The 52,328-nt window shown below is 48.4% G+C and carries 45 protein-coding genes and 1 tRNA gene (1 of these 46 cut by a window edge); 24 read left to right on the top strand and 22 right to left on the bottom strand.

The window, feature by feature from the left end:
• Both L6468_RS14425 and pckA read right to left on the bottom strand, forming a co-directional pair.
• Window positions 1–746: the 5' portion of a DUF3667 domain-containing protein gene (locus L6468_RS14425; protein WP_237793805.1), read on the bottom strand. Its footprint begins 169 nt before the window's first position; only the first 746 of its 915 coding nucleotides appear in the window; its start codon is at window positions 744–746; its stop codon lies beyond the left edge, outside the window.
• A 90-nt stretch (window positions 747–836) separates the two neighbouring features.
• Entirely contained in the window at window positions 837–2,450 is a 1,614-nt protein-coding gene (pckA, locus tag L6468_RS14430; RefSeq protein WP_237793807.1) for a phosphoenolpyruvate carboxykinase (ATP), read from the bottom strand.
• 224 nt (window positions 2,451–2,674) lie between these two features.
• On the opposite strand from pckA, the gene upp reads away from it, so the two are divergent.
• Window positions 2,675–3,331, top strand: a complete 657-nt coding sequence (gene upp, locus L6468_RS14435; RefSeq protein ID WP_091817587.1) for a uracil phosphoribosyltransferase — start codon at window positions 2,675–2,677, stop codon at window positions 3,329–3,331.
• A 32-nt stretch (window positions 3,332–3,363) separates the two neighbouring features.
• On the opposite strand, the gene L6468_RS14440 is transcribed toward upp, so the two are convergent.
• Window positions 3,364–5,817 (bottom strand): glycoside hydrolase family 2 TIM barrel-domain containing protein, encoded by a 2,454-nt coding sequence (locus tag L6468_RS14440; protein ID WP_237793809.1) that lies wholly within the window; start codon window positions 5,815–5,817, stop codon window positions 3,364–3,366.
• Window positions 5,818–5,988: 171 nt separating this feature from the next.
• Between L6468_RS14440 and L6468_RS14445 the strand changes: the two genes are divergently transcribed.
• From L6468_RS14445 to L6468_RS14460, 4 genes are all read left to right on the top strand, one after another.
• Complete coding sequence (locus L6468_RS14445; RefSeq protein WP_091817594.1) at window positions 5,989–6,699, top strand: succinate dehydrogenase/fumarate reductase cytochrome b subunit; 711 nt, start codon at window positions 5,989–5,991, stop codon at window positions 6,697–6,699.
• Between the two features lie 40 nt (window positions 6,700–6,739).
• Complete coding sequence (locus tag L6468_RS14450; protein ID WP_091817596.1) at window positions 6,740–8,719, top strand: fumarate reductase/succinate dehydrogenase flavoprotein subunit; 1,980 nt, start codon at window positions 6,740–6,742, stop codon at window positions 8,717–8,719.
• A gap of 88 nt (window positions 8,720–8,807) precedes the next feature.
• Entirely contained in the window at window positions 8,808–9,566 is a 759-nt protein-coding gene (locus L6468_RS14455) for a succinate dehydrogenase/fumarate reductase iron-sulfur subunit (RefSeq protein ID WP_091817599.1), read from the top strand.
• 139 nt (window positions 9,567–9,705) lie between these two features.
• The gene (locus L6468_RS14460) at window positions 9,706–10,104 is read left to right on the top strand and encodes a DUF2147 domain-containing protein (RefSeq protein WP_237793812.1); all 399 of its coding nucleotides are present in this window, start codon (window positions 9,706–9,708) and stop codon (window positions 10,102–10,104) included.
• Between the two features lie 59 nt (window positions 10,105–10,163).
• Here the strand turns inward: L6468_RS14460 and L6468_RS14465 are convergent, their stop codons facing one another.
• The gene (locus L6468_RS14465; RefSeq protein ID WP_237793814.1) at window positions 10,164–10,787 is read right to left on the bottom strand and encodes an HU family DNA-binding protein; all 624 of its coding nucleotides are present in this window, start codon (window positions 10,785–10,787) and stop codon (window positions 10,164–10,166) included.
• Window positions 10,788–10,967: 180 nt separating this feature from the next.
• Between L6468_RS14465 and L6468_RS14470 the strand changes: the two genes are divergently transcribed.
• Window positions 10,968–11,888: a DMT family transporter gene (locus L6468_RS14470; RefSeq protein ID WP_237793823.1), complete on the top strand. Its 921-nt coding sequence runs from the start codon at window positions 10,968–10,970 to the stop codon at window positions 11,886–11,888.
• Here L6468_RS14470 and pgeF read toward each other — a convergent pair.
• The 6 genes from pgeF to L6468_RS14500 form a co-directional block, all read right to left on the bottom strand.
• Window positions 11,866–12,630 carry a peptidoglycan editing factor PgeF gene (pgeF, locus tag L6468_RS14475; protein WP_237793831.1) on the bottom strand — a complete coding sequence of 255 codons (765 nt, stop codon included), beginning with the start codon at window positions 12,628–12,630 and terminating at the stop codon, window positions 11,866–11,868. The two genes, L6468_RS14470 and pgeF, sit on opposite strands and share 23 nt — an antisense overlap.
• A 56-nt stretch (window positions 12,631–12,686) precedes the next feature.
• The gene (locus L6468_RS14480) at window positions 12,687–13,238 is read right to left on the bottom strand and encodes a ShlB/FhaC/HecB family protein (RefSeq protein ID WP_091817611.1); all 552 of its coding nucleotides are present in this window, start codon (window positions 13,236–13,238) and stop codon (window positions 12,687–12,689) included.
• Window positions 13,239–13,371: 133 nt separating this feature from the next.
• Window positions 13,372–15,825: a glycoside hydrolase gene (locus tag L6468_RS14485; RefSeq protein WP_237793833.1), complete on the bottom strand. Its 2,454-nt coding sequence runs from the start codon at window positions 15,823–15,825 to the stop codon at window positions 13,372–13,374.
• Between the two features lie 138 nt (window positions 15,826–15,963).
• A complete protein-coding gene (gene secDF / locus L6468_RS14490; protein ID WP_237793835.1) occupies window positions 15,964–19,062 on the bottom strand; it encodes a protein translocase subunit SecDF in 3,099 nt (1,032 codons plus the stop codon).
• Window positions 19,063–19,166: 104 nt separating this feature from the next.
• The gene (locus L6468_RS14495) at window positions 19,167–20,261 is read right to left on the bottom strand and encodes an endonuclease/exonuclease/phosphatase family protein (protein ID WP_237793837.1); all 1,095 of its coding nucleotides are present in this window, start codon (window positions 20,259–20,261) and stop codon (window positions 19,167–19,169) included.
• An 11-nt stretch (window positions 20,262–20,272) separates the two neighbouring features.
• Complete coding sequence (locus L6468_RS14500) at window positions 20,273–21,208, bottom strand: rhomboid family intramembrane serine protease (RefSeq protein ID WP_091817619.1); 936 nt, start codon at window positions 21,206–21,208, stop codon at window positions 20,273–20,275.
• A gap of 230 nt (window positions 21,209–21,438) precedes the next feature.
• Here L6468_RS14500 and L6468_RS14505 point away from each other — a divergent pair, with 230 nt between their 5' ends.
• Both L6468_RS14505 and L6468_RS14510 read left to right on the top strand, forming a co-directional pair.
• Window positions 21,439–21,711, top strand: coding sequence for an HU family DNA-binding protein (locus L6468_RS14505; protein ID WP_091817622.1), 273 nt, complete (start codon window positions 21,439–21,441; stop codon window positions 21,709–21,711).
• A gap of 95 nt (window positions 21,712–21,806) precedes the next feature.
• On the top strand, window positions 21,807–22,898 hold the full coding sequence (locus L6468_RS14510) for a metallophosphoesterase (RefSeq protein WP_237793840.1): 1,092 nt from the start codon (window positions 21,807–21,809) through the stop codon (window positions 22,896–22,898).
• Window positions 22,899–22,977: 79 nt separating this feature from the next.
• Here L6468_RS14510 and L6468_RS14515 read toward each other — a convergent pair.
• Window positions 22,978–23,059, bottom strand: a tRNA-Leu gene (locus L6468_RS14515).
• A 136-nt stretch (window positions 23,060–23,195) separates the two neighbouring features.
• Here L6468_RS14515 and L6468_RS14520 point away from each other — a divergent pair.
• Entirely contained in the window at window positions 23,196–24,287 is a 1,092-nt protein-coding gene (locus tag L6468_RS14520; RefSeq protein WP_237793842.1) for a mannose-1-phosphate guanylyltransferase, read from the top strand.
• Here the strand turns inward: L6468_RS14520 and L6468_RS14525 are convergent.
• Entirely contained in the window at window positions 24,284–24,679 is a 396-nt protein-coding gene (locus L6468_RS14525; RefSeq protein WP_237793844.1) for an HIT family protein, read from the bottom strand. The two genes, L6468_RS14520 and L6468_RS14525, sit on opposite strands and share 4 nt — an antisense overlap.
• Before the next feature lie 9 nt (window positions 24,680–24,688).
• Window positions 24,689–25,156: a transcription elongation factor GreA gene (gene greA, locus L6468_RS14530; protein WP_091817634.1), complete on the bottom strand. Its 468-nt coding sequence runs from the start codon at window positions 25,154–25,156 to the stop codon at window positions 24,689–24,691.
• 381 nt (window positions 25,157–25,537) lie between these two features.
• Between greA and L6468_RS14535 the strand changes: the two genes are divergently transcribed.
• From L6468_RS14535 to L6468_RS14560, 6 genes are all read left to right on the top strand, one after another.
• The gene (locus L6468_RS14535; RefSeq protein ID WP_237793846.1) at window positions 25,538–26,296 is read left to right on the top strand and encodes a hypothetical protein; all 759 of its coding nucleotides are present in this window, start codon (window positions 25,538–25,540) and stop codon (window positions 26,294–26,296) included.
• A 5-nt stretch (window positions 26,297–26,301) separates the two neighbouring features.
• On the top strand, window positions 26,302–26,880 hold the full coding sequence (locus L6468_RS14540) for a hypothetical protein (protein ID WP_237793848.1): 579 nt from the start codon (window positions 26,302–26,304) through the stop codon (window positions 26,878–26,880).
• A gap of 71 nt (window positions 26,881–26,951) precedes the next feature.
• Window positions 26,952–27,509, top strand: coding sequence for an RNA polymerase sigma factor (locus L6468_RS14545; RefSeq protein WP_237793850.1), 558 nt, complete (start codon window positions 26,952–26,954; stop codon window positions 27,507–27,509).
• Window positions 27,506–28,195, top strand: coding sequence for a type IV pilus assembly protein FimV (locus L6468_RS14550; RefSeq protein ID WP_237793852.1), 690 nt, complete (start codon window positions 27,506–27,508; stop codon window positions 28,193–28,195). Before L6468_RS14545 ends, L6468_RS14550 begins: the two co-directional genes overlap by 4 nt.
• A 46-nt stretch (window positions 28,196–28,241) precedes the next feature.
• A complete protein-coding gene (locus L6468_RS14555) occupies window positions 28,242–29,723 on the top strand; it encodes a hypothetical protein (RefSeq protein WP_237793854.1) in 1,482 nt (493 codons plus the stop codon).
• Window positions 29,724–29,876: 153 nt separating this feature from the next.
• Complete coding sequence (locus L6468_RS14560) at window positions 29,877–32,696, top strand: family 43 glycosylhydrolase (RefSeq protein ID WP_237793862.1); 2,820 nt, start codon at window positions 29,877–29,879, stop codon at window positions 32,694–32,696.
• A gap of 32 nt (window positions 32,697–32,728) precedes the next feature.
• On the opposite strand, the gene L6468_RS14565 is transcribed toward L6468_RS14560, so the two are convergent.
• Together L6468_RS14565 and L6468_RS14570 are read right to left on the bottom strand one after the other, a co-directional pair.
• The gene (locus L6468_RS14565) at window positions 32,729–33,541 is read right to left on the bottom strand and encodes a pyridoxamine kinase (RefSeq protein ID WP_255779406.1); all 813 of its coding nucleotides are present in this window, start codon (window positions 33,539–33,541) and stop codon (window positions 32,729–32,731) included.
• A 14-nt stretch (window positions 33,542–33,555) separates the two neighbouring features.
• On the bottom strand, window positions 33,556–34,503 hold the full coding sequence (locus tag L6468_RS14570) for an aldo/keto reductase (protein ID WP_091817647.1): 948 nt from the start codon (window positions 34,501–34,503) through the stop codon (window positions 33,556–33,558).
• A 228-nt stretch (window positions 34,504–34,731) separates the two neighbouring features.
• Between L6468_RS14570 and L6468_RS14575 the strand changes: the two genes are divergently transcribed.
• The 4 genes from L6468_RS14575 to L6468_RS14590 all read left to right on the top strand — a co-directional run bounded on the left by L6468_RS14575 (window position 34,732) and on the right by L6468_RS14590 (window position 38,589).
• Window positions 34,732–34,968 (top strand): acyl carrier protein, encoded by a 237-nt coding sequence (locus L6468_RS14575; RefSeq protein ID WP_091817650.1) that lies wholly within the window; start codon window positions 34,732–34,734, stop codon window positions 34,966–34,968.
• Between the two features lie 116 nt (window positions 34,969–35,084).
• On the top strand, window positions 35,085–36,347 hold the full coding sequence (gene fabF, locus L6468_RS14580) for a beta-ketoacyl-ACP synthase II (protein WP_237793870.1): 1,263 nt from the start codon (window positions 35,085–35,087) through the stop codon (window positions 36,345–36,347).
• Window positions 36,337–37,398: a ribonuclease III gene (rnc, locus tag L6468_RS14585; RefSeq protein ID WP_091817655.1), complete on the top strand. Its 1,062-nt coding sequence runs from the start codon at window positions 36,337–36,339 to the stop codon at window positions 37,396–37,398. The genes fabF and rnc overlap by 11 nt, the downstream gene beginning before the upstream one ends.
• A gap of 12 nt (window positions 37,399–37,410) precedes the next feature.
• Window positions 37,411–38,589 (top strand): aminoacetone oxidase family FAD-binding enzyme, encoded by a 1,179-nt coding sequence (locus L6468_RS14590; RefSeq protein WP_237793878.1) that lies wholly within the window; start codon window positions 37,411–37,413, stop codon window positions 38,587–38,589.
• Window positions 38,590–38,670: 81 nt separating this feature from the next.
• Here L6468_RS14590 and L6468_RS14595 read toward each other — a convergent pair whose 3' ends face one another.
• Together L6468_RS14595 and L6468_RS14600 are read right to left on the bottom strand one after the other, a co-directional pair.
• Window positions 38,671–39,210, bottom strand: coding sequence for a DUF3836 domain-containing protein (locus L6468_RS14595; protein WP_237793880.1), 540 nt, complete (start codon window positions 39,208–39,210; stop codon window positions 38,671–38,673).
• Window positions 39,211–39,282: 72 nt separating this feature from the next.
• Window positions 39,283–40,482, bottom strand: a complete 1,200-nt coding sequence (locus L6468_RS14600; RefSeq protein WP_237793882.1) for an SGNH/GDSL hydrolase family protein — start codon at window positions 40,480–40,482, stop codon at window positions 39,283–39,285.
• 146 nt (window positions 40,483–40,628) lie between these two features.
• Here L6468_RS14600 and L6468_RS14605 point away from each other — a divergent pair, with 146 nt between their 5' ends.
• From L6468_RS14605 to L6468_RS14630, 5 genes are all read left to right on the top strand, one after another.
• Complete coding sequence (locus L6468_RS14605; protein WP_237793884.1) at window positions 40,629–42,791, top strand: alpha-galactosidase; 2,163 nt, start codon at window positions 40,629–40,631, stop codon at window positions 42,789–42,791.
• 250 nt (window positions 42,792–43,041) lie between these two features.
• Complete coding sequence (locus L6468_RS14740; RefSeq protein ID WP_284438408.1) at window positions 43,042–45,783, top strand: ABC transporter permease subunit; 2,742 nt, start codon at window positions 43,042–43,044, stop codon at window positions 45,781–45,783.
• A 5-nt stretch (window positions 45,784–45,788) separates the two neighbouring features.
• Window positions 45,789–46,514, top strand: a complete 726-nt coding sequence (locus tag L6468_RS14620; protein ID WP_091853380.1) for a TraX family protein — start codon at window positions 45,789–45,791, stop codon at window positions 46,512–46,514.
• 291 nt (window positions 46,515–46,805) lie between these two features.
• Window positions 46,806–46,946: a hypothetical protein gene (locus L6468_RS14625; RefSeq protein ID WP_176756963.1), complete on the top strand. Its 141-nt coding sequence runs from the start codon at window positions 46,806–46,808 to the stop codon at window positions 46,944–46,946.
• Window positions 46,947–46,965: 19 nt separating this feature from the next.
• Window positions 46,966–47,112 carry a hypothetical protein gene (locus tag L6468_RS14630; protein ID WP_176756962.1) on the top strand — a complete coding sequence of 49 codons (147 nt, stop codon included), beginning with the start codon at window positions 46,966–46,968 and terminating at the stop codon, window positions 47,110–47,112.
• A 183-nt stretch (window positions 47,113–47,295) separates the two neighbouring features.
• On the opposite strand, the gene L6468_RS14635 is transcribed toward L6468_RS14630, so the two are convergent.
• The 5 genes from L6468_RS14635 to L6468_RS14655 form a co-directional block, all read right to left on the bottom strand.
• Window positions 47,296–47,607, bottom strand: a complete 312-nt coding sequence (locus L6468_RS14635) for a helix-turn-helix domain-containing protein (protein ID WP_237793886.1) — start codon at window positions 47,605–47,607, stop codon at window positions 47,296–47,298.
• A gap of 115 nt (window positions 47,608–47,722) precedes the next feature.
• Window positions 47,723–48,622, bottom strand: coding sequence for a restriction endonuclease (locus L6468_RS14640; protein ID WP_091852721.1), 900 nt, complete (start codon window positions 48,620–48,622; stop codon window positions 47,723–47,725).
• A gap of 60 nt (window positions 48,623–48,682) precedes the next feature.
• The gene (locus tag L6468_RS14645) at window positions 48,683–49,480 is read right to left on the bottom strand and encodes a hypothetical protein (protein ID WP_237793888.1); all 798 of its coding nucleotides are present in this window, start codon (window positions 49,478–49,480) and stop codon (window positions 48,683–48,685) included.
• A gap of 39 nt (window positions 49,481–49,519) precedes the next feature.
• Window positions 49,520–50,683, bottom strand: a complete 1,164-nt coding sequence (locus L6468_RS14650; protein ID WP_237793890.1) for an HNH endonuclease family protein — start codon at window positions 50,681–50,683, stop codon at window positions 49,520–49,522.
• A 2-nt stretch (window positions 50,684–50,685) separates the two neighbouring features.
• Entirely contained in the window at window positions 50,686–51,825 is a 1,140-nt protein-coding gene (locus L6468_RS14655; RefSeq protein WP_237793892.1) for an adenine-specific methyltransferase EcoRI family protein, read from the bottom strand.
• Window positions 51,826–52,328 lie beyond the last annotated feature (503 nt).

The raw sequence follows: 52,328 nt of genomic DNA on the forward strand, positions 1-52,328 counted from the left end.
ATAAAGCCGATGGTATCCAAGTTCACGCAGAAGAAACTGAATACTATTGAGACGATATTCATCATATTAGTAATATAAATCATCGCCACAAAGAACTCAGTATAATACAGATCCGGGATTGCCGGACAATTCCTGAAGAGCACATAAAGTGGCAAAGAGAGCACCAACAACCAAACCAGTTCTACCACTGTCTGATGGTCGATAAGGAATCTGATGAAGACCTTGAGCGTACCATTTATTTTTTCTCCGAAGTCCAGACGTTCATTATCTGTGCCTGACTTCACTCCAGCTTTCTGCTCAGCAGGGGCAGTCCGTATATCCATATCAATACTTCTCTCGTAAGCCTGTACAACCTTCACCAACTGATTTTCACCTCTTATATTAAGACCACTATTAACCACGATAGATAAAGTTGCCAAGAGGAAAAACATCTTAAACGGTGGAAAATAGGCCATCTGCATACCGCCCAGATAATCGCGAATCATATAGCCGGGACGCAACAACAAGTCGCGAATACTACGAAACATACCACGATTACCCAGTCCCCAGACGTCAAGAAACAACAGAAAAGCCGTCTTCATCGAATAACGTCCGATACGTGACGACTGTCCGCATCGCGGACAATAATTACCTTGATAACTGGTGCCGCAGGTGGCACAGGTATGTTCCTCCTGTGTGAGTGGAGCCACCTGATAAGGACGCTGTTGCCACTCTTTGAACACACGGTATTTCTCTTTCAGATTCATTGTTTCTAATGGTTAGTAAAAAACAAAAACAGGCATCTGCACCATTCCGTGTAGACGCCTGTTTTATCGTTATGTCGTAGGACCTAAGGCTTAGAGCTTAGGACCAGCAGCTACGAGAGCCTTACCAGCCTCGTTGCCCTCATACTTCTTGAAGTTCTTGATGAAGCGAGCAGCCAGATCCTTAGCCTTCTCCTCCCACTCAGCAGCATTTGCATAAGTGTCGCGGGGATCCAGGATGTTGGTGTCTACGCCCTCAAGCTGTGTGGGAACCTCGAAATCGAAGAAAGGAATCTTCTTGGTAGGAGCGTTCAGGATAGCGCCACCCAGGATAGCGTCGATGATACCACGAGTATCGCGGATAGAGATACGCTTACCAGTACCGTTCCAACCAGTGTTAACGAGGTATGCCTTAGCACCGCTCTTCTCCATCTTCTTAACCAGCTCCTCAGCGTACTTTGTGGGGTGCAGCTCGAGGAATGCCTGACCGAAGCAAGCAGAGAATGTAGGAGTAGGCTCTGTGATACCACGCTCTGTACCAGCCAGCTTAGCTGTGAAACCAGAGAGGAAGTAGTACTTAGTCTGCTCAGGAGTCAGGATAGAAACGGGAGGCAGTACGCCGAATGCGTCAGCTGACAGGAAGATTACGTTCTTAGCGTCAGGACCTGCACTCTTACCATTCACCTTCTTAACAACCTTCTCGATGTGATCGATAGGATATGATACACGAGTATTCTCGGTTACGCTCTTGTCAGCGAAGTCGATCTTACCAGCCTCGTCAACAGTTACGTTCTCCAGCAGAGCATTGCGACGGATAGCGTTGTAGATATCGGGCTCAGACTCCTTGTCGAGGTTGATAACCTTAGCGTAGCAACCACCTTCGAGGTTGAACACACCCTCGTCGTCCCATCCGTGCTCGTCGTCACCAATCAGCAGACGCTTAGGATCGGTAGACAGAGTGGTCTTACCTGTACCAGACAGACCGAAGAAGATAGCGGTGTTCTTACCCTCCATGTCGGTGTTAGCAGAGCAGTGCATTGAAGCGATGCCCTGGAGAGGCAGGTAGTAGTTCTGCATAGAGAACATACCCTTCTTCATCTCACCACCGTACCATGTGTTGATGATAACCTGCTCGCGGCTTGTAGTGTTGAAAGCAACACAAGTCTCTGAGTTCAGACCCAGCTCCTTGAAGTTCTCAACCTTAGCCTTAGAAGCGTTATAGATTACGAAGTTAGGTTCGAAGTTCTCCAACTCCTCAGCAGTAGGCTGGATGAACATGTTGGTAACGAAGTGAGCCTGCCATGCTACCTCAACGATGAAGCGAACAGCCAGACGAGTACCCTCGTTAGCGCCACAGAAAGCGTCAACAACATACAGATCCTTATTGCAGAGCTCCTTAACAGCGATTTCCTTAACCTTAGCCCATACGTCTTCGCTCATGGGGTGGTTGTCATTCTTATACTCCTCAGAAGTCCACCATACCTTATCCTGGCTCTGTGCATCCTTCACGATGTACTTGTCCTTAGGTGAACGACCAGTGTAAATACCAGTCATCACGTTTACAGCGTTCAGCTCGGTGTTCTGACCCTTGTCGAAACCAGTCAGACCAGCCTTTGTCTCCTCTGCGAAGAGAGTCTCATACGAAGGATTGTGAGCAATCACGGTAGAACCTGTGATGCCATACTGTGTCAAATCTAACTTTGCCATTTGTTTTTGATTTATTTAAAAAATTATACTTTCGTCTATTTTAACGGCTGCAAAGGTACAAATAATTGGTGAAAGGTGAAAGGTGAAAGGTGAATATTTTGTGCGCACACAACCATTTTTATGTTAAAGTATCTCAAAACAAGAGTCAGTTTAAAGGTTTTGCAACCCGCAGTTAGCAATTATCGTGCAAAAATAACTATCTTTGCAATCAAAAATCTAAATTTATGAAAGTCATTAATTTCTCAGAGCAAAATTCGGTCATCAATCATTTCATGGCCGAGATTCGTGATAAGAGTTATCAGAAAAACCGTCTGCTGTTTCGTAACAACATTGAACGTATTGGCGAGATGATGGCCTACGAGCTGTCGAAGACCTTGACCTACAAGCCAAAAACAGTGACAACACCCCTTGGAACCATCGATATTCCGATGATTAAAGACGAGGTGCTGCTGGCCACGGTGCTGCGTGCCGGACTACCTTTTCACGAAGGTTTTCTTCGCGTATTTGACCATGCAGAAAACGGTTTTGTATCAGCCTTCCGCATGTACACCAATCGTGAACATACCGAGGTAGGCATCCACACAGAATACATGGCTTCGCCCAGCGTGAAAGGCAAGACCCTCATCATCGTTGACCCCATGTTGGCTACAGGTGGATCAATGGTAGCTGCCTATGAGGCTCTTCTGAAAACTGGCAAGCCTCATCAGGTGCATATTGCCAGTGTAATTGGCACGCCAGAAGGTGTTGAAATGTTACAGAAGAGCGTATCCGATGATGTTACGCTATGGTGCGCAGCCATTGACCCCGGCATGAATGAGCACAAATACATCGTACCAGGTTTCGGCGACTGCGGCGATCTCTGCTTTGGCGAAAAACTCTAAATAAAAAACCCCTCCATTCCGGAGGGGCTTTATTATTCCACAGGGATACTTATTTTCCTGGTCAGTTTACGCTGTTTGTCCTTGACAGTAAGCGTGAGCTGACCTTTTTTCTTGCCCGCCTGACAAACCACGACCAACTGTCCCGCAAAGAGTTTCATCGTAGGTTCGGTGAAGACCTCCAGACTGGTAGCATCGCCATTGCAGACAGCCTTGAAAGAGCCGGCGCCACTTACCTCAAATGAAAGTTGGTCTGTAGCATCAGGTATCAGCGTGCCATACTTATCCACCAGACTAACAGTGATATAGGCCAGGTCATTGCCATCGGCTTTGAGACTGGACGCCTGCGACCACACCTCAGTCTTGAGTTTTGCAGGTTTCCCAGCTGTCCTCATTATTTTCTCACCAACAGGCTTTCCATTGGTGTCATAAACCACCACCTTCACCTCACCAGGCTCATATTTCACATTGTTCCAGCGCAGGCGATAGCGGTCCAGACGACTATCTTTGTTTTTCTTGATGCGCCCCTGACTCTTACCATTGACAAAGAGTTCAGCCTCATTATAATCGGTATAGCAATAGACGGGCGTCACCTCGCCTACCCTCTCCTTTCCCCATGTCCAATGAGGCAACAGATGGATGGTATGCTCGTCTTTACGCCAATGCGAGCGATAGAGATAATAACGGTCCTTGGGGAGTCCGGCCAAGTCGCAGATACCAAAATACGACGAGCGCGAAGGCCAGTACTCATCATAAGGCGTGGGCTCACCAAGATAGTCGAACCCCGTCCATACGAACTCACCAATCACCCAGTCCTTATCATCCTGCCATTGCCAGTCATCATCGGGCAAGTTACTCCATGAGCACCATTCCACATCATAGCCCGAGCACTGACCATCAGGGTGAACACCCTTATCCGTAGGCGTTACAGGGAAATAATAGGTGCCACGCGAAGAGACCGTAGAGGCCGTTTCCGATCCTAACAGGAAGCCATGCGTTAGCGTATCATGCGCCTTTTGGTATTTATTCAATCGGTAATTCAGTCCAGGGATATCCATTGCCTGCGCGAAACCACTGGCCAGTGCATTATCTACGCGATCCATGCCCTGAGTAACAGGGCGTGTTGCATCAAGAGAATGTACCAGTCCCTGCAAGCGAATGGCCATTTCTCTTCCCTCCTCACTCCATTGTTCAGGAATCTCGTTGCCGATAGACCACATGACGATGGACGGGTGATTCCTATTCGCCTTCACCAGATTCGTGATATCCTTGTCGGCCCACTGGTCAAAGAAGCGCGCATATCCATTCTTACACTTAGGATACTTCCACATGTCAAAGCTCTCGGCCATCACCATCATTCCCAGCGAGTCACAGATATCCATCTGCCACTGGCTCGGCATATTATGAGCCGTGCGGATAGCATCGCACCCCATCTCCTTCATAATCTTTATCTGGCGAATCAAAGCAGCTTTGTTGACTGCCGCGCCCAGTGGTCCGAGGTCATGATGCAGACAGACACCCTTCAGTTTTCGCGTCACACCATTCAGCTGGAAACCCTTTTCCTTCGACACTCTGACGGTGCGTAAGCCCAATTTCATCGTTTTCCGGTCGATGGCCTTACCGAAGTCGTCATATACATTGGGGGCAGAGATGCCGTCACAAAGGGTGATACGCAACTTATAGAGATTAGGCGTTTCAGGAGTCCACAGTTGGGCATCGGGAATCATAAAGGTGCCGACAGCCTTTCCTGATCCTCTTTTCTGCGGTGCAGGACAGACCCATATCTTGTTTTTATTGTCTGGAGCGAAGAGTTCCATGATGACAGGCAGTCCCTGACCAGCATTGAGAATGGGCACCTCCACCACCAATTTGGTACAATCAACGCCTTTACCATTCTTAACATGCAACTCTGTCCTGGTGGTGATACCCCAGTCATCAATACGCGCCTGCTGAGGTGTGAGGACGAGTGTCACAGGTCGATAGATGCCTGCACCAGGATACCAGCGAGAACTCTCCTCCACATTCTTCAGATGCACCTCCAACAGGTTCTCACCTCCTTTTACAAAAGGCGTGATATCCACGCGGAAGGTATTATAGCCATAAGCCCAATAGCCAGCCTGCTTTCCATTGACATAGACCGTAGGCTCAGACATGGCACCATCGAATATCAATTCGGCATGGCCACTGAAATCTGAAGGAATCGTGATGACCCTTTTATAATGGCCCTCACCAATCCAGGGCAACGACCCACTTCGCCCACTTTTCTCTGTCGCGATTTTTTCACCATTCTGAACGATAGCTACCGTCTGCAGGTCCCACTTCTTGTCAAAGGGTCCACTGATAGCCCAGTCGTGGGGTACGATCACCGTCTGCCACGTCTGTTTATCACGCGAGAACTGCCAATCGTCCTGTAAAAGAATTTCCTGTCTCTCTTGAGCTTGCGCCGACAATATGCCAAGCAGCGCCAAGGTTAATAATTGAATTTTCATATTCGTTTTAAGCAGATGTTTTTTGACGAAGAAACATTCTTGTCGGCTACAAAATTACACATTTTTCTTATATTTCTTAATGTAATCGTTTGTAATTTCACGATTTTTGATTAATTTTGTGCCCTAAATAAATCTAAATACAATAATTCATTCATTAATTTTCAATCATTTATGTGGTTATTTAATTCATCAATTGGTAGAAAGGTGGTGATGTCACTCACTGGCATCGCGCTGATTCTGTTTTTGACGTTCCACTGCTGCATGAACCTGGTTGCGCTGTTCTCGGGCGAGGCTTACAATGCTATTTGTGAGATGCTCGGTGCCAACTGGTATGCCGTAGTGGCAACAATGGGCTTGGCTGGTCTGGCCGTGCTCCACATCGTTTATGCTTTCATTCTGACAGCACAGAACCGCAAGGCCCGTGGCGACAATCGCTATGAGGTAGCTACAACGGTAAACGCTGGTAAAGTGGAGTGGGCATCAAAGAACATGCTCGTGCTGGGTATCATCATCCTGCTGGGTCTGATTCTCCACCTGTTCAACTTCTGGTACAACATGATGTTTGCCGAGCTGACTGGTATGAGCGTTGCTCACAGCCCCTCTGATGGTTTTGCCTTCATGCAGGACACCTTCAGCAATCCCGTATTTGCAACGCTCTACGTAATTTGGTTCGTAGCTATCTGGTTCCACCTGACTCACGGTTTCTGGAGCTCTCTGCAGACCCTGGGTATGAGCGGTAAGACATGGTTCTGCCGTTGGAAGACCATCGGTTTCATCTACGTTACCCTGCTGATGCTGGGCTTCCTCGTAGTAGTGCTGGCATTCGCTTTCGGTTGCGCTCCTTCACTCTGTGATGGCAGCAGCTGCAGTTTGTGCTGCTAATTATTCATTATGAATTAAGAATTAAGCATTAAAAAAGATTATGGCTAAAGTATTAGATTCAAAGATTCCTGCAGGACCAGTGCCTGAGAAATGGAAGGAATATAAGGCTCATCAGCGACTGGTTAACCCCAAGAACAAGCTGAAGCTCGACATTATCGTAGTAGGTACCGGTCTGGCTGGTGCTTCTGCAGCAGCCTCACTCGGTGAGATGGGCTTCAACGTGATCAACCTGTGTATTCAGGACTCTCCCCGTCGTGCTCACTCTATCGCTGCTCAGGGTGGTATCAACGCTGCTAAGTGCTATCAGAACGATGGTGACTCTATCTACCGTCTGTTCTACGATACCGTAAAGGGTGGTGACTATCGTGCTCGCGAGGCCAACGTTTATCGTCTGGCTGAGGTATCAAACAATATTATCGACCAGTGCGTAGCTCAGGGCGTTCCTTTCGCTCGTGAGTATGGTGGTATGCTGGCCAACCGTTCTTTCGGTGGTGCTCAGGTAAGCCGTACCTTCTACGCAAAGGGTCAGACCGGTCAGCAGCTGCTGCTGGGTGCCTACAGCTCACTGAGCTGTCAGGTTAACGCTGGCAAGGTGAAGCTCTACACCCGTTACGAGATGGAGGATGTAGTCATCGTTGATGGCCGCGCTCGTGGTATCATCGCCAAGAACCTGGTTACTGGCGAGCTGGAGCGTTTCTCAGCTAACGCCGTAGTTATCGCTACTGGTGGTTACGGTAACACTTACTTCCTCTCTACCAACGCTATGGGTTGTAACTGTACCGCTGCTGTTCAGTGCTATCGTAAGGGTGCTTACTTTGCAAACCCCTCTTACGTTCAGATTCACCCCACCTGTATCCCCGTTCACGGCGACAAGCAGTCTAAGCTGACGCTGATGTCTGAGTCACTGCGTAACGATGGTCGTATCTGGGTTCCAAAGAATATCGAGGATGCCAAGAAACTTCAGAAAGGTGAGATCCAGGCTTGGGATATTCCCGAGGAGGATCGCGACTACTATTTGGAGCGCCGTTATCCCGCCTTCGGTAACCTTGTTCCCCGTGACGTGGCTTCACGTGCCGCTAAGGAGCGTTGCGACAAGGGCTTCGGTGTGAACAACACTGGTCTGGCTGTGTTCCTCGACTTCTCTGAGTCTATCAACCGTCTTGGTCTTGACGCCATGAAGCAGCGCTATGGCAACCTGTTCGATATGTACGAAGAGATTACCGACGTTTATCCTGGTGACTTCGGTAAGGAAATCAATGGCGTGAAATACTATAAGCCCATGATGATTTATCCCGCTATCCACTACACAATGGGTGGTATCTGGGTTGACTACGAACTGCAGACCACAATCCCTGGTCTCTTCGCTATCGGTGAGTGTAACTTCTCTGACCACGGTGCCAACCGTCTGGGTGCTTCTGCTCTGATGCAGGGTCTGGCCGATGGTTACTTCGTATTGCCTTACACCATCCAGAACTATCTCGCAGATCAGGCTGTATGGCCAAAGGTTTCTACCGATCTGCCTGAGTTCGAGGCTGCCGAGAAGGGCGTTAACGCCGAGATCGACCGTCTGCTCAACATCAAGGGTAAGCGTTCTGTTGACTCTATTCACAAGGAACTGGGTCACATCATGTGGGAGTATGTAGGTATGGGTCGCACCGCTGAGGGCCTGAAGGAAGGTCTGAAGAAGATGCACGAGCTCGAGAAGGAGTTCGACACCAACCTCTTCGTTCCTGGCACTAAGGAAGGTCTCAACGTGGAGCTCGACAAGGCTATCCACCTGCGCGACTTCTTCACAATGGGTCAGCTCGTAGCATTCGACGCACTCTCTCGTAACGAGTCTTGCGGTGGTCACTTCCGTGAGGAGTACCAGACCGAGGAAGGCGAGGCTAAGCGCGACGACGAGAACTACTTCTACGTAGGCTGCTGGGAGTACAAAGGCAAGGGCAACGAGCCTGAGCTCATCAAGGAGCCACTGGAGTACGAGGCAATCAAGGTACAGACACGTAACTATAAGAACTAATGTGCAAGCCGAAGGCAGAGTCAAGCTCGCTTGAACTCTGCTGAGGCGAAGCCATTAGTCATCGTAAGATAACTAATGAATTAAAATTATGGCAAGAAATATTTCATTTACAATAAAGTTCTGGCGCCAGAATGGCCCCAAGGACCAGGGACATTTCGACACCCACGAGATGCACGATATTCCCGATGATACCTCGTTCCTCGAGATGCTCGACATCCTGAATGAGGAGCTCATCAACGAAGGCAAGGAGCCCTTCGTATTCGACCACGACTGCCGCGAGGGTATCTGCGGTATGTGCTCACTCTACATCAACGGTACACCTCACGGTCGCACAGAGCGTGGCGCTACAACCTGTCAGCTCTACATGCGTCGTTTCAACGATGGCGACGTAATCACCGTAGAGCCTTGGCGTTCAGCTGCCTTCCCCGTGATTAAGGACTGTATGGTTGACCGCTACGCCTTCGATAAGATTATCCAGGCTGGTGGCTACACCACTATCCGCACCGGTCAGGCTCAGGATGCCAACGCTATCCTGATTCCTAAGGAGGATGCCGACGAGGCTATGGACTGCGCTACATGTATTGGTTGCGGCGCTTGCGTTGCAGCATGTAAGAACGGTTCTGCCATGCTCTTCGTATCGTCAAAGGTTTCTCAGCTCGCCCTGCTTCCCCAGGGTAAGATTGAGGCTGCCCGCCGCGTGAAGAACATGATTGCCAAGATGGACGAGCTGGGCTTCGGTAACTGTACCAACACCCGCGCTTGTGAGGCTGTATGTCCTAAGAACGAGACCATCGCTAACATCGCTCGCCTGAACCGCGAGATGATTAAGGCAAAGCTCGCCGACTAATACGCACGTACATTATTTATATAAGAGGCGCCGCAGGGAAATCATCCTTGCGGTGCTTTTTTTTATACCATATCGCCCCACTATTCAGAAAAAGTGTGTACCTTTGCGGTCGAAATTATCACCAATATAAACAGAATAAATGATGAAAAAATTTGTATTAAGTTTAGTATTGGCCGTGTTCGCCCAGACTGGTTATTCACAAGACATCAAGGGAAAATGGCTGACTGAGGCTGGCGATGCCCAAGTGGAAATCTATGAGGCCAACGGCAAGGTAAACGGTAAGATTGTGTGGCTGAAGCAGGGTCCTGAGACCAAGGATACCCACAACCCTGACGAGAAATTGCGCAGTCGTAAACTGATGGGCGTGAACATCCTCTCTGGTCTCTCAAAGAAGAAGGAGAAGTGGGAAGGTGGTCGCATCTACAATCCCAAGAACGGCAAGGACTATAAATGCTCTATTTGGCTGGAAGACGGCAAGTTGAAAGTACGCGGCTACATCGGTTTCCTGTACGAGACGCAGACATGGAAGCGGAAGTAAGCGAAAATAACTGTCACAAAAATTCGAGGGAGATAGATTCAAGGTCTATCCCCCTCGCTTTATTTTTTCACCCACACTTTATGCGATCCGGCACCTTTTTCAGTTATTCCTGATGCTGGGTTGGCGACAAACTTAGCCAGTTCTCGCGAGGCAGAACTGCTACTAAGGGCATTGAGATTAGCATAGTCCTGTAGGGTGATGAAGCCATGCTTATCGATATGACGGAGCACACGCTGCAGACGCTCTTCTGGTGTATAGGGGGAGGTGGTAGCGGGATTATAGGACGCACGCTCAAAGGTGTTGTCTCTGTTAATATCATCTACCAGTTTCTTATCAACTTTAAAGTTCACTCCCTTAGCCTCTACACGACGATACTTCATCTTGGGCTCGTCCTGCTTATCGTCTTCCGCTGGATTATCAGAAAATTGGAGAGCCAACGAGAAGACACCAAGATTGTCTATCTTCATGGTGTGACCCATGGGAAGATATGTCTTCATAACCTCTGAAAGCGTATCAAGTACGCCACGCACCGTACCTTCGCTGAAAGCAGGCGAATAGTTGTGAATGAGTTCCACCACCTTATCGTAGTCATATTCTGTATAGACTTGCATCTTGGGGAATATCCTTCCTTTTTTGCCGTTGCCCATGCCCTCAGGCATTTCCTTAATTACATAATTAGCCATATCACTTATCTTTTTTCGTTTCAAACTTTGAAATCTCCATCCCCAACTTTGGAATACGCATCCCAGACTTTGAAATGTACATCCCAAAGTTTGGGATAGAAATTAGTTGCAAAGATAACAACTTTTTTCCAACTATTTGGCTGTTTCCACATTATTTTGTACCTTTGCGGCACGAAAACTATGACTTACATTGGTGAATTGATATCTATTGGCGTAGCGTTCTCGTGGACGGCTACGGCGCTGCTGAGCGAATTTGGCTCAAAGAGACTGGGAAACCTTACGTTGAACGTGCTGAGAATGGCGCTGGCACTGCTGTTCTCGGGAGTGCTGTTTATGGTGGTAACGGGGAGTCCGTTGCCTGCTGGAGCCTCATGGGAGGCCGGCGGATGGATGCTGCTATCAGGTCTGGTGGGCTATGTGATAGGCGATTTCTGCCTCTTTCAGTGCTATATCATCATTGGCTCGCGCTTCGGACAACTGTTTATGACGATGGCACCGCTGGCGGCTGCGCTGATGGCGTGGGTCACACTGGGTCAGCAGATGACGCTGATGAGCATCGTGGCCATGCTGGTGACGCTCTTTGGTATCAGCATCTCCGTGCTGGGTCGCGGCGAGCATCATAAGGTGTCGCTGAAGTTGCCCCTGAACGGTGTGCTCTTTGCTGTGGGCGCCGCTATGTGTCAGGGCGTGGGCTTGGTGTTGAGCAAGATTGGTATGGACCACTACGAGATGACGGCAGACATGCCCTCATGGCTCGTTCCCTTTAGTGCTAATTTCTATCGCTGCGTGGCAGGCATCATTGGTTTCTCACTGCTGATGTATGTGCGTCAGGGAATGGCTCCGCTGCGCGAGGCGCTGCACGACAGAAAGGGTCTGGCGGTAGCAACGGCTACCACGATATTCGGTCCCTTCGTGGGTGTGGGATTCTCACTGATGGCTGTGCAATACACAGGTGCTGGCATTGCCTCTACACTGATGGCTACGACGCCTATCATCATTATCCTGCCGTCCTACTGGCTGTTTAAGGAGCAGATTACATGGCGCGCCGTAGTGGGTGCCGTGGTATCGGTTGTAGGTGTCAGTCTCTTCTTCTTAGGATAATACCCGTGAAGATGCGACCCGACTCGATGCCCAGTCGGCGGGCTGAGAAATAGGTGTCTGACTGCATATAGGTGCACACGGGCGACACGCTGATGTGCGCATCTGGCACGCCTGCGGAAATCAACTGCAAGCGGTTGCACTCAGGCAAGTCAAGATGCCATTTCTCATATTTTCTGCTGATGGATTCCATCGGAAATCCCGCATCTTCAAAGGCCTGATATACCTCGTCGCCCACCTCGAAACTCTCCAGGTGGATGCCTGGTCCTATCTGTGCGATAAGGTCTGCGGGATTGGTGCCGTAAACTTCCGTCATCCTTGCTATGGACTGCTCCACAATGCGCATCACCGTGCCTCGCCAGCCGGCATGAACGGCACAGACGGCACGCTGCCGTGGGTCATAGAGCAACACGGGGATACAGTCGGCTGTAGAGACGCCGATACACACATCCTCCACATTGGTCATCAGCGCATCATAGCCCTCAAGGTCAACATCCAACTGTTCGCCAATCACAGCTATCTCGGCTTTGTGGACCTGATGCGGCATCAGCAGACGGTCGTCGGTAATATCCAGAAGGCGGCACAGCGCCTCGCGATTCTTGCGGATAGCCTCATCGCTATCACCACAATATCTGTTGATATTAAACTCGCCATAGCGCCCTGTGCTATAGCCCCCTTTACGCATAGAGCTGAAGGCGGTGAGGCCCTCAGCTATATGATAGTATTGCAAACTTGGTATCTTCATATCCTTGCACCTTTTTGCCTGCAAAGATACGCTTTTTCTGTGTAACAACGACAGGATTACTTAGCAAACTTGCCGCTGGCCATCACCTTTGCAGAGGCGGTGGTGGTGCTATCGCTGGCGCTGCGAGTGATGCCGCGTGTGTTCCAGTAGCCCCAGTCAAAGCGATTGTCGTAGTTCAGGCGGAACACGATATCCTTTGAGGTGCCGTCGTCCATATAGCCCTCGAAGCGGTTGCTGCTCAGGCGGTAGTCGTTGATATATACGTCGTTCCAACTGTCGGCATAGCGAATGCGGATGCTTCCCTTGTAGATATCCCACTCGAACTCGCAGTAGTAATAGTCAGAATAGCGGCTGTTCAGGTCGTAGTCAACCTCATAGCCCCATCCGCTATAGGCACTGGTGCGCTCGAAGTACATCGTGGTGCGATAGCTGTCGCCAGTCAGTCCCCAACGGTCGTAATAGTAGGTATCGATATAGCCAGTCCAAGTGCCGTCGAGTGTACGAGCCTCGCTGCGGTCTTCCATATCCTCCCAGAACTCAATATCGCAACTGGTAAACAGAGTCATCGTCAGGATGATCATTGCTGTATAGGTAAAAAACTTCTTCATAGCTGTATCTTTTTAAAGGGTTCAACTTCTTGTTCACATTGCAAAGATACAAACTATGCAGCTGCTACGCAAGGTGTTTTTCCTAAACCTCAGTAGGGAATTTCCTATTTCGCAGAGGGAAAACGGAAATGCCCTAAGGTATCACCACTTTACGACCGTTTATAATATAAAGTCCCTTATTCAGCCCGCCACGGTTGCCCATGCGGCGACCTGACAGGTCATAGATTCGTTTTTCAGCAGACTGCATCATCCTTTCCTGCGACATAGGCAGTTCGTGAATGGCATCAGTCTTTTGTGAACTGTTAAGCGGAAACAGCATCCACTGACGATGAATGGGGGCGGCGTTGCCGTCCTGATACTGCCAAACAGAGACTACGGTTCCCGGGGCTGTTGACTCATTATTGAGGTCGAAGGCGTGACTATGCCCCTTCTTAGCCAGAATCTTATAATATGGATAGTCAACGACTTCTATATAGAAATCTTGCTCGTCGGCCTCGCTCTTCGCAGCGGTAAGCGTAGAGCTGCTCAGGTTACGATGAGCCGTGAGCCGCAGTCCGAGTGCGTTTTGCAAGCCATAGGTACCATTGCCAAGGTCGGAGAGCATCCAGCGCTGGGCATCACCGTAGTCTATGTCCTGAATAGTCACCCTGCTGCCCGTTGCCGAGACGGCCCGCGAGGTCTCATGTCGAGGAATAATCAGATATTCACACCCGTCGCGCAGCAGGCTGTCTGGTTCTGCGACCGCACACTGGGTAGGTATAATAAATGTCATGATAGACTGGGCAGGCATGATGACCTTCATTTCACTGCCATTAAGGGTAACGCCACTCTTCGTGCTGGTCAGATTCTCGCTGGCCGAAGTGCGGTAAGCCTTGATACTTGTAAGCGCAGGCAGGTCGGGAAAGAGCGACAGGTCAATATTGTGGATTGCTTTTGTACCTTCGTTGAGCACCACGAGCACCAACGTATCGCGGGCGGCATTAACGGCAGCCAGCGTCTTCGGACAGGGCGATGTAATGATGTCGTAGCCGTGCTTAATGAAGCGTGAGCACTGCTGGCGCACGTAGTAGTTCTTCACCTTGGCGTAAGTCTGGTCGGCAAAACTGCCGCGAATGGTACACCACTGGTCATTGGCCTCTTCCATATACTGCCAGTCAATCCACGCCTCAGGCTGTATGTAGCGCATATCGTCAAGCAGTCGCTGCGCCATGCTGAGATTGCCGCCAATGCCGTTGCCACCACTACCCGTCTCGCTCATCCAAAGGGGCATATCAGACTGATGGGCCAGGAATGCCAGGCGCGAACGGTCGGCATTATTGCCGGAATAGGTGTGGGTGTTCCACTGGCCCACCTTCGACAGCACACCGGCATTCTTATATTGCTTGAAGCCCTCTACGGAGAGTCCTATATTGGTCTCGTCGGATGCCGAGATAACCGTGCTGAGTCCTGAGGCTTTTAGGATAGGCTCTAATACACGGATGAACTTTATCTGCGAGGCATAGTCGAAATGACAGCCTTCCTGCGGACCGTTGGCATACCAGAAATTAGTGACCGACTCATTAAAGGGCTCCAGGGTCTTGAACTCAATGCCGTATTCGTCCTTGTAGTGCTTGCAGACATCCACCAGATAATGTGCAAACTCCTCGTAATACTCTGGCTTCAGATTGTCTTTTCCGCCATCCACATTGCCGCTGCAGCAACCGCTGTAGGTCATGTAATAAGGACAGGAGTTGCTGAAGGCTTCAAACACGGCATCGGGGCGCAGCTCCTTGATTTTCAGCATAATCTTTCGCTGGGCAGCATCGCGGTCCCAATGATACTCATCGCCACTGAAGTCCTTGAAACCTTCCATCTCAGCACGCAGGCCCTTGCCTCTGCCCATATGGTGCAGGTCGCAATGACTGTTCTCGGGGTCGTCGCCACCGCCAATGTTATAGCGGAAATGGGTGTAATTAAGGCCGGTGGGACTGACAAGCCACTTCACGATTTCCGTGATTTTCTCGTCCGACCACTTGCCACACTGGCCTGCCCACCAGCAAAGCGACACGCCCCAGCCATCGAAATGCTGGCGCACCACCTGCGGATTAACCATATAAGTAAGGGTATCAACAGGGGGCGTGGCATTGACTTTGCTGCCAAAATACCATAGGTGCTTCATGTCCGACCCGTCTTTGTCGGAAAACACCTTCTGGTGACCGTCGTTACTGTCTGTACCCAGATATTTGTTATTGGATTTGCAACGCAGTTTTACGTATTGGCTCATGCCTGGTTCAATCAGGAATTTTGCCTCAGCCAGAGAAGAGTCGGCAACGAAAACCGTGTTCCATTGTCTCGACTGCGACAGGAAAGCTTTTTGTCCGTCCACCTGTATGGAATAATATCCTGTTCCATCGGGTATCAACGTCATCTTCTGTGGATTGGATTTTGTGGATGCCTCAATCCATCCGCCATTATCAGTACCTTTCTCCAAGTGATTACCACTGCTATGCATCACATACAACGTCGTTGGCTCGCTGAAACTGGTCTGAGCCCAACCGGCAACAGCCGCTACCATGGTTGTTGCCAAAAACAAAAGACATCTCTTCATATTACTTATTATGATTAATCGTGATGCAAAGATATAAAATTTAATCAAAATAAAACACAAAATACGAAAAATCACCACATAAAAAAATGTACGCACGTGCATGTGCGTACATTTTCTTATATTAAGAACTTAGTCGTCTTATTTTGCAGCCTCAACAGGCTCTGTTGTCAAGTCCTCCATGCGGTCCTTACGGCTCATGGTGAGATAAGCTGTAGGAGCAGCGATGAAGATAGAAGACAGCGTGCCGAATACAACACCAAGAATCATGGCGAAGGCGAATGAGCGGATGCTGTCGCCACCCAGGAAGAAGATAGTGAGCAGCACGATTAACGTGGTCACTGAGGTGTTGATGGTACGAGCCAGGGTCTGGTTCAGTGAATCATTGAACAGACGCTTGCGGTCGCGCTTAGCATAGAGCTGCATGTTCTCACGGATACGGTCGAATACCACCACCTTATCGTTGATAGAGTAACCGATAACGGTCAGGATAGCACCGATAAAGGTCTGGTCTATTTCGAGCGACATGGGCACCCATGTGTGGAGCAGTGAGAAGAAGCCGATAACAACCAGTGCATCAAGACTCAGAGCAACGATAGAACCGATAGAGAAGGCTACGTTGCGGAAGCGGAGCAGGATGTAGAGGAAGATGGCAATCAGAGCCAGGATAACGCTGATGATAGCGCTACGAGTGATGGTCTTTGCCACAGAAGGACCTACCTTTGTTGAGCTAACGATGGTACCCTTAGAGGTATCCTCTTCGTTGGCAGGAGGTGTGCGGAAGTCTTCCTTGCTGGTCTCAGCCTTGATCAGCTCAGCCTTGCTCAGTACGCTGTAGATGCTGTCCTCAATCACGTCGTCAACCACAGGGCTGTTTACGTCGTAGTCCCAGTTGGTAGAGATACGAACGGTGCGGTTAGAGGCATCACCCAGGGCGATGATAGTGGTGCTGGCAGGAGAACCGGGGTTAGCGCTCTGCTCGTCGTTCTGAGCGAATACGCCATCGAATGCAGCACGTACATCCTCAACGGGTACTTCCTTATCGAGTACTACAACATAGTTACGACCACCGGTGAAGTCAATGCTCTTGCTGACGCCACGGAAGAAGAAGCTAATGCAGAATACAACAATAGCGACTGCCCATACAGCGTAAGACACCTTGAATGAGCCCATGAAGTTGAATTTTGTTCCCTGCATCAGGTTCTTAGACAGAGGTGTAGAGAAGGTGAGCTTCTGCCACTTGTCGTTCTTCATCTGACGATCGTAAACCAGACGGGTCATGAATACAGCGGTGAAGAACGATACGCAGATACCGATGATCAGCGTCGTTGCGAAACCACGGATAGGACCTGTACCAACTACGAACAGGATGATACCTGTGAGCAGTGATGTCAAGTTAGAGTCGAAGATAGCTGAGAAAGCGTTAGAGTAACCCAGGTTCAGGGCCTCCTTGATGTTCAAGCCCTTGCGCAACTCTTCCTTCGTACGTTCGTAGATCAGCACGTTAGCATCCACAGCCGTACCCAGTGTCAACACGATACCTGCAATACCAGGCATGGTCAGCGCTGCTTGGAACGAGCTCAGAATACCCAGCGTGAAGAACAGGTTGAACAGCAGGGCACAGTTGGCCAGCATACCAGGAATCCAGTTGTAGAGCAGCACCATCACAACCATCAGCAGCACAAAGGCTACGATGAATGAAATAACACCCTGCTGGATTGACTGAGCACCGAGTGAAGGACCTACCATCTGGTAAGAAGCAACACGCAGAGGAGCAGGCATCTTACCTGAGTTCAGAGTGTTAGCCAAGTCCTTGGTGTCGGCCTGAGTGAAGCGACCAGAGATCTGTGAGCTACCACCAGGAATCTCACCGTTTACGCGAGGAGCACTGTAAACCACCTCGTCGAGGACGATAGCGATAGCGCGACCTACGTTCATCTTAGTCAGGTTAGCCCAGATGCGGGTACCCTCAGTATTCATCTGCATAGAAACCACAGGACCTACATTACCAATCTCGTTGCTGTAGTCGTCCTTAGCGGTTGTCACCACGTCACCTGTCAGAGGAGCCTTTCCGTTAGGATCGTTCACCTTGATAGCATAGAGGTGCAGCACCTTGGTCTTCTTGCCAGTCTCGGGATTCTCGATCTTGCTGACCTTAGCATCCCAGTAGAGGCGCATCTCCTTGGGGAGCACCTTCTTGGCAATCTCTGAATAGATAACCTTATTGACCTCAGCAGTATCTGTAACGCGGGCATAACCTACGTCGCAGAGGCTCTCTGTGTGATAGGGGTCATTCACTACGAGGTAGTTCAGCAGGCTCTTTGCCTGATTGTTGTTGCCAGCCTCAGCAGCAGCGAGGTCTTTCTTAGCAGCCAGGTCGAGGGCATTAACGGTATCGTTTGCCTCTACAGCCTCTGCCTCAGCAACAGCGGCGGTATCCTCCTTAGCCTCAGCCTTGATGTCGCTAATCTCAGCCAAGTAAGCAGAGTGCAACTGACCGATGAAAGGCATAGCCTCTTCGCGCATGTAGGTCTCATGGAACTGCAGGTCAGCACTTCCTGACAACAGCTTCAGGATACGATCCTTATCTTTCTTGGCGCCTGGCATTTCAACCATGATACGGCTCTGGCCGCTCAGCTTCTGGATGTTTGGCTGAGCCACGCCGAACTTATCTACACGGGTACGAACCACGGTCTCGGCGTTGTCGATAGCAGCATCAACCTCTGCCTGCAGGGCAGCGATAACCTGCTCGTCGGTGCTCTTGGTGTTCACCTTGTCACGCATCTGCTGTGTAGCGAAGATGGTGTTCAGCTGACGACCACCACCAAACTCCTTCCAGCGCTCTACGAAGAGGCTGATGAAGTCTGACTGACTCTTCTCCTCGTCCTTCACGGCAGCCTCGAATGCCTTACGGTAGCCCTCGTCGGTCTTGTGACCAGCCAGGAAGTCTACGATGTCAGGCACTGACACTTCCAGAATAACGTTCATACCGCCCTTCAGGTCAAGACCCAGGCCAATTTCCATCTCACGGCACTCGTCAAGACTCCAAGCTCCGAGCCATACATGGTCCTCAGATGACAGCGAGTCCAAATACTCGTCGGCTGCCTTATCTCCCAGTTCAGCGCGCAGTGCCTCAGCCTTGTTTTCAAAGTGGCGAGTCACAAACGAGAACGAAAGATAGAAGCAGCACACAAGAATGAGTGCAACTGCAATAAATCTTACAATTCCTTTGTTTTGCATTGTTTTATTTTTAGTTTATTATATATATAATCGCGTTATTGAGCCTGCAAATATAGTGATAATTTTACACATTTGAAAATTTTTTGGCTATTTTCATACATTTTTTATTGATTCCGCGCCTTTTTCAACCAACAAACGATGGGATAATGGTCGCTGGCATCCATTTCGTTATCTACGTAACAGCGTACGGGCTCGTAATCATCTGAGCACATCATATGGTCTATACGGAGATTAAAGCCCTTCCGATTAAATGACAGACCAAGACCGCAACCTGCTGATACAAAGCAGTCATTCAGATGGGTAGCAACGGTATGACGGGTATAGGAAACAGGCGTATCGTTGAAGTCGCCACAGAGGATAATGGGATAGCTACTGTGCGTTTCCACAAACTCATTGACCGTCCTTGCTTGAATCGCACGGTCGGCCATATGCAGCGATAGTTTCTTCAGGATATACCACAACTCAGCCTCCGCAGAATCGCGCTCCACTTCGCCCTTCAGCACCTCCTGATAGCGATTACGCTCCTCACTGGAAAGATGGGTACTCTCCAGGTGGTTGTTGACAACGATAACCGTGTCTTCCTCAACTTGCAGGAAATAGGCTATCGCACCATTGCTTCTTGACGACATGGGGAGGCGTTCCTTACGGATGATAGGGTAACGGGTATGGATGCCTATCGCGTTGAAAATAACGTCATTAGAGAAATGGATGGTATCGTTGTAGGGATAGAGTTCCTTCATCTTTTCAAAGCCATTTCCACCCTTGCCTCCCATGTCTTCCTGCAAACACACGATATCGGCATCTATCCGTTTCAGATAGCCAGCCACCGTATCAACAGCCTGCTCGTATTTATAGTTGCCGCCAAAGCCACAGACATTATACGACACCACCTTGATACCTTCTGCAGGCGGTTCTTTATCAGCATTGAAATTGATAGGGAAATAGGTACGTATGGGTGCATACGCGAGCACCAGTCCCACAACGGGAATCCATACACGTTTCCATTTGAAGATAACCCAGATGGGTATAAACAGGATATTGGCTACTACGGCGAAGGGAAGAAACATGCCCAGACATGCCAGCATAGGATGATCTACAGGATCAATCCTGTCGCTATAGCCAACCAGCAACAGCAGCAAGACTGTCACCACACTGGCTCCCGTCAGCACGCCAACCAATATATTCTTGATAACCTTCACAAGCTCTCAGATCATTTCTCATGACTGGCCTCGAAGAGACGTCTCTTCTCTTCTTTCGACAGACTGTCGTAGCCACTGACGCGTATCTTATCCAGGATTTTGTCTATCTCCTCCTGACGGGCCTTCTTGCGAGCGTTATACTCCAAATCATCCCCAGTACGAGGGTGCGTGGTGGTAGTATTCCATCCAGTATTACCCGTACGACTGGTTCCACTCGTATTTCTTGACCACCTGTCGAAGAACTGACGGGTAGCATCAAAATTGAAATGGCTGTTAGGACGTTTACGCCAATAGAGTATCAGCAGGAAGCCAAACAGCATACCTCCGATATGGGCCATATGAGCCACACCATCACCAACGCTGCTCATAGCCGAGACGAACTCGATGATAGCATAAATAGCTACAAACCACTTTGCCTTAATGGGAATAGGCAGGGGGAAGATAAAGATGCGCTCATTGGGGAAAGTCATGCCAAAAGCCAACAGGATACCATAGACGGCACCCGAGGCACCTATGGTACTTGAGAGGTTCATAATCTGGTCAACAGTCATCAGGCGCTGTCCGTTTACATTCAGCACCTGCGCTGGATCCAGACTCGTCAGACCATCGGCAGCAAACGAGATATACTGCACCATCTCCTGACACAGGCCTGCGCCTACGCCACAGAAGATGTAATAAAAAATGAATTTCTTAGGACCCCACACATTCTCAATCACGCAGCCAAACATCCACAAGGCAAACATATTGAAGAACAAGTGCGTGAAACCACCGTGCAGGAACTGATAGGTGATAAACTGATACACGTGGAAATCGCTGGCCATGAAGAAATGAAGCGCACCCCAGTCCGTCAGACTCTTTCCGCCTAACTCAACCACTGATGCCAACAGATAAACCAGCACGTTTATAATGAGCAGATTCCTTGTTACTATCGGTATATTACGAAACATCTTGTTGATTTACTTTTTATTAGGTTTATTCTTATCTAATTAGTTTCTGGGCGCAAAATTACGAAAAATATCTGTTTTTCAGCACAAAAACAGCCCTTTACACACTTTTTTTCATTAAAAATCAATTTTTTTCGGATTTTTTGTTGGTCGTATGAAGATTTCCTATTATTTTTGCGGTAGATTTTTTTTATAATAACAATTATTATTCACTTTAAAAACCTTTTTTTATTATGAACAAGACAGAATTGGTAGAGAAGATTGCAGCAGGTGCTGGTATCTCTAAGGTAGACGCAAAGAAGGCTCTTGATGCCACAGTAGCAGCTATTAAGGACGCCCTGAAGGCTGGTGATAAGGTAGCTCTCGTTGGTTTCGGTACATTCGCTGTTAGCGAGCGCCCCGCACGTGAGGGTATCAACCCCGCAACAAAGGCTAAGATCAAGATCGCTGCCAAGAAGGTTGCTAAGTTCAAGGCTGGTGCTGAGCTTGCTGACGCTCTGAACTAATTTTTGTAAAGAAAATTACAGAGGGATGCACTTTTCGGCGCATCCCTTTTTTATTTCCCTTCCGTTTTTTTCAAATCCTTCATCCCCAGACAAGTATGTGGTTCTTACTCTTCATGATACTTCCCTTTGCAGGACTTGCCTATGTTGGTTGGCATATATGGGTGCTACTGCCATTGGCCAGTATATGGAAAGGCTTGATTCTGACAACAGGCATCGCTTGTTTCTTTATGCTGTTCCTCAATTTCAGTGGCGCTTTGGAGAAAATTCCCCTACCCCTTTCGCGTATTCTCTATGAGACAGGTACCACAACGATTCTTGTCCTGCTCTATCTGGTCATCCTGTTCCTGGTGCTCGACTTGGGCCGACTTGTGCACCTGGTACCTCGTTCGTGGCTTTATGCCAACGGGGTCACATCAGTGGCTATCCTGGGGATGATGCTCACCGTGTTTCTCTGCGGAAATATCCATTATCACAATAAGGTACGCGTGGCGCTGAACCTGCAGACCACGAAACCCCTGAAGAAAGACTACACCATCGTGATGGCCAGCGACCTGCACCTGGGTTACCATAACACACGCAGCGATCTGGCCAAATGGGTGGATATGATGAATGCCGAACAGCCTGACCTCATTTTGATTGCCGGCGACATCATCGACATCAGCGTACGCCCGTTGTTTGAAGAAAAGATGGCAGAAGAATTCCATCGCCTGCAGGCTCCCGTCTATGCCTGTCTGGGTAATCATGAATACTATAGTAACGAACCACGCGCACAGCAATTCTATACTGATGCAGGCATCCATCTGCTAAAAGACTCTTGCGTTGTTGCAGACGACCTCTGTATCATTGGACGCGATGATCGTACCAATAGGCATCGCCTAGCCATCAGAAAACTGATGCAGCAGGCCGACAGTACGAAATATCAGATTCTGCTAGATCATCAGCCCTATTATCTGGAACAAGCTGAGCAAGCAGGTATCGACTTCCAACTGAGCGGACATACCCACGAGGGACAGATCTGGCCTGTCTCATGGATCACCCATCATCTCTACGAATGTTCATGGGGCAGTTATCAACGCAGTAACACCCACTATTACGTCAGTAGCGGTCTTGGCATCTGGGGAGGCAAATACCGTATTGGCACCCAATCGGAGTATATTGTATTAAAGCTAACGCCTAAACGCCAGTAACTCCAATACTACAGAACTTATTAGAAACAAAAATCCTCTGTAAGAACCTGTCCTACAGAGGATTGCTTTTTAAAGCTTGTACCCAGACCCGGGGTCGAACCGGGACGGGTTGCCCCACTGGTGTTTGAGACCAGCGCGTCTACCGATTCCGCCATCTGGGCTCTAAAAGCGGGTGCAAAGATACGAAGTTTTTTTGAATTACGCAAAATAATATGAAAAAAAACATGAAAATAGTTGCATTTGTCAATGTCTTTTTGTAATTTAGCCCCCAAATTAGTTGAACTATTAATCTGCTATATGAATATTTCAAAAAGTAACTACTGTATTATACTTGCTGGTGGACGTGGAAAAAGGCTCTGGCCTTCAAGCAGGATGGAGCGTCCCAAACAGTTTTTGGACTTCTTCGGAACAGGTCGCACGCAGTTGCAGGACACCTTCTGTCGCATGACTTCCATCGTGCCAAAGGAGAATATATATGTATGCACGTGTAAGGAATACGAGCATTGGGTGCACGAACAACTGCCAGAGCTGCAGGACGGATGTCTGATGATAGAACCAATCAATCGTAATACGGCAGGTAGTGTGGCCTGGGCTATGCTGAATATCCAGAAGCGCGACGAGAACGCCAGCATCGTGATAGTGCCCAGTGATCAGTATATCACCGGCGAGGATGCCTTTAAGCGCAACGTCATCGATGGCCTGGATTTGGTAGGACAGAAAGATATGGTGCTGGTAATGGGTATCAAACCCACGCGTCCTGAACCTGGCTATGGCTATATCCAGATGGGTAGCAATGGTGAGTTTGACCATGTGTATCGCATCCAGTCGTTTGTAGAGAAGCCAGAACGCGAGTTTGCCCAGATTTTCATGGACAGTGGCGAGTTCCTATGGAACACAGGTCTTATCCTGAGTAATGCCAGACACCTGCGCCATTGTCTGCGCGAACTGTTTATGGAACTCTTCGCCCCAGGCATGTGCGAGAACCAAAACTACACAATCGATCAGGTTATCGGCTATATAGAGCGCAACTATGCCTCCCTGCCCAATGTGGCTATAGACCAAGGTCTGCTGCAACAAGGCAATCAGGTCTATGTGATGCAGGTTGACTTTGGCTGGGCCGATATGGGTACCTGGCATTCCATCTATGAGTTTATGAGTCACGGCACAGATGATAATGTGGTGCTCGACTCAGAAGTGATGATGGACGACTGCAAGGGCAACATCATCAAACTGCCCAAGGGTCATATCGGCATCATCAACGGATTGGAAGGCTATATCGTGGCCGAGGAAGGCGACGTACTCCTTATATGCAAAAAGAGCGACTCATCGTCGCTCATTCGCAAGTATGTCAACGAGGTTGGCATACGTTATGGGGAGGATTATACTTAACCCTTAAAGGCTGCGTATATCTTATCAGCTATCTGCTGCATTTCCTCATTGGGGAGATGCAGTTTTTCTTTGCGGAAATCCACGTCGCCCTCGCTGTTCATCGGAATCAGATGGATATGAGCATGGGGCACCTCAAGCCCCAAGACCACCTGAGCCACCTTCTTACAGGGGAATGCCTTCTTCAGGGCTACAGCCACCTGCTTGGCAAACACCTCAAACTCAGCCAACTCGTCATCGTCCATATCAAAGATATAGTCCACCTCACGACGAGGAATCACCAACGTGTGACCTTTTGCCACAGGGTTGATATCAAGGAAGGCATAGAACTTTTCGTTCTCTGCACATTTGTAGCTGGGAATCTCGCCAGCAGCAATCTTACTGAAAATATCCATAATCAATATTTATCCAACAGTAATTTTCTCTATGCGGAGCTTGATGGTGCCACGTGGAATCTTCACCTCCACCTCGTCGCCCACCTTATGGTTCAGCAAACCCTGAGCAATAGGTGTCTGGATAGAGATCTTTCCCTCACGCAGGTTGGCCTCGCTCTCACTCACGATCGTGTAGGTCATACGAGCCTTATTGGCCAGGTTGGTCATCTCCACCTTCGACAGAATCTGTACAGAGTCCGTGCTCAGACGTGATGTGTCTACAATCTTTGCCTCTGATATCTGTTGCTTCATCAGGTTGATCTTAGACTCCAGATGAGCCTGTGCCTCCTTAGCAGCCTCGTATTCGCTGTTCTCACTCAGGTCGCCCTTATCGCGTGCTTCTGCGATGGCAGCCGATGCTTTTGGACGTTCAACGCCTTCTAAACGTTTCAGTTCAGCTATGAGTTTATCATAGCCTTCTTGTGACATGTAAGCCATAATTCTATTGTTTTTTGTTTTATATTATCTTAGGTATCTCCTCGGTCGGCAAAAAAGAAAGAATCCCGACTGTTCTCCCAAGTCGGAATCCTCATTATCGCCATTTTGTCTTAACCGTTTGCAAAGATAAGCCTTTTTTCCGAATCGACCAAATTTTTTGGAGGGAATTATTTTTCTGCCCGTTTACGCTCACCCAGCAAAAGGTCGTTTCTCAACAAGCAACTCGACGTTTCTCTATGAGTAACTCGTCGTTTCTCTGACGTTTTTACGTGACATGATTGTTTTTAGGAAAAATATCAAAGAAAAATTTTGATGTTTCTCGATTTGTTTGTACATTTGCCAGCAGAAAGTAAACCATTCATTGATAACCATAAAACGCAAATGAGAAAATTATTTGTTACTGCATTTATCACCATTACCACTTTTGCTCTTACAAGTTGTGGTGGCAATTCCCAGAACGTAGAAAAAGAAGGACCTCTGGATTTCTCTGCCGTCTGGACCAGTCATCAAGACTATGTTTTAGGCTATGTTGGTGAGAACTATCAGCGTTTCTACTTCCTGATTGACAGCATCAAGATGGATACAGAGGATACACTTTATTATCATGTTTGGGGAAAGTATCGCATCAAGGATAGAGTCTCAAGTTATGAAGGAAAGGTTCGTATCCTTGGAGAAATTTCGACATTGCCCAAGAAATACCAGGTAGATGAAGAAGTTAATCCTCAAAGTGGTACCCAGATATATGGTATTACCTCTGATTGGAATCTTAACGCCATAGATATCAACGAAAGAATCAAGGGTAAGATGATATCAACCTTCTATATAAAAGATGGTAAGGCTGTGTTCGATGATATAGATCATTATAGCGATTCTTTTTGCAACAATCAGTTCGAAGGTATTTTGTCTTCACCAACCACCAGCGAACAGAAATGCTGTTGGGGTGCCTGTCGCATTCCTGACTGTGGCGACTTAGACATTGGCGAAGGTGAATTCTTTCCCAATGAGAAATATCTGACCTATGGATGGCAGTCCTATCATGATGCTTCTGTTGAGGGCACAGAAGAAGGCTGGGAAAAAGAAATCCAGAGCCGATGGAATTTACAGCTAGATACCATATACAAGCTTTCAACCTCAAAATAACAATCATGTTACAACTTCTCAAGAAAACAGTTTTTTTCATCCTTGCAGCCCTCTCTGTTGCTGCATGCAGTAGTAGTGATCCTGAATATGTGGACCCTGAGGCCCACGAGAAAACCATACAGCTAAATGAGAAGTATGGTCCTGTGCTGGTGGGTACCTGGCACTTCGAGAAGATTGGTGAGAAACAGCGCTATTTCGAGCGACTGACATTTCAGGCAGACGGCACGCTGACAGGGATGCGGAAATGGCAGAAGCGTAAACTCGTCACCATCAATGGCGAGCAGGTATATACCGATTGGGAGGACGTAGAACTTGGCGTCTGGGAAGACGAAGACATCAAACAGAACGGCACTTTCTCCGGCACCTGGAAACTGCGCTACTGGGATCCTTTTGGAGATGGGAAGCAAAACTATCTGGAACTTTCTGCCAAATACGATAATAAGGATATTGACTTTGCAGCCTACCAGTATAATGCCGTCTTCGACTATGCCGACGAGACGACACTCCGCTTCAAGAGCTATTATATAAGTGGTGAAAATGGCTGGATGATTTTCCAAAGAGGAGAAGCCGAACCAAGCTTCTAAAAATTTTTTTCTTTCGTTTGCAATGTTTCTGTCATTTTCTGCGTATATATAAATGTAAGACTAAAATAATCATGACAGAAACCGAGACAAACCTCATAGCGGGACTGCTCAAGAAAAGTCCCAAAGCCCAGCAGCAGATGCTCGACCTCTATGGTCGTGATGTCTTTGCACAGGTGGTGCGAATCGTCTCTGTCATCGAGAATGCCGAAGAGGTCTATCAGGATGTCTTCATCAAGGTCTTTAATAATATAAATAGGTATAACGCCGAAAAATCCTCGCTCAAGACCTGGATATCGCGCATAGCCTATAACGAGTCTATCAGCTTCCTGAGACACAAAGGGATGCCAGTCATCTATTTCGAGGATCAGGGCGACAAGGCCGAGGCATTATCAGATACGGAGGTGGACGAGACCTTCGGACATGCCAACCAGGAAACGGTACAACTGATCCGATCGGCATTGAAATATCTGCCTCCTGACGAGCGAGCCATCATCACAATGTTCTATTATGATGAACTGAGCTTAAAGGAAATTGCCGACATCACAGAGTCGATACCGTCAACTATCGCCTCGAAACTAAGCAGAACGAGAAAGAAACTTTGTAGAATCATAAAAATGTTACAGTCATGAACGAGGACAAACTCAAAACTTTATTGGAGCAGGACCAGAACCTGCGCGACGCCATCCGGATGGAAGAGGCGGAGGGTCCTCAGATGCCTGCCGACCTCAACGCCCGTCTGATGCAGAGAGTTCAGCACCCTTCTGCGAAGGAAAGGAGCAAGAAGAAGTGGTGGCCCTGGATTGCAGCAGCCTGTGTGGCTGGCTTCATGATGGTGTACCTGACCCCACCAAAGGACACAACGATGGGAACAGGCATGAATCAGGAAGTAGCCGTAAAGGTGGAACCCAAGCAGGCAAAGCCTCAACAGGACGTTCAACAGGAAATCATCCTGCCAGAAGCACCTGTGAAGGAAACGCCTAAGCAGATAGCCCAAAGCACGCCTGCCAAGCCCAAGAAGCAGCAGACGCCTGTTGTCGCAGAGCCACAAACAGCTCAGGAAACGGTTCCTGCAGAGACGGTTTCTATAGAAACACTCAAGGCAGAAACTATGAAGGCAGAAACACCAGCTATCGCTCAGGCAGCCACCACAACACTGACAGAACGCGACGTCCCCATTACCCGTCCAGAGAACCTGAAGTACACCCCAGAGGAGATGGCCCTGATGAAGAAACAAGCTAACGAGGCCTACCTAAAATGGGTGGAACTGGAACTGGAAATCGCAAAATACCATTTAGAGCAAACTGCTCAGAAATAATGTGAAAATGTAACAATTAAAAATGTAAGAATTAAAATTACGAGATATGAAACGTATATTCATCATGCTGCTCATTGCTTGCAGCGCCATAACAACCATTAGTGCCGATCCATTGGCAAATCCTCAGAAGAAACCTGAGACCGTTATCGCTACCCTGAACGCCATCATCGCTAAGTTTGGCTTGAACGAAGGACAGGTATATTCCGTGAATCGCAACCCCAATACGAGTATCATCGAGTCGAGTACGAAGATTGTGCCCTTCCGCTGTTCAGCCAACAGTATGCAAAACGATAATGTGCTGAAGGCTGTGGCTCTGAACTTCCCCAAAGAGGAACCTCTGGCTTATCAGTTCCTGCATATCCAGCCTGGCAGCAAAGAGAATTTCTCACTGAAGGTCATTACCGAAAATGGTAAGACTCAAGGCACCCAGCACATTCGTACCAATAAGAATCAGGAGATGTGGCTCATGTGCTGCAAGAATCCTGAGAACCCTACGTTGCGTGATGCCTATGCCGTCACTTGGGAATATATGCACGACCAGAAGAATCAGGTATTGGGCACCGTGTATATGATTACCTCGCTGCGTCCCGACCTCTTCGAGAAAAGTATGAGCACTGACCTCTACGCGAAAGATCAGGATGGTTCAAGAATGAGGTTCACCCTCGAAGGCCGTGTAGGCGATGACCTGAAGGATTCTCTCTACGTGTTCTATATAGCTGAAACGGCTGAGCAGCTCAACAATGCTACAGACGATAGCTTTACATTTACGATGCCTGTCATAAACGGCCGTTTCGGTATCTCTGTTGAAAATGACAAGCCTTTTGTGGGTCGTATCCGTACGGTGATGCCCGATGGCTCGCTCTGTCAGCTGTGGACAAACATCGACTGTGTGCCTGGTGAGACCTATCATATCACCACTCATAACGGTTGGTACGAGGAGGACCGCGACTACGAGAACCGTGTAGGTCGCTATAGCGGTAAGAGTCTGCTGAATGCACGACAAATTGCCGGAAATGATGATGTGGATATATTAGAGGTCGACTCCATACCAGTAGTAGATGACGTACCAGTAGATTATGTCAATGGTGAAGGAACGAATAGAAGAGTAGATCAGTGGAGAGAGAACCTGACTACGAAACAGAAAGTTCAGTTTGTGTCAAAGGTTCAGACCCTTGATACTTATGAAAAGGTTTTGAAACAAAGCTATGACCTGATTGGTAAGGAAATTAATGGCATGAGAGATCCTTTCCGTATCAATAGTGCTTTCGATATAATCTACAAGCAGAATAAGACGTTTGACAATCATGTGCAAGACTTCGTGAAATTTGGGCTCAACACGGGTTTACCCAAAAAATCGTTGCCGGATTTCTATAAAAAGGTTCTGGATTTGTATAGTAAACAGAATCAGGCAATCGCCGAATTTTACAAGGAATACGGCTCCTACACCAAGTCGGCCCGCAAAGTCCAAAAGCAAGTCAACAAGTTTACGGAGAAATACATGAATGAAATGATTAAACTGATGAAATAATCATATTGAACGCAAATAGTCCTACGACCTACAGAAGTGAGGCTAATCATAAGAAAAAGGAGGAGAAAATTCATTTCTTCTCCTTTTTCTTTTGGTTCTTTGTCCATTTTTTCTTACCTTTGCCCTCAGGTTACTAAAAACTACAACTATAAAATGAAGCAATTATACATCTTACTATTGGCATTGCTGACTGGAACATCGGCCAGCGCACAGACAGAGTTGACAACATCTGAGGCAAAATCACTCTATAAGACTGTCTCTAAGAAGCGACAGAGCGTGCACGACCCATCAGTGGTGTATGAACCTAACAGCAAACGCTATTATATCTTTGGTTCACATCGTGCCCAGGCTTATACCACTGACCTGCAGAACTGGACGTGGTTCACGTCGCCCTGGAAAGTTGGCAATAATAACAATGCCAGCAACGAGAGTGCTTTTGTCACCCCCAAGGTCACAAAGGTGAAGAAAGGTGGCGTAGAGGTCGACCTGCCTGCTTTCAATGCCAAGGAATGGGCAGCACGTACGGATGCCAGCTATGATATCAACGGCAATATGTGGGCTCCTGATGTCATCTGGAACCCCGTGATGCAGAAATGGTGTCAGTATCTGAGTGTGAACGGCGATAAATGGCACTCCAGTATCATCCTGCTCACATCAGATAATATTGAAGGTCCCTACGAGTATCAGGCACCTGTGGTCATCAGCGGCTTTGATAATGGCAGTCACTCGTTCAAGGATACCGACGTAGAACTGGTTCTTGGCACCATGAGCACCCTACCTTCACGCTATAACACATGGGTCAACACCTTTATTCTTGGTATGCCAAACAATATTGACCCTTGCGTCTTTTATGACGAGGAAGGTAAGCTCTGGATGGCCTACGGCTCTTGGAGTGGTGGCATCTTCATCTTGGAACTGGATGAGGAGACAGGTCTGAGGGATTATGACGTGACCTATTCTGTAGCCAGTGGCGACCCCTATTTTGGAAAACGCATAGCTGGAGGCTACTACGTATCTGGCGAGGGTGCCTATATAGAGTATATTGGAGGCTACTATTACCTGTTTATGAGTTATGGTTTCCTGGATCAGAAGGGCGGTTACGAGATGCGCGTATTCCGTTCTAAGAAACCTGACGGTCCCTATACTGATGGTGGTACACGTAGTGCTGTATTCCCCAGTTATATTCTCAACTATGGTCCTAACGCCACAGCCCGTGGTGAGAAACTGATGGGTCCTTACAGCCACTGGGGCTATATGTCGCTGGGCGAGCGTTCTCAGGGGCATAACTCTGTGATTGCTGCTCCCGACGATCGCACCTACCTGATTTACCACACCCGCTTCTGTAATGACAATAAGGACGACAACGAAGGTCATCAGGTGCGTGTTCATCAGTTGTTCCAGAACAAGAACGGCTGGCTCGTTGCCTCACCCTTTGAATATAACGGCGAGACGATTACCAATACGGATATCACCACCCAACAGCCATTTACCACAGATGAGATAGCAGGCACCTATCAACTGCTGGTTCATAAAATCCCCAATAATCATAGCAACCTGGAGCAGGTAGAACCTGTCACTATCGTATTAAAGGCTGATGGTACTGTCACAGGCAGTAAAACGGGCACATGGAGTATCGATCAGGGCACACACTACATCACACTGACGCTAGGCAACAGTATCTATTATGGAGTGGTGTATGAAGAGACGATGGACTATACCAACATGCATGCTGTCGCTATTACTGCCGTAAGTAATGGTGGCGTAAGTGTATGGGCCTATAAACTGCATCCTAAGTATGAGCTGGCTTATCAGGTCAAGACGCAAAAGCTGCCTGTCAGCAATAACAAGAATATCAAGCAGAACGTTGACCTCTATGGCAGTATGCCGCTCTATGGCGACCAGACCACTCTTGAATGGACCAGCAGCAATCCGGCTGTGATCAACAACTATGGCAAATACTATCCCCTGGGACTCGCAGAGGATACGGAAGTAACGCTGACAGCCCGTCTCATCTGTGGTAATTATTTCTGGCAAGAGGCATTCGTTGTCAAAGCCCTCTCAGAGGCAAATGCCAAGAACAATAATACGACCTGGGCCGATGGTATGCTGGCTCATTATGAATTTGATGATGCTGAGCTGGCCAACAAACTGAACCCATCAGAAAAAGCATTGCTGAAGAAAAACGGTACTGCAATCGCTCCTACTGTTGACGATACGGAATTATTGCGTAATGGCAATACCGTGCATCTGAACTTTGGTGCCAATGGCAAGGAGAGTTATGTAGCCATTCCCAACCCACTAAAGGGAAAAGACCTCGCTAATGGTGCCACTATCTCGTTCTTCGTGAAGCGTACAGATGATAACCTGTGGGATGCGCTCTTTGGTATGGAGAACAACGGCCAGCGCCTCTATATGACAGGCAATCTGTATGTAGGCTTTAATAATGGCAGTGGCAATTATGTAGATATCAACCACCCAGAGACAGTGAAGACAGGCAAACTGACACCAGGCAAATGGGATATGGTGACCATCACCTTCTCGCGTACTGTCAATTCTTCATCAGGTGGCATCACTATCTATGTAAACGGCACCAAGACAACGGATAAATACAAGGAGTCGCTCAATGGCAAAGAAGCCACCACCAAACAAGGCTTCGACTATAACCTCATACTCGACCTCATGGCTTCAAGTGATGAACTGTGGTTTGGAAAAGGCTCGTTCTGGGGTTCTGCCGATGTACGTCTTGACGATGTGATGGTCTACGACCGCGTGCTCAATCTGCTGGATGTTATGGCGCTACAACAGATGACTGATCGCAGCAACATAGACGGTAAGACCGATGGCATTGCAATAATGGATAATGGAAAATGGATAATGGATAATGGTCAATGGACGGACCTGCAGGGACGCAGAGTGGAGAAACCCACCCACGGCCTGTATATCAGAAACGGTAAAAAGATACTGGTTCGCTAACTCTCAGTTCTCACCTCTCAGTTCTCACCTCTCTACAGCAGGTCCAGACAACGCTCAATGAATATGCCGCAGCAGCGATCTTCCACATCGCGGTTGCGGTATATCATTTCTCGTACTACGTCCATCGCCTGACGGGTGCTGGCAGAGAGCGACTCCTGTTTCATCAGATGACCAATGAGCACAGCCGAGAAGATATCACCTGTGCCATGATACAGTCCAGGAATCTCGTCGTAGTCGTGGAAGAAGTATTTGCCTGTAGCAGCATCATAGCCGCACACCTGATTCTTGTTGTCGATAAAGCAACTGGTGATGATAGCAGAGCGCGCGCCCAACTTCACCAGCTTATCCAGCAATTCACAAGCCTCACGCCGTGTCAAGCCATCCTGTTTAAAAGGTTCACCAACCAGATGACAGGCCTCCGTATAGTTTGGGAATATCAGATGTGCCACGCTGACCATCTCACGCATCAGTCGCACCTGGTTCTCGCCTATACCATTATATAACTTACCACCATCGCCCATCACAGGGTCCACGAAGATGGTACATCCCTGTCCGGCCTGATCCCTACAGAACTGCGCCACCAATCGCGACTGTTCCTCGCTGAACATCAAACCCGTACAGATAGCATCAAAACGGAAACCCAGCTTTTTCCAGACGGGCAAGGTCTGGCGCATATACGCTGTGGTGTCCTGCATGGCAAAATCACCATAGTCGAGGGTGTTAGACACTAATGCCGTTGGCAGATTAAATGCAGGAATACCCATATACGACAAGATAGGCAACATGGCGGCCATACCCACCTTGCCATATCCTGCAACATCATTTACTAAAAGAACCTTTTTCAACTTTCAACTATCAACTATGAATTAACACAAAGCAGGTTTTTCTGCAACTGTTGTGCGCTGCTGGCACCTACCAATACAGAGGTAACGCCACGCTGCTGCAAAATCCATTCCAATGCCATCTGCGACAAAGGCTTACCCTGCTCCTGCGCTTGTTTGTTGTAAGTGCGGAGTTTTGCCAATAGCTCTTCTGTGAGCATACTCTCCTTCAGGAATTTCCCTTTCGACATACGTGAATCCGCAGGAATACCATTCAGGTAACGGTCTGTCAGCAGACCCTGTGCCAGAGGTGAGAACGAGATAAAGCCAATACCCTTCTCTGCACAGAAATCCAGGATTCCCTCTTCCTGTGGTGCCCTGTCGAGCATATTCAGGCGACCCTGATAAATCAGCATAGGTACATCGCGCTCACGCAGATACTGCTCTGCAAACTTCGTAGCTTCCAAAGGCCAGCGTGAGATACCCACATACAAGGCCTTTCCACTTCTTACAATATCTACCAATGCCTGCAGTGTCTCCTCCAGAGGTGTCTCAGGGTCATAACGATGACTATAGAAAAGATCCACGTAATCCAGATGCATACGTTTCAGACTCTGGTCAAGCGATGCCATCAGGTATTTTCTGGAACCCCAGTTGCCATAAGGCCCAGGCCACATGTCATAACCCGCCTTCGTAGAGATGAAGAGCTCATCACGATAAGGTGCAAAGTCATCATCCATCAGCCGGCCCATCGTCTCTTCTGCAGAACCATAAGGAGGTCCGTAGTTATTAGCCAGGTCAAAGTGCACCACACCATGATCGAAGGCATAATGCGTTATCTCTCTGGAACGTTCGTAAGAGTCCACACCACCAAAGTTATGCCAGAATCCCAGCGATACCTTTGGTAACATAACACCAGAGCGTCCGCACCTCTCAAACTTCATTCCGCCATCATAACGCAGCGGGTCTGCAAAATATTTATCCATAGACAATAAAAATTTGTGTGCAAAGTTATAAAAAAAAGTAGGTAAAGTGTAAAAATAACCAAAAAAAAGAATAAAATATTGCACATTTACCCCCTGTGTGTGCACACAAAGGGCAGTTTTTTAGTAAAAAGTTTGCGTAATTGAAAGAAAATGAGTTACTTTGCATCCGATTTTCGAAAAGATTATCGTAAAAAGATTGAATATTAACATTAAAAAAAGGAAAAAATTATGTCAGAAATTGAAAGCAAAGTAAAGGCTATTATCGTAGACAAACTGGGTGTTGACGAGGCAGAAGTAAAGCCCGAGGCAAGTTTCACCAATGATCTGGGTGCAGATTCACTGGATACCGTTGAGCTCATCATGGAGTTTGAGAAGGAGTTCGGCATTTCTATTCCTGACGATAAGGCAGAGAAGATTGGCACCGTTGCTGATGCTATCGCTTATATCGAAGAGAACGCAAAATAAATTAAAAAGGAAAAGTGAAGAGTGAAGAATTTGCTGCCGCCTTACTTCACCATAACTTGGAGTGCGGTAGCAAATTTTTCACTTTTCTTTTTTCACTATTCCCTTAAATTAGAGTTATGGAATTAAAAAGAGTGGTTGTGACAGGCCTTGGCGCAGTCACCCCTGTGGGAAACACCCCCGAAGAAATGTGGAAGAATCTCCTTGCAGGAGTTAGTGGTGCAGCCCCTATCACATCTTTCGATACAACCAACTTCAAGACAAAGTTTGCTTGTGAGGTGAAGAACCTCAACGTAAACGACTTCCTCGATCGCAAGGAGGCTCGCAAGATGGACCGCTACACACAGCTGGCCCTGATTGCTGCCAAGCAGGCTGTTGAGGACAGCAAGATGGATTTGGAAACCATCGACAAGAACCGCATCGGTGTTGTTTACGGTGTAGGTATCGGTGGTATTAAGACTTTCGAGGACGAGATTACCTATTATGGTGTTCATCGTGCAGATGGTCCTAAGTTCAATCCCTTCTTCATTCCTAAGATGATTGCCGACATCGCAGCCGGACAGATTTCTATCATGTACGGCTTCCATGGTCCCAACTATATCACTTCATCTGCCTGCGCTTCTTCAAGCAACGCACTGGCTGACGCCTTCAACCTGATTCGTCTGGGTAAGGCCAACGTCATTGTAGCTGGTGGTGCCGAGGCAGCTATCTGCGAGAGCGGTGTAGGCGGTTTCAACGCTATGCACGCCCTTTCAACCCGCAATGATGAGCCCGAGAAAGCAAGTCGTCCTTTCAGCGCCAGTCGCGACGGTTTCGTCATGGCCGAGGGTTCTGGTTGCTTGATTCTCGAGGAACTGGAGCACGCTAAGGCTCGTGGTGCCAAGATCTATGCAGAGATGGTTGGTGCTGGTATGAGTGCTGATGCACATCATATCACTGCTTCACATCCAGAGGGTCTGGGTGCTAAGCTGGTGATGCAGAACGCCCTTGAGGATGCTGGCATGAAGCCCGAGGATATCGACTATATCAACGTACACGGTACTTCTACCCACGTTGGTGATATCTCTGAGGCAAAGGCTATCAAGGAAGTATTTGGTGATGCAGCTTACAAGCTCAATATCTCGTCAACCAAGTCAATGACTGGTCACCTGCTGGGTGCTGCTGGTGCCGTAGAGGCTATGGCCACTGTGCTGGCTATCCAGAACGACATCATTCCTCCCACCATCAACCACGAGGACGGTGACGAAGATCCTGAGATTGACTATAACCTCAACTTTACCTTCAACAAGGCACAGAAGCGTACTGTACGCGCCGGTCTGAGCAATACGTTCGGCTTTGGTGGTCACAACGCTTGTGTGGTATTCAAGAAGTATGAGGCTTAACGATATCATCGACCGTATAAAGCTCCCTTTCCGCAAGGAGAAGGAGCTTTTTTCTTCTCTTCACGCCATCATTGGCTTCTATCCCCACGATATCAAGTATTATAAGATTGCGCTGACCCATAAGAGTAGCGGACAGCGTAATGACAAGGGTCGCCCCCTGAATAACGAACGACTTGAGTTCCTGGGCGATGCCCTGCTCGATGCCGTGGTGGGACATATTGTATTCGAGCATTTCGAAAACAAGCGTGAGGGCTTCCTCACCAATACCCGTTCTAAGCTGGTGAGTCGTGAGACCCTGGGAAAACTGGCTCAGGAGATGGGACTCACCGAACTCATCCAGAGCAACACCTCCAAGCGTTCACACAACAGTTATATGGCTGGTAATGCCTTCGAGGCACTTGTTGGCGCTATCTACCTGGATCAGGGCTATGATGCCGTGATGCGTTTCATGAAGACACGTATTCTGGCTCAGATGGTCAATATCGACAAGGTGGCTTATAAAGAGGTGAACTTCAAGTCGAAACTGCTGGAGTGGACCCAGAAAAACCGGGTGAAGATGGCTTTTGAGATTCTGGAAGAAGACAAGGACAACGAGGGGTCACCCATCTTTGGTTTCCTCGTCAAGATAGAGGGCGTAGAAGGTGGTAAGGGCAAAGGCTACTCCAAGAAAGAAGCGCAACAGGCAGCCTCACAAGAGACTCTGCAGCGCCTCCGTCGCGAGCCACAGTTCATTGACGCCATCTTCCAGGCTAAGTCTGAGCGTACCAAGATGGAAGAAGAGCCCACTGCTATTGCACCTGATTTGGAGAAAGAGAAGGAGTTTATTATCTCAACTGAGAATGGAGAACTGAAAACTGAGAGGTATGATAACCTTCAGGACGAGCAGGCTTCTGAAAACGAAAACAGCAAAACTAATCCCACCTCTCAACTCTCAGATCTCAATTCACAATTAGACAATGAGTTCGATCTCTCAGATATCACACACCAGCCCAAGGAGCTCTCTCGTGAAGACATCATAGCTGCTGCCGAGGCCGCAGCCTATGAGTCATAATCCGAAAGTTATATGAAGACAGCAGTCGTCGGTGGAGGTGCGGCAGGATTCTTTCTTGCCATCAATCTCAAGGAGATGTGTCCACAGATGGACGTAACCATCCTTGAGGCCTCGCACCACGTACTTGCCAAGGTAAAGATCTCTGGTGGCGGACGCTGCAACTGTACCAACTCCTTTGAGGAGGTCAAGGACCTGCAGAGCGTCTATCCGCGAGGCCATCGCCTACTGAAACGTCTCTTCAAGCAGTTTGACCATCGCGATGCCTACCAGTGGTTTGAGAGCCGAGGTGTCAAACTTGTTACGCAGCCAGACCACTGTGTCTTCCCACAGTCGCAGGATTCACAAACCATCATCAACCTCTTTCTCAGTGAGACGCGTCGTCTTGGTGTAACCATCAAGACAGGCTGTCGCGTCAATAGTCTTGATGAACTCTCTGATTATGACTTCATCGCCATCACCACAGGTGGCATGAATTCCCACTCATCTCTCACCTCTCATCTCTCACCTCTCATCCCTCCCGTGCCCTCGCTCTTCACCTTTAATATAGAAGAGCAGGCCTTGCGAGATTTGATGGGTACCGTCGTAGAGGCCACCGCCATGATTCCAGGCACTAAGATGCGCGCCTCTGGTCCGCTTCTCATCACCCACTGGGGCATGAGTGGCCCGTGTATCCTACGCCTCAGCAGCTATGCAGCACGTCTGCTTAGTGAGAACAACTATCAGATGCCGCTCTCTGTGAACTGGACCCAATTAAAGGAAAACGAGGTACAACAGGAACTGCTGTCTTTCTGCCGACAGTATGCACAAAAGCAGCTGCCCACTATGCGTCCTTTCGACCTGCCCCAGCGCCTGTGGAACTACCTCACGGAGAAAGCCCTTGCAGGCAGAGCACGCGCCCCCTGGGGAAGTCTCAACCAAAAGGAGCTGAACCGTCTGACCAACAGCCTCATCAACGATACCTATCAGATAGCCGGACGTGCACCCTTCAAGGACGAGTTCGTCACCTGCGGTGGTATCGACCTCGCCTCTGTCAACCCCTCAACACTTGAGAGTCGTGAGCATCCTCAATTATATTTCGCTGGCGAGGTGCTCGATATCGACGGCGTCACAGGAGGCTTCAATTTCCAGGCCGCCTGGACCACCGCCTATGCCGTTGCCACTGCCATTGCAGCAGCATCAGTACAAGGATAAATCTCAAAAAAGAAGAAAGGCGGGATATCTGTCACAGATGCCCGCCCGAAGAGAGATTTATAGAAAAAATAATGATGTGTTTTACTTCTTAGCCAAGAGTACAAAGGGTTCCTTTACGGCCGTCTCGCTAACCAGTTGGAAGGAAGCCGATGGACGGTCACGATGATAGCAAATCACATGGTTGATACTATCCTTCAGCGTATATACCATTCTGTCCAGAGGCTGGTCAAAACGGTTTGCCTTTTGATTATAGCGACTGAACTCAGCAAAATAGTTATTATCCGTCAATGTATAATCATAGCGAGCCGTACACTCCCAGTCACGATGACTGTCGTTCCAGCGATAGGCCACACGGTTCTTCAGTGTACCATCGAGAGCATAGTTATATTCATACTTCAGGTGAGGCGTCAGTGTGATATCACCCTTGCTGTTGGTTGCCTTCTGATAGACAAACATCGTGGTGATGTCCTTACCCTTCCGTTCGGCATTATAGCAATAATCGCCGTCGGCCTTATTAGACACTGCCTCATAGACATTATTAACGGTCTCAGAGGTGAGAACTTGTGCCTTAGCGCTCATGGCTGCCACGCACATCAGAGTTGCAAATACAAACTTTTTCATAATCATGCGTTGTTTAATTAACTGTTTCTATCCGTTAGACGCATGACTGATTTGTTTTATTACAACTTTTTTCTAATTTTTTTTCTTGGTGAACAAATTCAGGTCAATACTACTGCCCATGGTCTCATAGCCCTTAGCATTGAAATGCAACCAGTCGTTCTCGAAAAGAAACGCTTTCTGCATAGCTTCCGGATCCTGAGGATTACGCACAGCCTTGTCGAAATCGATAATGCCATCCAGCAGTTCAGTGGTGCGAATCCACTCGTTGAGTGTGCTGCGGCCTTTCTCATGGTCAGCAGAATAATAGTTATTACCCTTGAACGGTGTGATGGTAGCGCCATAGACGCGGATACCTTTCTGATGAGCCTCATCGATAATCTCCTTATAGACATCAATGATACGCTCTGCCGTCTGTACACCATTCCACGAAGAGCCCAGATCGTTGACAGCCTCGAAGAGGATAATCCACTTCACACCCTCTTGACCAAACAAATCGCGATGATAGCGATCCTTACCTGTAGGACCTAAGCCACCACGCAGCACACAGTTGCCGCCGATACCCATATTGAGCACACCCACCTGCTTCGTAGCCTTATTCTGCAACAAACGACGTGAGAACACATCTGCCCAACGGTTCTGTTCGTTGGTAGTAGAGCCGCGTCCGTCCGTGATAGAGTTGCCCAGGATGGCTACGGCACCCGCTTTCTTTGATGCCTCAACCTCCAGCGTCTGGATATTATACCAGTGGTCTGTGCGGATAGCACCAGTGAAATCAGTGGTATTGCCTTCTTTCAGGTAAGAAGTAGTTCGCGAACCGGGATGTCCGCTCACAGATGGAGAGGTCTGTCCGTAGTGGATGGTGATAGCCACGTTCTCACGATTGCCGATGGGAAACTTCACCGCATCAGACACAATCATGCCTCCTGCAGGAATGGTAACCGACTGTTTGCCGTTGAAGGTCAGACTGACTGTTGATGCTTCGTCAATCTCGCTGCTGCTGCCAGAGGTCTTTGCTATAGACAGCTCAATAGCTTTTATCTCCGTAGGTTCTTTACTAAACTCATTGGTAAGCTTCAAGCGCACCTTCTTGCCACCTATCGACACCTGCACAATCTGACGCAGGGAATTGTTGGTCAGTCCTGGTGCCGGCGGATTATTATGACGTTCCACAAGTTGTGGAGCTGTGCCCCATGTACCTACCCAGTGACCCTTGGCCAGTGCGATGCCTGCTGTGAGCAGACAAGCGAATAAAAGTGTTGTTCTTTTGTTCATTGTTTTATACGGTTTTTAGGTTGATGAAACAATCCTTTTTTCTCTAACCATCCATTATTGGTTGTGCAAAGATAACCTTTTTTCTTGAATATCCCCATTGTTTAAAAATAAATTTGTACTTTTGTAGCCGGATTACTAAAAACTATATGATGAAAAAGTATTTACTATTGGCCTTAGCCACGATGACACTGAACCAGACGGTCTGTGCCAAAGATGTGTTTGTTAACACCCAAAAAACCACGTTGATGCTCTCTGTGAACGATGGAGAGACGCCTCGTATCCAGTATTATGGCTCGCGCCTCAAAGCCAGTCAGGCCAGTGAGGTCTATGCTGCCAGAAGTCTCAACCAAGATGCCTATCCTGCCTTTGGCCGCGACAGCTTTGACGAGACGGCGCTCAGCGTGACCCATGCCGATGGCAATATGTCAACGGAGTTGGTGGTGACAGGGTGCAGGCAGGAGGGCGACCAGACTATCATCACGCTAAAGGATAAGAAGTACGATTTCTTCGTGGACCTTTATTATAAAGCCAACAACCAGAGCGATGTGATTGAGACCTGGACGGTGCTTCGTAATGGCGAGAAGAAGCCTGTGAAACTGGAACAATATGCCAGTGGTGTGATGCCCCTACGTCAGGAGGGTGCCTGGCTCACGCATTTTCATGGTTCGTGGGGACAGGAAGCCACGATGACGGAAGAGCCTCTGACTGCCGGACTGAAGGTCATCGTGAATCACGACGGCGTGCGCACGGCGATGGACGATCGTGCTGAGGTGATGATCTCGCTCGACGGCAAACCTCAGGAGAATAGCGGACGCGTGATTGGTGCGGCACTCTGCTGGACTGGTAATTACAAGTTGCGCCTTGAGACCCGCGGCAAGTATCAGCACACGTTGTTGGCTGGTATCGACGACCTGCATACAGCCTATACCCTGAAGAAGGGCGAACAGTTCGAGACGCCTAAACTGGCGCTTTGCTATAGCGAAGAGGGAAAAGGCGGCGTGAGTCGTGCCTTCCATCGCTGGGGACGCAACGGACAACTGCATAACGGCAAGGCCCTTCGTGAGATTCTCCTGAACTCATGGGAGGGTGTCTATATGAACGTCAACCAGGAGGTGTGCGAACAGATGATGGATGGTCTGAAGGAACTGGGTGGCGAACTCTTCGTGGTCGATGATGGCTGGTTTGGCCGCAAGTATCGTCGTACGTATGATGATAAGGCCCTGGGCGACTGGATCACAGATACGGTGAAGTTGCCCAAGGGTATCCCTGCCCTCGTCAAGGCAGCCGAGGACCGCGGACTGAAGTTTGGTATCTGGATAGAGCCAGAGATGACCAATAGCGCCAGCGAACTCTTTGAGGCGCATCCTGATTGGGTTGTGGCTCATCCCTCGCGTGAACTGTCAAAGGGTCGTGGAGGCACGCAGCTGGTGCTCGACCTCTCTAATCCCAAGGTGCAGGATTTCGTGGTGGGTATCGTGGACAACCTGGTGAAGGAGAACCCCACGCTGCATTATATCAAATGGGACTGCAACATGTCGATGCAGAACTATGGCAGCAGTTACCTCACAGCCGACAAGCAGAGCCATCTCTTCGTGGATTATCACTTAGGACTGCGCAATGCCTTGGAGCGTATCCGCAAGGCCCATCCCGACCTCGTTATCCAACTCTGTTCAAGTGGTGGCGGACGTGTGAACTGGGGTGCCCTGCCCTACTTCGACGAGTTCTGGGTCTCTGATGATACTGATGCACAGCAGCGCCTCTTTATCCAATGGGGTACCAGTCATTTCTTCCCCACTCTGGCTATGGCTCAGCATGTAAGTGCCTCGCCTAATCATCAGACGGGTCGCGTCATTCCTCTGAAGTTCCGCTTCGACGTAGCTATGACGGGCCGACTGGGTATGGAGATGAAGCCCAGCGACCTGAATAATGAGGAGCGTGCCTATGCCAAGAAGGCAATGGCGTTCTATAAGGAGATTCGTCCTATCGTCCAACTGGGCGATCAGTATCGCCTGCTCTCGCCCTACGACAACAAGGGTTTCTGTAGCGAACTGTTTGTTACTGAGGACAAGAGCGAGGCTGTGTTCTTCTGCTATAAGTTCGAGAACTATATCGGGCTGGAGACGCCCCGCTGGCACATGGCCGGCCTCGACCCCAACGCCATCTATCGCCTCAACGAGTTTGAGTGCGCTGAGCGCAGCCATAGCTTCGAGGGCAAGACCTTCAGTGGCAAGTTCCTCATGGAGACAGGTCTCGACGCCACGCTGACCCGTCAGTTTGACAGTCGCGTCATCCGTCTGAAGAAGATTTGATAAGAAGACCATAAGCAAGATGCAGGACTATTTGCGGTCCTGCATCTTTTATTATGCATAAACGTGTAGATAGGGGGCATTTTGACAGACTGATGAGGCATAAGTACCTCAAAATGTGTCCTTTTAGGAAGATTTTCTTCCGTATCGGAGCATAATTACAATATTTTTTGTACATTTGCACCGAATCTTTAACTTAATTACGCCATTATTATGGCACTACTAATCGCAGAAAAAAAAGTTGAAAAGCGTTATGGATATGTTTAGCAATGTGGCAGAGAGCTTCAGCAACAACCTGATAGTAGAGGATCGCTACCGCATGATTCTCGACGGTCTGCAGGTGACGCTGCTTATCACATTATGTGCCGCCGTGCTGGGTACGATACTGGGCGGACTGGTGTGCTGGATGCGCATGAGCCGCCGCCGATGGCTGCAGCAAGTGGCACGGGTGTATATCGACTTGATGCGGGGCACGCCGGTGCTGGTGCTGCTCATGCTGATGTACTATGTGGTGATGGCACCAGTGGATGCTACCGGCATCGTGGTGGCCATCGTCACCTTCGCCATGAACACTGCGGCCTACATCAGCGAGATGCTGCGGACCACCATCCAAGGCATCGACCGCGGACAGACGGAGGCGGGCCTGGCCTTGGGCTTCACCCCGAGACAGACGTTCCTGAAGATTGTGCTGCCACAGGTGGTCCGTGCGGTGATGCCCGTCTATCAGGGTGAGATTATCAGTCTGCTGAAGGGTACGAGCATCGTAGGCTACATTGCCGTGGCCGACATGACGCGCGCCTCGGACCTGATACGCTCGCGCACGTTCGATGCCTTCTTCCCCCTCATCGTGACGGCCGTTATCTATTTCGTTATGGCATGGCTCATCGGAATGCTGCTCCAGTCACTGGTGCAGCGTCGGCACACGAAGGCCATCGTGGCCGCCCTGATGCTGACGCTGTTTGGTCTGGCAGGCTACGTGCCAACAATAGTTAATGACGGGGAAAACGTCACCCAAACGGGCGACCAGAAGGATATCCCCCCCGTATTCAAGGCCCTATCGGGCAAGCGCGTGGCCGTCATCATCGGCAGTGTCCAGGACATTGCCGTCACCGACATGGTTCCCGATGCCGACATCCTGCGCTTGACCACGCAGACCGATATGCTGGCCGCCTTGGAGAACGGCAAGGTGGATGTGGCGGGCAGCGAGAGCCTGACGCTGGTATTCAGCAAGGAAATTGCTGCCAAGGTGGACTCTGTAAACGCAGGGATGCAACCAGTTCCGATAGCAGCCTGCTTCCGTTTAGACAATACCGAGTTGCAGCAGGACTTCAACAGTTTCCTGGCCGACATCCGCCGCGACGGCACCTACCAGCAGTTGTACGACCGCTGGCAGCAGGCCGAAGACCCCTCGACTATGGACATCCCCCAGCCGCGCGGCACGGGGCGCACCCTGCGCGTGGCCACCTATCCCACCATGCCGCCGTTCAACTTCATCAGCCAGGGGAGACCATCGGGCTTAGAGCCTGCCCTGCTGACGGAATGGGCCAACCGGAGGAACTGGAAAGTGGAGTATCTCGTGATGGACTTCGCCGCACAGATGCCTGCCGTACAGGCGGGCAAGGCCGACCTAGCCATGGGAGCCATCAGCATCACCGAGGAGCGGCAGAAACAGGTGCTCTTCTCCGACGGCTATTTCGATTCGCACATCTTGTTCATCACGCGCAAGGGCGAGGCTGGGATACTCACCAGTCCGTCGCAGCCGTCGGCTGCAGACAATAACGGCAGCCTCATTACTGAGCAAAGCTCGCCTACCCGCCTTTGGCCGTGGGCTGTGGCGCTTATTATTATAATAGGTGGTGGCGCCTGGTTTGTCCGCCGGCGCAGGAATGCTTTCACAAACGGGCAAACCACCAATACCTCCAACGACCGGCAGGAGCCTATCATCAGCATCGCGCACCTGAAGAAGAGCTACGGCAGCCTTGACGTGCTGCACGACATCACCGTAGATATCCGCCAGGGCGAGGTCATCTCCATCATCGGCCCCTCGGGCACGGGCAAGAGCACACTCCTGCGTGCTCTCAACCTGCTCGACCCGCCCACTGGCGGCAGCATCGTCGTCGATGGCGAGGACATCCTTGCTCGGGACTATCCCGCAGACCGCCTGCGCCAGAAGATGGGCATGGTGTTCCAGTCATTCAACCTCTTCGAGCATAAGACGGTGCTGGAGAACGTCATCTTCGCGCCCTGCCAGTTGCGTCGTATGCCAGAGGAAGAGGCACGCAGGGAGGGACTGGCATTGCTGCGCAAGGTGGGACTGGCCGAGAAGGCCGACGTCTATCCGTCGAGCCTCTCCGGCGGACAGAAGCAGCGTGTGGCCATCGCCCGCGCTCTGGCCATGAAGCCCGACGTCATCCTCTTCGACGAACCCACCAGCGCCCTCGACCCGACGATGGTGGGCGAGGTGCTCAGCGTCATCCGCCAGTTGGCCAAGGAGGGCATGACGATGCTCATCGTCACCCACGAGATGAAGTTTGCCCATGATGTAAGCACCCGTATCTTCTTCATGTACGACGGCTATATCCATGAGGACGGCTCGCCCCGGCAGATCTTCGAGTCGCCCGTCCACAGCGCCACCAAGGCCTTCATACAGCGCATCCGCAAGGAGGTGTTTGAGATTGACGGCCCTGACTTCGACTTCCTCGGCATGCACTCAGTTGTCAGTGCCTTCTGCCACAAGTACGGCATCCCTGAGAAGGAAGAGAAGGCCCAGCAGCTGATCGGCAAGATGCTCGACGGCGCGATGGCACCCTACCGCCCCATCACCGTGCGAATCACGCACAGCGAGCAGTCGCTCGTCACGGCCCTCGACTTCATGGTGGAGAAAATGACTGCCACGCCGCTGAACGATGCCCATCGCAGCGAACTCTCCGGGCAGTGCCGCCAGGTTATAGAGGAAGAGACCAAGCGCGGCTTCCGTGTGAAACTGATTATATAAGACAAATGATGTTTAAAGGACTGAGCGGCAACGCACTGAAGGTCATCGCCATCGTCGCCATGACGATCGACCACCTGGCATGGGTGGGCATCGAGACCTATGAGCAGGCAGAGACGCCGACGCAGATATTCCTGCACTGCATCGGACGGCTGACGGCCCCGATGATGATATTCTTCGTGGCCGAGGGCTATCACCACACGCACGACTTCCGCCGCTACCTACGCCGTCTGCTCATGCTGGCCGTGGTAAGCCACTTCGCCTTCTGCTATTTCAACATGTCGGGCTTCAACCCGCTCGGCAACCTGCTCTTCAATGCCACGAGCATCGCCTGGCCGCTGCTCTGGGGGCTGATACTGCTGAAAGTATGGGACATGGAGCGACTTGCCCGATGGCAGAAGGTCGGTGTTACGTTGGTGGCCTGCCTGCTCACCTGCACCTCCGACTGGAGTTGTGCCGCCCCGCTGGCCATACTCATGATAGGCCGGAACCGGGGCTGCTTCCACAAGCAGATGCTCTGGATGATGGCCATCATCTCGCTCTACGCCGTCGCCTTCTTCATATTCCACAGTCCCACCTACGGCATGGTCCACCTGGCCTGCTGGCTGGCAGTACCACTGCTGGCGATGTACAACGGCCAGCGAGGACGGCTGAAGTGGCTCGGCAAGTTCTTCTACTATTACTATCCCGCCCACATGGCGGTAATAGGCCTGCTGGCCCGTTGCTTCCAATAACCGTGAGGTCGGCAACTTCCCTTGTCAACTATGTCCACGATGTGGCAAAAATAAATATTTACCCCACCTCTCACTCAAAACGCCGGAAAAGCCCTGCAGCAAAGGCTTTGAGACCAGTGAGAGGTGCTTTTGACATCTCACCCACCTCTCACTGACCTCTCACTTATCAAGAAATCAAAGATCTTTCCCATGATCTTTCAAAGAAATAATTACGCATTTTCTTTTGTTTTATTTGCGGATTCAAAAATAATGCGTAATTTTGCAGCATACAAACCAATATCAACATGAGTTATGACATATCTCAACCAATTCCACAAGGAAGTGACGGAGCGCAAGATGCAGAAAATAGCCGCATCTCAGCAATCACCGATGAGCTCAAGCGACTTTGCGCAGTATATGAAGCGCAACGTGGAGATTGCGTCGAAGATGTAAACCGCTTCGAGATACCTATATGGCTGCTCTAGGGTTTGAAAAGACATCCCAAGAAGGACGCTTCAGAAACAGTCAATACGAGATATGGGACCTTGTTCCTCGTAATGTACTTGTTGACGAGGAAGGCGACATCTTTGTAGTCGATGCAGAGATTAAGCAACTATAAAAGAATATCAAAACGTCTGTCCCCATGATCTTTCATGGGAAACTGAATAAGGTTTCAAACAAGGAGATTTCCCTAGTTGAATAAGAGAGGGATCAACAAAAATCAGAACTTGCAGACATCGCACTGCAGGTCCTGATTTCTTTTATAAAAAGCAAAATCTTTCCTGATTAATTGGGATATAGCCTATAAAACGGTGAGCGAGATACGCTTACCCAATCCTGCAAAAATACGGAATAAGGTAGATAGCTGGATATCAGCATGACCGTTTTCTATCTTTGAGATATAGCTCTTCTTTGTGCCAATCTTTTCTGCCAACTGCTCTTGAGTAAGACCAGCCAAACGACGTTGCTCTTTTAGACACTCTGCCAAACAGAATGTCTCAGCCTCAGCTTCAAACTTCTCACGAGTTTCAGTGCCACGCTCACCATACTCGGCATTTAACAACTCCTCGAAACTTGTACTCTCCAGAATAGCATTTTTCTTCTTTGTTTCCATTATTTTTCCTCCTTACTTTTAAAATATTCTTGAGAACTGAGAATTCTGTGGGACAGATACTCTAATCACTCCCACTTGTTAAGAAATCAAGTGCCTGTCCCGCTGATCTTTCCATTTATTCATTATTTCCCAAGAACGATATACGCTTCAACGGGAGCATATTCTTGTCATCATCGGTCATTTTGTCGTAGTATTCCTGCCACATCTCGATAAACTCATCACCATCTATCAGTCGTACGAACTTATCACTTCCAGATGCTGCGTTTCTAGCATCAGCAGAGTAACTGCCACTTGTCACAAACAAAGCAATATCTCCTGCCTTCAATACACCCGATAGCGCACGCACATCAGCAGCACCAATAGACGTGTCTGGCTTATGCTTCACCTGTACCTTGATTCTTGGAGTTTGAGCACCGAGAGGATCCAAGTAGGCTATAATGTCAATACCTCCATCTTTGCCCTTTGGCGCCACAAACGGTGTGTAGTATTTCATAGCTCGAAGCAGAGCTGCAACCATATCCTGAAATTCGTATGGACTCTTTGAGACGATATACTGCCTGATGCCAGCACGAGCATCCGACTCCAGCAGGTCGAGATTCATGGCATTATCTTTCTCTGCTGTCTCGTCATTCGGCTCCTCTTCGATGCTTTCCTCCTTAGGATTCAGTCTGCGCCACTCATGATAGGCAGCATTGGCAATATTCATCACCTCTTCAGGCTTCTTTTTCAACACAGCCTCACCCTCTGGTGTCAGATACCAGTTGCCATTCTTCTTCACGATAAAGCCAGCCTTCTGATAGTCGATGGAGTAGAACTGGAAGCTATTCGTCCAGCGGATGTATTTCATCTTTCCTGCTGGTTCCTTTTCCCATTCCGTCAATTCGACGTTATCATTGACAAAAGGATAGAGTTCTTTTGCGGGCATACTCCCGCCTCGCCGACTCATTTCCTTCATCACAGCATACAATGTCTTGGTTGCGCAGGCTTTGGTCCTGCTGAATTGTTCCTTTGCCATACTATTTCACTCTACATTATTCTTTTCTTAAGAATTCCCCAAACCCAAAAGAGCAATTATTTATTTCAAAGATCTATATTGAAATCTTCCGTAATTATTGTATTCTTCTATTGCATCATATTCGTACAAGTCCTCCTTTTGAACCATGTGAAATACAATCTCATTCTTTTTATATATAATTGAACGATAATATCTACTACCTATCATCATTGGACTTTTATCCACTCGTATATTATCTACATACAATCTATTTCTAGCAGTCTTCCATGATGCTAATTTGTAATCATAAGTATAGGGTATGATAAACTCAATAGTGTGTTCTGTTGTGTACGGAGTAAGAGAATAGTTTCCCTCAATAGTTTCATATTTTTTAGGGATTGCCACTTCTTTAACATTCGTCTCAGGAACGACCAAAACCCATTTAGAATAAGGAGGAATAGACATTGTTACACTACTTTCATTTGTTTGTACTGAATTTACAGCATCTTGCACATTATTGAATGTGGTAATTTTTCCTGTTCTTACATCCTTAAACAAATCATTTGTATACCCATCGTACAAAACGAAACTTTTCGACTTATCAATGATAAGACTATTATTGTTCCTGTTTTCGATTTCAAAAATCATACGATGCATATCATCTAAATAGTATTTTATATTGAAGGATTCATAAAAAGCCGTCAAAGTAGTCCTATCACATTTTGCAGCCTTATCCACATTTTCTATTCCATATTCATAATGATTACACGTAACATTCACCGGTGGCAGGGGCTTCGCTGGTGCTGGAATAAATGTCTTAGTACTGCACGAACAGGTAAAAGCTACAATTATCAACAGAAATAACAGATTCTTTTTCATAATAGTAAATATTTAAAATGTTTGACGATGTTATTAGAACTATCTATTTCCTTTTGCTCTATTATGCGTTTTGCAAAGCATCTGGCAGTTCTCTATAGTGGTGGCACCACCTTTACTCCAAGCGGACACGTGGTCTGCGTCCATTTCTGAGAGTTTCCAGATGCGAGTCTTGGTGGCTTCGTGACCAATGGCGCAATAAGGGCAGTTTGATATTCCTTTCATTTCTGCATCATCAGTCTGAAGTTTATATACCTGACGCTTGATCTTTTCATCGAAGACACGTACATTCAGAAGCTTTGTGTCCTGCTCACCTCCAAGCACATATTCAAAGATGCCACTCTTGTTCTCCACTTGTGGGTCATCCAGCAGTTCTGCTACACGTTCGTCCACCTTTTGCGGGTCGTATGGCTGCTTATGGTAGGTTTCATAGAGTCGGCCCCATTCCAACCCCTTCATTTTATCGTATGGTGTTGGGAAAACGCTGTTCACCCAACCAAGGACGGCATTAAAATAGGTTTTAAGCTCAGTGATATTATCATCGCGACGATGTTGTTTCATATAGTCGCTGATATTGCCCTTGCTCACCCAATCAAGAGCCCTCTCCAAGAAATCCTGGCGATTAGCTGTACCATTAATGAAATGACTCCACATCTGAATATGGGCATTCTGAGAATTACTGAACTCTTCCTTGGCTTTTGTCACAAAAGGTCCACTGAAGACAGCATTGAGCAGTTCCTGGGGTTTCAAAGGAACGCCCGCAATATTGATGGTCCTAAACCATTCCTTTATTTCTGATTCCGTACCCTCACAGATATAGATAAGCAACTTGGTCTTTAAGATCTTCTCACGTTTATCTGTAGCAATGCTATTGATGTCTTGAGGAATACCGCTTTCATCAATAATGCTCAATACACCTTCTACGAAACGACCCAACGAAGTGATACGCTGTTGACCATCTAGCACCTCAAACTTATCGTCACCCACCTTATTGAAATATATCAGACCAATGGGGTAACCTTTCAGCACAGAGTCAATCACGGCTACGTCTTTTTTTCCATCGGCATAAATGTAGTTGCGCTGATACTCAGGCTGGATAGTCAGCTTGCCAGACAGACCATAAAGACCTTTGCCCTCCAACTCGTTATAGTGGAATCCTTTGCAGATGTCCTCTACTGTAATGTCCGTTCGTAGTTCAGTATTCATAGTTATTGTTTTTTACGGATGAGTATTCTGGCGTATGGCTTTACGGGATAGCCATCTTCCATGTAGTATAATTGTCCTTTGCGAAGGCTGGGATTCATCTTCTTGTATTCAGGTGGAAAAGGCTTTAATCCTAACTCCTTGCCTGAGTCGCCTTCAGCTATTCCTATTATCTCAAATTGCTCTGGACAGTATTTATCAAGAAAAGACTTTGGTACGCCCATAATGCCATCATAATCAGAAGGAATTGCATCCGTATAAGGAATCTCTATAGCATCATAATTGTCGTAGTGAATATAATCTTGCCTTCCTTTGATTTCTTTATGCCGACTAAACTTAAGATTCTCAGAAGCAGACATTAATGGGATCGGTTGATGACGACGACCATGCTCAAGATTAGTAAACCAACAAGAGTTTCCTAACCTTGTATAATTTCCGACATACCCCATTCGTTCTGCTTTTGCTTTATCGCTATCAGAAACTATAGAACCTTCAGGAACAGCAAATACCATATCATTTCCATTACCCGTAGCACCAAGCCAAATCTGATTGTCTTTAATTTGTGGAAATACCTCTTTATATGTTACAGCATTCATATTTCCAATAATCAAGAACTTCTTGTTCGCGTCCATAATCCATGCCAAGAACTCCCGAAATAACGAGAACGGTGGATTAGTCACGATTATATCCGCTTCGTCTCTCAGTTTGCAGACCTCTCTACTACGAAAGTCACCATCACCTTCAAGATAAGTCCACTCAATATCCTGATAATCTATGCGGCCATCACCCGTTTTGTCTCTTTCCAACACAAAGATTTTTCCATGCGTCTGAGTCTTTGCCGCATCGAATTTAGGATCATCAGCCTCGAAAAGTGATGGCTGATAACCATACTTATACTTCTTTGATTCTGGCGCGTAACTGGTAGAAATGAGTTTTTTCAGTCCAAGAGTCTGGAATTTCTGCGCAAAGAACTTAGTGAAGTTGCTCCATTCTGGGTCGTCACAAGGCAAAAGTACCGTCTTTCCACGAAACACGTCCTTGTCATACTCCAGATAGGCATTCACCTCCACCTCAATATCATGATACTGCGTATAAAACTCATCATTCTTCGCAGTTTTAGCGTTTGATAGGTTCTGATTAGCCATCTATGCGTTTTAAGTGCACTACTGACTTATCGGGCTTGTAGATAGACAAAACTACGAGGCTTCAGGACATAGAAAAAGCGTGAACCGCCTTATCTACATCTTGAGGCCGTGAGAATTGCCCATTCGTACCGATAAGTCATGTCCACGCCATACAGCGCAGACACTAGTGACCATCTTTGGTACGAATTATCTCAGAAATTTCTCACGTTTCAAGATGTACCGAATAATCAGCTAATGCTGTTATTATTTTACCCTCAAAAATCATACCAGCACCTCCTCCGAGGCTTCGTGCCGATACTTGATTGCAAAGATACGAATAAGCAAGGACAAAACAAAATAAAAAGGAAATTTTTTGTCTATATACGAGAATTTTACTTTTTTCTATCATCCTCATCAGAATCCCTCAAAACGTCTTTATACAAAAGGGATGCAAGAGATTGAGGATGCTCTTCATCCTACACTCACCCTCACCACATCCTACACTGGTCACCTACTCGAAAACG

The sequence above is a fragment of the Prevotella communis genome (assembly GCF_022024115.1).
In the GTDB taxonomy this organism is placed as follows: Bacteria; Bacteroidota; Bacteroidia; order Bacteroidales; family Bacteroidaceae; genus Prevotella; species Prevotella communis.

Coding starts and splice junctions, on each gene's coding strand:
- L6468_RS14535 (WP_237793846.1), top strand. CDS start 25,538: ATGAGAAAATTATTTGTTACTGCATTTATCACCATTACCACTTTTGCT.
- L6468_RS14655 (WP_237793892.1), bottom strand. CDS start 51,825: ATGGCTAATCAGAACCTATCAAACGCTAAAACTGCGAAGAATGATGAG.
- L6468_RS14510 (WP_237793840.1), top strand. CDS start 21,807: ATGTGGTTCTTACTCTTCATGATACTTCCCTTTGCAGGACTTGCCTAT.
- L6468_RS14540 (WP_237793848.1), top strand. CDS start 26,302: ATGTTACAACTTCTCAAGAAAACAGTTTTTTTCATCCTTGCAGCCCTC.
- L6468_RS14630 (WP_176756962.1), top strand. CDS start 46,966: ATGGCTGCTCTAGGGTTTGAAAAGACATCCCAAGAAGGACGCTTCAGA.
- L6468_RS14595 (WP_237793880.1), bottom strand. CDS start 39,210: ATGAAAAAGTTTGTATTTGCAACTCTGATGTGCGTGGCAGCCATGAGC.
- L6468_RS14625 (WP_176756963.1), top strand. CDS start 46,806: ATGACATATCTCAACCAATTCCACAAGGAAGTGACGGAGCGCAAGATG.
- L6468_RS14590 (WP_237793878.1), top strand. CDS start 37,411: ATGAAGACAGCAGTCGTCGGTGGAGGTGCGGCAGGATTCTTTCTTGCC.
- L6468_RS14620 (WP_091853380.1), top strand. CDS start 45,789: ATGATGTTTAAAGGACTGAGCGGCAACGCACTGAAGGTCATCGCCATC.
- upp (WP_091817587.1), top strand. CDS start 2,675: ATGAAAGTCATTAATTTCTCAGAGCAAAATTCGGTCATCAATCATTTC.
- L6468_RS14570 (WP_091817647.1), bottom strand. CDS start 34,503: ATGGATAAATATTTTGCAGACCCGCTGCGTTATGATGGCGGAATGAAG.
- pckA (WP_237793807.1), bottom strand. CDS start 2,450: ATGGCAAAGTTAGATTTGACACAGTATGGCATCACAGGTTCTACCGTG.
- L6468_RS14440 (WP_237793809.1), bottom strand. CDS start 5,817: ATGAAAATTCAATTATTAACCTTGGCGCTGCTTGGCATATTGTCGGCG.
- L6468_RS14470 (WP_237793823.1), top strand. CDS start 10,968: ATGACTTACATTGGTGAATTGATATCTATTGGCGTAGCGTTCTCGTGG.
- rnc (WP_091817655.1), top strand. CDS start 36,337: ATGAGGCTTAACGATATCATCGACCGTATAAAGCTCCCTTTCCGCAAG.
- L6468_RS14525 (WP_237793844.1), bottom strand. CDS start 24,679: ATGGATATTTTCAGTAAGATTGCTGCTGGCGAGATTCCCAGCTACAAA.
- L6468_RS14480 (WP_091817611.1), bottom strand. CDS start 13,238: ATGAAGAAGTTTTTTACCTATACAGCAATGATCATCCTGACGATGACT.
- L6468_RS14545 (WP_237793850.1), top strand. CDS start 26,952: ATGACAGAAACCGAGACAAACCTCATAGCGGGACTGCTCAAGAAAAGT.
- L6468_RS14485 (WP_237793833.1), bottom strand. CDS start 15,825: ATGAAGAGATGTCTTTTGTTTTTGGCAACAACCATGGTAGCGGCTGTT.
- L6468_RS14505 (WP_091817622.1), top strand. CDS start 21,439: ATGAACAAGACAGAATTGGTAGAGAAGATTGCAGCAGGTGCTGGTATC.
- secDF (WP_237793835.1), bottom strand. CDS start 19,062: ATGCAAAACAAAGGAATTGTAAGATTTATTGCAGTTGCACTCATTCTT.
- L6468_RS14600 (WP_237793882.1), bottom strand. CDS start 40,482: ATGAACAAAAGAACAACACTTTTATTCGCTTGTCTGCTCACAGCAGGC.
- L6468_RS14555 (WP_237793854.1), top strand. CDS start 28,242: ATGAAACGTATATTCATCATGCTGCTCATTGCTTGCAGCGCCATAACA.
- pgeF (WP_237793831.1), bottom strand. CDS start 12,630: ATGAAGATACCAAGTTTGCAATACTATCATATAGCTGAGGGCCTCACC.
- L6468_RS14455 (WP_091817599.1), top strand. CDS start 8,808: ATGGCAAGAAATATTTCATTTACAATAAAGTTCTGGCGCCAGAATGGC.
- L6468_RS14635 (WP_237793886.1), bottom strand. CDS start 47,607: ATGGAAACAAAGAAGAAAAATGCTATTCTGGAGAGTACAAGTTTCGAG.
- L6468_RS14740 (WP_284438408.1), top strand. CDS start 43,042: ATGGATATGTTTAGCAATGTGGCAGAGAGCTTCAGCAACAACCTGATA.
- L6468_RS14575 (WP_091817650.1), top strand. CDS start 34,732: ATGTCAGAAATTGAAAGCAAAGTAAAGGCTATTATCGTAGACAAACTG.
- greA (WP_091817634.1), bottom strand. CDS start 25,156: ATGGCTTACATGTCACAAGAAGGCTATGATAAACTCATAGCTGAACTG.
- L6468_RS14450 (WP_091817596.1), top strand. CDS start 6,740: ATGGCTAAAGTATTAGATTCAAAGATTCCTGCAGGACCAGTGCCTGAG.
- L6468_RS14465 (WP_237793814.1), bottom strand. CDS start 10,787: ATGGCTAATTATGTAATTAAGGAAATGCCTGAGGGCATGGGCAACGGC.
- L6468_RS14520 (WP_237793842.1), top strand. CDS start 23,196: ATGAATATTTCAAAAAGTAACTACTGTATTATACTTGCTGGTGGACGT.
- L6468_RS14645 (WP_237793888.1), bottom strand. CDS start 49,480: ATGAAAAAGAATCTGTTATTTCTGTTGATAATTGTAGCTTTTACCTGT.
- L6468_RS14460 (WP_237793812.1), top strand. CDS start 9,706: ATGATGAAAAAATTTGTATTAAGTTTAGTATTGGCCGTGTTCGCCCAG.
- L6468_RS14550 (WP_237793852.1), top strand. CDS start 27,506: ATGAACGAGGACAAACTCAAAACTTTATTGGAGCAGGACCAGAACCTG.
- fabF (WP_237793870.1), top strand. CDS start 35,085: ATGGAATTAAAAAGAGTGGTTGTGACAGGCCTTGGCGCAGTCACCCCT.
- L6468_RS14640 (WP_091852721.1), bottom strand. CDS start 48,622: ATGGCAAAGGAACAATTCAGCAGGACCAAAGCCTGCGCAACCAAGACA.
- L6468_RS14560 (WP_237793862.1), top strand. CDS start 29,877: ATGAAGCAATTATACATCTTACTATTGGCATTGCTGACTGGAACATCG.
- L6468_RS14605 (WP_237793884.1), top strand. CDS start 40,629: ATGATGAAAAAGTATTTACTATTGGCCTTAGCCACGATGACACTGAAC.
- L6468_RS14650 (WP_237793890.1), bottom strand. CDS start 50,683: ATGAATACTGAACTACGAACGGACATTACAGTAGAGGACATCTGCAAA.
- L6468_RS14445 (WP_091817594.1), top strand. CDS start 5,989: ATGTGGTTATTTAATTCATCAATTGGTAGAAAGGTGGTGATGTCACTC.
- L6468_RS14500 (WP_091817619.1), bottom strand. CDS start 21,208: ATGTTTCGTAATATACCGATAGTAACAAGGAATCTGCTCATTATAAAC.